This window comes from Shewanella vesiculosa (assembly GCF_009994065.1).
Lineage (GTDB): Bacteria > Pseudomonadota > Gammaproteobacteria > Enterobacterales > Shewanellaceae > Shewanella > Shewanella vesiculosa.
In genome coordinates, this window is sequence record NZ_JAACSD010000007.1 from 230,686 (window position 1) to 288,356 (window position 57,671).

At 39.3% G+C, this 57,671-nt stretch carries 45 protein-coding genes and 1 pseudogene (2 of these 46 only partly in view); 21 read left to right on the forward strand and 25 right to left on the reverse strand.

Annotated features, from left to right (window positions below; translation table 11 throughout):
* A protein-coding gene (locus GW828_RS09125; RefSeq protein WP_273058129.1) for a PAS domain S-box protein crosses the window boundary here: on the reverse strand, positions 1-2,545 show its 5' portion. It extends 1,910 nt beyond the left edge of the window; 2,545 of the gene's 4,455 nt are visible here — the first part of the coding sequence; it begins with the start codon at positions 2,543-2,545; its stop codon lies beyond the left edge, outside the window.
* A 658-nt stretch (positions 2,546-3,203) separates the two neighbouring features.
* Between GW828_RS09125 and GW828_RS09130 the strand changes: the two genes are divergently transcribed.
* Positions 3,204-4,040, forward strand: a complete 837-nt coding sequence (locus GW828_RS09130; protein WP_124014786.1) for a mechanosensitive ion channel family protein — start codon at positions 3,204-3,206, stop codon at positions 4,038-4,040.
* Between the two features lie 24 nt (positions 4,041-4,064).
* Entirely contained in the window at positions 4,065-4,259 is a 195-nt protein-coding gene (locus GW828_RS09135; protein WP_273058128.1) for a hypothetical protein, read from the forward strand.
* Here GW828_RS09135 and GW828_RS09140 read toward each other — a convergent pair.
* The 7 genes from GW828_RS09140 to GW828_RS09170 form a co-directional block, all read right to left on the reverse strand.
* Positions 4,251-4,604, reverse strand: a complete 354-nt coding sequence (locus GW828_RS09140) for a YkgJ family cysteine cluster protein (RefSeq protein WP_124014788.1) — start codon at positions 4,602-4,604, stop codon at positions 4,251-4,253. The genes GW828_RS09135 and GW828_RS09140 overlap by 9 nt on opposite strands.
* A gap of 192 nt (positions 4,605-4,796) precedes the next feature.
* Positions 4,797-5,657: a DMT family transporter gene (locus GW828_RS09145; protein ID WP_273058127.1), complete on the reverse strand. Its 861-nt coding sequence runs from the start codon at positions 5,655-5,657 to the stop codon at positions 4,797-4,799.
* A gap of 254 nt (positions 5,658-5,911) precedes the next feature.
* Complete coding sequence (locus GW828_RS09150; RefSeq protein ID WP_273058126.1) at positions 5,912-6,742, reverse strand: EAL domain-containing protein; 831 nt, start codon at positions 6,740-6,742, stop codon at positions 5,912-5,914.
* A gap of 567 nt (positions 6,743-7,309) precedes the next feature.
* Positions 7,310-8,017 (reverse strand): SDR family oxidoreductase, encoded by a 708-nt coding sequence (locus GW828_RS09155; protein WP_273058125.1) that lies wholly within the window; start codon positions 8,015-8,017, stop codon positions 7,310-7,312.
* 80 nt (positions 8,018-8,097) lie between these two features.
* On the reverse strand, positions 8,098-8,556 hold the full coding sequence (locus GW828_RS09160; RefSeq protein WP_273058124.1) for a DUF302 domain-containing protein: 459 nt from the start codon (positions 8,554-8,556) through the stop codon (positions 8,098-8,100).
* Between the two features lie 161 nt (positions 8,557-8,717).
* The gene (locus tag GW828_RS09165; protein WP_124014792.1) at positions 8,718-9,038 is read right to left on the reverse strand and encodes a heavy metal-binding domain-containing protein; all 321 of its coding nucleotides are present in this window, start codon (positions 9,036-9,038) and stop codon (positions 8,718-8,720) included.
* 243 nt (positions 9,039-9,281) lie between these two features.
* Positions 9,282-9,575 (reverse strand): hypothetical protein, encoded by a 294-nt coding sequence (locus tag GW828_RS09170; protein ID WP_273058123.1) that lies wholly within the window; start codon positions 9,573-9,575, stop codon positions 9,282-9,284.
* Between GW828_RS09170 and GW828_RS09175 the strand changes: the two genes are divergently transcribed.
* Positions 9,557-10,432 (forward strand): CLCA_X family protein, encoded by an 876-nt coding sequence (locus tag GW828_RS09175; protein WP_273058122.1) that lies wholly within the window; start codon positions 9,557-9,559, stop codon positions 10,430-10,432. The genes GW828_RS09170 and GW828_RS09175 overlap by 19 nt on opposite strands.
* A 182-nt stretch (positions 10,433-10,614) precedes the next feature.
* On the opposite strand, the gene GW828_RS09180 is transcribed toward GW828_RS09175, so the two are convergent.
* Complete coding sequence (locus tag GW828_RS09180; RefSeq protein ID WP_273058121.1) at positions 10,615-11,916, reverse strand: Xaa-Pro dipeptidase; 1,302 nt, start codon at positions 11,914-11,916, stop codon at positions 10,615-10,617.
* A gap of 552 nt (positions 11,917-12,468) precedes the next feature.
* On the opposite strand from GW828_RS09180, the gene GW828_RS09185 reads away from it, so the two are divergent.
* Positions 12,469-13,590 carry a cysteine desulfurase family protein gene (locus GW828_RS09185; protein ID WP_273058120.1) on the forward strand — a complete coding sequence of 374 codons (1,122 nt, stop codon included), beginning with the start codon at positions 12,469-12,471 and terminating at the stop codon, positions 13,588-13,590.
* A gap of 12 nt (positions 13,591-13,602) precedes the next feature.
* On the opposite strand, the gene GW828_RS09190 is transcribed toward GW828_RS09185, so the two are convergent.
* Genes GW828_RS09190 through GW828_RS09200 form a run of 3 tightly spaced genes read right to left on the reverse strand, consistent with a single transcriptional unit; the run spans position 13,603 to position 18,845 of the window.
* A complete protein-coding gene (locus GW828_RS09190; protein WP_273058119.1) occupies positions 13,603-14,499 on the reverse strand; it encodes a phosphoadenosine phosphosulfate reductase family protein in 897 nt (298 codons plus the stop codon).
* Positions 14,492-17,896: a hypothetical protein gene (locus GW828_RS09195; RefSeq protein ID WP_273058118.1), complete on the reverse strand. Its 3,405-nt coding sequence runs from the start codon at positions 17,894-17,896 to the stop codon at positions 14,492-14,494. The genes GW828_RS09190 and GW828_RS09195 overlap by 8 nt, the downstream gene beginning before the upstream one ends.
* A complete protein-coding gene (locus tag GW828_RS09200) occupies positions 17,889-18,845 on the reverse strand; it encodes a DUF4007 family protein (protein WP_273058117.1) in 957 nt (318 codons plus the stop codon). Before GW828_RS09200 ends, GW828_RS09195 begins: the two co-directional genes overlap by 8 nt.
* Positions 18,846-19,115: 270 nt before the next feature.
* On the opposite strand from GW828_RS09200, the gene GW828_RS09205 reads away from it, so the two are divergent.
* The 6 genes from GW828_RS09205 (at position 19,116) to brxL (ending at position 28,454) form a co-directional block, all read left to right on the forward strand.
* A complete protein-coding gene (locus tag GW828_RS09205; RefSeq protein ID WP_273058116.1) occupies positions 19,116-19,472 on the forward strand; it encodes a hypothetical protein in 357 nt (118 codons plus the stop codon).
* A 253-nt stretch (positions 19,473-19,725) separates the two neighbouring features.
* Positions 19,726-20,562, forward strand: coding sequence for a DUF4007 family protein (locus tag GW828_RS09210; protein WP_273058115.1), 837 nt, complete (start codon positions 19,726-19,728; stop codon positions 20,560-20,562).
* A 16-nt stretch (positions 20,563-20,578) separates the two neighbouring features.
* Positions 20,579-21,052 (forward strand): hypothetical protein, encoded by a 474-nt coding sequence (locus tag GW828_RS09215; RefSeq protein WP_273058114.1) that lies wholly within the window; start codon positions 20,579-20,581, stop codon positions 21,050-21,052.
* A 15-nt stretch (positions 21,053-21,067) separates the two neighbouring features.
* Positions 21,068-24,772: a hypothetical protein gene (locus GW828_RS09220; RefSeq protein WP_273058113.1), complete on the forward strand. Its 3,705-nt coding sequence runs from the start codon at positions 21,068-21,070 to the stop codon at positions 24,770-24,772.
* The gene (locus tag GW828_RS09225) at positions 24,772-27,060 is read left to right on the forward strand and encodes a PglZ domain-containing protein (RefSeq protein ID WP_273058112.1); all 2,289 of its coding nucleotides are present in this window, start codon (positions 24,772-24,774) and stop codon (positions 27,058-27,060) included. The genes GW828_RS09220 and GW828_RS09225 overlap by 1 nt, the downstream gene beginning before the upstream one ends.
* Positions 27,060-28,454: a BREX system Lon protease-like protein BrxL gene (brxL, locus tag GW828_RS09230; protein WP_273058111.1), complete on the forward strand. Its 1,395-nt coding sequence runs from the start codon at positions 27,060-27,062 to the stop codon at positions 28,452-28,454. Before GW828_RS09225 ends, brxL begins: the two co-directional genes overlap by 1 nt.
* Before the next feature lie 70 nt (positions 28,455-28,524).
* Here the strand turns inward: brxL and GW828_RS09235 are convergent, their stop codons facing one another.
* From GW828_RS09235 to GW828_RS09245, 3 genes are read right to left on the reverse strand one after another with little or no spacing between them, the layout of a single operon-like run.
* Positions 28,525-30,555, reverse strand: coding sequence for a DNA phosphorothioation-associated putative methyltransferase (locus GW828_RS09235; protein WP_273058110.1), 2,031 nt, complete (start codon positions 30,553-30,555; stop codon positions 28,525-28,527).
* Between the two features lie 42 nt (positions 30,556-30,597).
* Positions 30,598-30,768, reverse strand: a complete 171-nt coding sequence (locus tag GW828_RS09240; RefSeq protein ID WP_273058109.1) for a hypothetical protein — start codon at positions 30,766-30,768, stop codon at positions 30,598-30,600.
* A gap of 17 nt (positions 30,769-30,785) precedes the next feature.
* Entirely contained in the window at positions 30,786-31,376 is a 591-nt protein-coding gene (locus GW828_RS09245) for a hypothetical protein (protein WP_182756286.1), read from the reverse strand.
* 390 nt (positions 31,377-31,766) lie between these two features.
* On the opposite strand from GW828_RS09245, the gene GW828_RS09250 reads away from it, so the two are divergent.
* Entirely contained in the window at positions 31,767-32,588 is an 822-nt protein-coding gene (locus tag GW828_RS09250; protein ID WP_273058108.1) for a substrate-binding periplasmic protein, read from the forward strand.
* A gap of 197 nt (positions 32,589-32,785) precedes the next feature.
* Here the strand turns inward: GW828_RS09250 and GW828_RS09255 are convergent, their stop codons facing one another.
* Positions 32,786-33,475 (reverse strand): Hpt domain-containing protein, encoded by a 690-nt coding sequence (locus GW828_RS09255; protein WP_273058107.1) that lies wholly within the window; start codon positions 33,473-33,475, stop codon positions 32,786-32,788.
* Between the two features lie 225 nt (positions 33,476-33,700).
* On the opposite strand from GW828_RS09255, the gene GW828_RS09260 reads away from it, so the two are divergent.
* Positions 33,701-34,108: a response regulator gene (locus GW828_RS09260; RefSeq protein WP_273058106.1), complete on the forward strand. Its 408-nt coding sequence runs from the start codon at positions 33,701-33,703 to the stop codon at positions 34,106-34,108.
* 3 nt (positions 34,109-34,111) lie between these two features.
* Positions 34,112-36,862, forward strand: coding sequence for a PAS domain-containing protein (locus GW828_RS09265; RefSeq protein WP_273058105.1), 2,751 nt, complete (start codon positions 34,112-34,114; stop codon positions 36,860-36,862).
* 163 nt (positions 36,863-37,025) lie between these two features.
* Here GW828_RS09265 and GW828_RS09270 read toward each other — a convergent pair whose 3' ends face one another.
* The 5 genes and pseudogenes from GW828_RS09270 to GW828_RS09290 all read right to left on the reverse strand — a co-directional run bounded on the left by GW828_RS09270 (position 37,026) and on the right by GW828_RS09290 (position 45,142).
* Positions 37,026-39,266 carry a peptidase U32 family protein gene (locus GW828_RS09270; protein WP_273058104.1) on the reverse strand — a complete coding sequence of 747 codons (2,241 nt, stop codon included), beginning with the start codon at positions 39,264-39,266 and terminating at the stop codon, positions 37,026-37,028.
* Between the two features lie 223 nt (positions 39,267-39,489).
* Positions 39,490-41,091, reverse strand: coding sequence for an ABC-F family ATPase (locus tag GW828_RS09275; protein ID WP_124014803.1), 1,602 nt, complete (start codon positions 41,089-41,091; stop codon positions 39,490-39,492).
* Positions 41,092-41,554: 463 nt separating this feature from the next.
* A pseudogene (locus tag GW828_RS09280) lies at positions 41,555-42,780 on the reverse strand (amino acid permease).
* Between the two features lie 68 nt (positions 42,781-42,848).
* Positions 42,849-43,739: an ethanolamine ammonia-lyase subunit EutC gene (eutC, locus tag GW828_RS09285; protein WP_273058103.1), complete on the reverse strand. Its 891-nt coding sequence runs from the start codon at positions 43,737-43,739 to the stop codon at positions 42,849-42,851.
* The gene (locus tag GW828_RS09290) at positions 43,736-45,142 is read right to left on the reverse strand and encodes an ethanolamine ammonia-lyase subunit EutB (protein WP_273058102.1); all 1,407 of its coding nucleotides are present in this window, start codon (positions 45,140-45,142) and stop codon (positions 43,736-43,738) included. The genes eutC and GW828_RS09290 overlap by 4 nt, the downstream gene beginning before the upstream one ends.
* A 217-nt stretch (positions 45,143-45,359) precedes the next feature.
* On the opposite strand from GW828_RS09290, the gene GW828_RS09295 reads away from it, so the two are divergent.
* Positions 45,360-46,319, forward strand: a complete 960-nt coding sequence (locus GW828_RS09295; protein ID WP_124014807.1) for a helix-turn-helix domain-containing protein — start codon at positions 45,360-45,362, stop codon at positions 46,317-46,319.
* A 170-nt stretch (positions 46,320-46,489) separates the two neighbouring features.
* Positions 46,490-47,380: a dienelactone hydrolase family protein gene (locus GW828_RS09300; RefSeq protein WP_273058101.1), complete on the forward strand. Its 891-nt coding sequence runs from the start codon at positions 46,490-46,492 to the stop codon at positions 47,378-47,380.
* Positions 47,381-47,404: 24 nt separating this feature from the next.
* On the opposite strand, the gene GW828_RS09305 is transcribed toward GW828_RS09300, so the two are convergent.
* Together GW828_RS09305 and GW828_RS09310 are read right to left on the reverse strand one after the other, a co-directional pair.
* On the reverse strand, positions 47,405-48,313 hold the full coding sequence (locus tag GW828_RS09305) for a sensor histidine kinase (RefSeq protein ID WP_273058100.1): 909 nt from the start codon (positions 48,311-48,313) through the stop codon (positions 47,405-47,407).
* Complete coding sequence (locus GW828_RS09310; RefSeq protein WP_273058099.1) at positions 48,306-48,851, reverse strand: heme NO-binding domain-containing protein; 546 nt, start codon at positions 48,849-48,851, stop codon at positions 48,306-48,308. Before GW828_RS09310 ends, GW828_RS09305 begins: the two co-directional genes overlap by 8 nt.
* A 185-nt stretch (positions 48,852-49,036) precedes the next feature.
* Between GW828_RS09310 and GW828_RS09315 the strand changes: the two genes are divergently transcribed.
* From GW828_RS09315 to GW828_RS09325, 3 genes are read left to right on the forward strand one after another with little or no spacing between them, the layout of a single operon-like run.
* Complete coding sequence (locus GW828_RS09315) at positions 49,037-49,402, forward strand: response regulator (protein WP_273058098.1); 366 nt, start codon at positions 49,037-49,039, stop codon at positions 49,400-49,402.
* Positions 49,399-49,974, forward strand: a complete 576-nt coding sequence (locus GW828_RS09320) for a chemotaxis protein CheC (RefSeq protein ID WP_124014812.1) — start codon at positions 49,399-49,401, stop codon at positions 49,972-49,974. The genes GW828_RS09315 and GW828_RS09320 overlap by 4 nt, the downstream gene beginning before the upstream one ends.
* 2 nt (positions 49,975-49,976) lie before the next feature.
* The gene (locus GW828_RS09325) at positions 49,977-51,275 is read left to right on the forward strand and encodes an ATP-binding protein (RefSeq protein ID WP_124014813.1); all 1,299 of its coding nucleotides are present in this window, start codon (positions 49,977-49,979) and stop codon (positions 51,273-51,275) included.
* Here GW828_RS09325 and GW828_RS09330 read toward each other — a convergent pair.
* A complete protein-coding gene (locus GW828_RS09330; RefSeq protein WP_273693541.1) occupies positions 51,270-54,272 on the reverse strand; it encodes an ATP-binding protein in 3,003 nt (1,000 codons plus the stop codon). The genes GW828_RS09325 and GW828_RS09330 overlap by 6 nt on opposite strands.
* Positions 54,273-54,446: 174 nt before the next feature.
* Positions 54,447-55,805, reverse strand: coding sequence for a response regulator c-di-GMP phosphodiesterase, NosR family (gene nosR, locus GW828_RS09335; protein ID WP_273058096.1), 1,359 nt, complete (start codon positions 55,803-55,805; stop codon positions 54,447-54,449).
* A gap of 93 nt (positions 55,806-55,898) precedes the next feature.
* Between nosR and GW828_RS09340 the strand changes: the two genes are divergently transcribed.
* The 3 genes from GW828_RS09340 to GW828_RS09350 form a co-directional block, all read left to right on the forward strand.
* Positions 55,899-56,483, forward strand: coding sequence for a response regulator (locus GW828_RS09340; protein ID WP_273058095.1), 585 nt, complete (start codon positions 55,899-55,901; stop codon positions 56,481-56,483).
* An 11-nt stretch (positions 56,484-56,494) separates the two neighbouring features.
* On the forward strand, positions 56,495-57,202 hold the full coding sequence (locus GW828_RS09345; RefSeq protein WP_273058094.1) for an ATP-binding response regulator: 708 nt from the start codon (positions 56,495-56,497) through the stop codon (positions 57,200-57,202).
* A gap of 71 nt (positions 57,203-57,273) precedes the next feature.
* Positions 57,274-57,671, forward strand: partial view of a putative bifunctional diguanylate cyclase/phosphodiesterase gene (locus GW828_RS09350; protein WP_273058093.1) — the 5' end (the start) only. 814 nt of this gene lie beyond the right edge of the window; 398 of the gene's 1,212 nt are visible here — the first part of the coding sequence; it begins with the start codon at positions 57,274-57,276; its stop codon lies off the right edge, out of view.

The window sequence follows — 57,671 nt, forward strand, 5'->3', positions numbered from 1 at the left end:
TATTACCAATAATATCTCCTCGGCTATAACCGGTTATTCGGGTGAATGCTGGATTAATATCAAGTATCTGTTGTTTGGCGTCGGTAATCATGATGCCTTCATGGGTATCACTAAACACCCTGGAGAATAATTGCAGTCTTTCTTGCGCTTTTTCTCGCTCCGCAAGTAACCTTGATTGTTTGATGGCACTGAAACTTGACGCAGAAATGATATCGGTGAGTTTGGTATAAAATCGCATTCCATGGGCGACTTCATCACGGGTAAAGCGCGGCACTTTATCGAGAGCGGCAAGGTACGCCTGTTCATCAAAGCCATATTGGTGTGCTTGTTGGCGAAATATCTCAACATCAGGGATTTTATCCTGATAAAAGAACTGACCAATGAACACATTGCCGAGATGCTTGCCACCAATAACAATAGGGGTAACCATTTCGTACATATTGTTTTTGCAGTTGTATTCCTTAAATGTATTGTGCTCCACATTGAGTGTGAGCACTGTATCGCTCTCTATACAATTTTTTCGTGTTTGAGGATGGCAGCGATGAAATTGGGTACAGATATCTTGCCAACCTACGCTGACGAGAATATTTCCTTCGATATCAAGTACGGCACCTAACATGCCGGTCAAATCATAAAAATCATCCATCAGAGATTGCAGCGCTTCAGCATCAATGATATCCGATAGCGATAAGGCACCAATGTCTGCATCGGGCTCTAATATTGCTTTGAGCTTGTTTTGGATGGTTGCTTCACTTTTGCGTAAGGTATCTTCGGCTTGTTTGCGCTCAGTAATATCTTGGATAAAACCGGCTATCTTTTGCACTTCACCTGCGCTATTTGTGATCAATTGTCCTCGACATTCTATCCAGCGCTCTTCACCATCCTTGGGTCTAATGATCCGATATTCAACATGGTGTTCTCGGCCAGTCAAGAAGCATTCTTTAACTGATGCCATAAAAGTGTCAATGTCACTTTTATTCATCACGTTACAAAGGGTTTGCGGATCTGCTTTGGCGTTTTCAACCAGTCCAAATAACGCACACATTTGATCAGACCAAACGGCGGTTTTCTGGTCGGGCAGTAACTCCCAATAGCCAATTTTGGCATAAACTTGCGCTTCTTTTAGCCTGGTCTCACTTTGCTTAAGTTGTTCCAATGATTTCTTATAGTTAGTGACATCTCTGGCTACACCTAAAATACCCACTAAGTGACCATGATTGTCTTTCATCGGTGTTTTTATGGTTTCGACCTGTTCAACGTGACCGTCACTGGCAAATGTCAGCGATTCTTCATTGACGGTGGATTCACCGGCGTGGAGTGCTTTGGCATCATTGTGGCGAAAAAAAGTAGCAAGCTCATGGCTGACAAAATCAAAGTCGGTCTTACCGATGATTTCATGTTCCTTGGCGCCATACATTTCTTCAAATTTGGTGTTACAGGCTAAATAACTTCCTTGGGTATCTTTCAACCAAATCATATCAGGCACAGTGTTTAATAAAGCTTTTATCATTGCCTGACTCGATTCAAGCTCAGAAAATAATGTCCGCTCTTCGGTAATATCCCTGAACACAAGTACCACACCACTGATATCACCAGCAGGATTGCGCATTGGCGCAGCTGAGTCGGCAATGTGATATTCAGATCCATCTTTAGCGATAAGCTTAGTGTGATTATCTAGGCCGACGATTGAGCCAGTATCGAGGACTCTTTTTACCGGGTTATTGACCGATTCAAGTGTGTAAGCATCAACAATATTAAACACTTTTGTAAGCGGTTGTCCTAATGCCTGAAGAGATGTCCAGCCGGTAAGTTGAATTGCTACAGGGTTTATATAGGTCACCGTGCCATGGGTATCGGTAACTATTACTGCATCACCGATAGAGCTTAAGGTAATCCGCAGTCTTTCTTCTTGTTTAAATAACGTCAGCAGGTGTTTGTTTATTCTTGTGTTGTAACGCAACAACAAACTCACAATAACAATCCCTACCATCAAGATAAGAGCCGCAAGCAATAGTTGCATGAGTTTAAAGGTGTGTAGATCGTCATTGATAACTTGTTGCAGGGCGGTTTCCACATGATCAACCGCAAGGTTAAACGCGATAAAGGCTTGGTCAAATTGTTGGTCAAGATCAGAACCAATAGCGGATGTGGATTGTGCATCCCAACGTTGTTGGGCCATGTGGCGAAATTTTTGCAGGTCGACTATGGTTTGGTCAATTTGCTGGCGTAAATCAGGATTATCAAGAGGCATGATGACGGTGTCGCCATTCTTACCACCATCAAGCATGACATGCGCATACCATAGTGATTTATCAAAATGAGCCCATACAGTCTCAATATCTATGCTGCGATCACCACTAATCGCCTCTTCAAACCACAAGTGTCCTGTTGTCGCCTCAAGCTTAATTTTGATAGCAGCATCGATCAGCGGAGAGTAACGAAACGCGATATCACGACCGGAGTTGAAGGAGTAATAAACGATTGCCATGATGAGCAAGGTTAGGGGAACAGAAAAAAGTAGTATTCTACGAGAGCCAGCTTCCATAAGATGCATCCGTGTCTGACATAATAAAAGCATATAATTAGCTAATTTAACAACAATGTAACTTTATGTAAAATATCATTGATTGAGCTTAATACTAATTTAACTCCTTGTCGCTAAACAAGCACCCTATATATACGCCAACTGACAAAAATGCCTAGAGCAGAAAGGTATTAGATTAATGCCCAAGCTTGTGATCATTAGCGATGTCATTAATGCGTTGATAATTATTTTGTAAATATGGCGTTTGCGACTCAACACAGTAGAGATATTTTTTCACGGATAATTTTCTGAAGGCTAAATACTTTCAAGTGACATCAACAATCAAAGCTGTCTAATCCTATTCTCAATGCTGAGTTATCTGCTCACTAACCTGAAATCGGGATGATATATGAGAATATGATGATAAAGATCATCACCTTAGACGTTAACCAAAAACAAACTCATGATTGATGTTACTCATAAGGCGAATGGACGCATTAATAGCGGGTCTATGACAGTTAATTCAACGCTATTCGCAACAAAAAGCACTGTTTGAGAGGTGTTTGTTATCCAATGTATAGGTTAATTACCTTGTTTTATGTTGGTATTCCCCATAAAGTACTGGGCTGAATAATATTGGTTCAGCATGATGAATACAAAATTGATATAGGTTGTAGGTTTGGTAGATAAAATAGCATTAGCAGTCGATTTTCTTCTCGAGCACAAATTATTGTTAACAGTGTTGATAATAATACTCATCTCAGTGATTAAACGCTTTATCATTTCAAGTATACGTGGCGATGTCGCATTTCTTTCTGATGTGCAACGCAAATGGATGTCGCGTACTAAAAATGGCACATTTATCTTAATATTGGTGGTGTTATTTGTACTTTGGCAGACCGAAGTCAGCAAATTTGCATTGTCAGTAACAGCCATCGCAATTGCTTTAGTCATCGCCTCAAAAGAGATTATTCTGTGTTTTACCGGCTCGATACAACGCGCGAGTTCACGCTCATTTGTGATTGGTGATTGGATTGAAGTGGGTAAGATATACGGTGAAGTGATAGAACATAACTTAATGGCCACAGTGATCCAAGAGATTGATCTGGACCAAGGCCAATACCATTACACAGGTAAAACCGCCACGCTGCCAAATAGTATGTTTTTTACCTATGCGGTTAAAAACCTTAATTTTATGAAACGTTACGTTTATCATAATATTACTATTACTCTGGTGCAGTTTGTTAACCTGTATCCGCTGTTTCCTGGACTTACTCGTCAAATAGAACAGCACTGTGAAGATTTTATTGAAGTGGCCAAGCGCTACAATAGCGTGATAGAAAAACACGCCGGTGTCGATTTACCGGGCAGTGAACCACACATTCATATTACCAGCGGTATAAATGGTGAGCAGAATGTACATATTATGATTTTTTGCCCCACTGAACGCGCGATACATTTAGAGCAGCTCATAAGAGAAGACTTTATGATTGCTTTTCAAGAACACTTTGGCTAATTCAGTTAACGCTCTCTGGCGGTAATGATTCACACCGCAGAGCATGACGAGTCTCAGTGTCATACTGAGGCGAGTCATGCTACTTCATTAAGCTTTAATGCGGCTAACTCTTATGTAAGCTTTGTTCTTCACAACCACATTAATATTGCGCGTCAATCCGGGTTTTCGCCTGCTGTTACAGACCATTATCGGTTAGATGTTGCTATGCGCTTACACTAATACTTGGCGGGTATTGGCAATATAGTGATGGATCTGAGCTTCTACTTTTGAGTCAATCATCTTTTCAGGACCACGACCTTCAGGGCAAGGCATACGCGGTGTCGTGCCAAATACTCGGCATATCAAAGGGCGTTCCTCATACACTTCACAGCCATTAGGGCCTAAATATACGCAGTTCCATTCATTTAGCGCGGCTTCATGTTCTGCGGCCGTTTTGACTGGCAGGCGCGACATTTCTTCAGACGAGGTCGTTACTGGGCCACAGCAATCGTGACAACCCGGCACACATTTAAATGAAGGAATACGCTCGCGGAGAAGATCGACTATCTCTATGTTACTGTTCATTAATGACTCATTGGTTTGCGATTACCCATCATTATAGTCTCATCGCCAATGAACTAAAAGCGGCAAGGTGTTTAAGTGGCTAGACTGGTAAATGTATCTGTTGTTGGTAGTCGAATCTTTGCTGATAACAGGTGAGGCAAAGCGCAGCCCGATGAACATAAACCGAGCGCGCCATAACGCCTTTAGTCAAAACTAGTTTTTAGAAAATTTGATATAAATAAACAGTGACAGCAGAATCACTCCGCCACCGATAAGCTTTTGTACCTCAACCACTTCATTAAGAAAGCTAATAGACAAGATTAATGTCCAAATGGGTTCTAAAATCATGATCAATGAGGCCGTTTCTAATTTAACGTTAAACTGGCCAAGGGTTTGTAATAAGTAGCGCACGCTGGTGGCAATCACAGTGGAGACTGCAAACCAAAAGAACAGCTGGCCATTGAGTTCAAAATGCTCAGGTGACACCAGCGCCATAATCACACTACCAGCAACCCCCACCATGAATAATTGAACGCAGATCGATGTTAATGGCTTTATATTGGTCAGAACTCGCTTGTTAAGTACAAAATGTAATGACAGCAAGGCCGACGACAATAAGAAAAACCATTGACTGTTATCCACTTCCCAGCCCGTTGTGATGGTCAATAACATAATACCAATGCAGGCTATAGGCAGCGTTATCCAAAACATGCGGTTGGGTCTAACTTTGAATAATAGCCAAGAAATAAATGGCGCAATAATCATTGCTAAACTCATGATAAACGCGCCTTCAGACAGGGTATCTGAAATGGTAATCGCATGTACCCATACTTCAATCGATGCCGCTAACACAAGGCCAACGCCACACAGCGCGGCAATCTGTTTGCCTCGCAGGGCTAAAATCTGCTGATAGCAAAATGGTAATAAAATCAGGCTGGCGATTAAAAAGCGAGCTGCAATAAACATCTCACCAGGCATGTGTAAAATAACAAGTTTAGAGGCTATCCAGCCTACACCAGCAAGCATAGTGGCCAGTAATAAGAATAGTTTGCCGCGTAAAGCGTCTGTTTTCATCGATGATATTTCCAGCATAGGGGAGGGAAAGGGGCCAAGAGTTTGGCACCGCTCAATGATACAGGATTACGCAAAGACATAGGTAAATGAATTGGTTGAAATGGGCATAAAACGCTTATAAACGTCAGTCAAAACCTTAAGTTAGCCCGCGTAGAGGTGTCGTCTCTTAGTGACTATCTCGATGACTATCTCGAGTCGGTAATCGCTAAGCAAAATCGGCCTAAGGATGATGATTTAACCCCTTAAGCTGAGGTTTAAATACCTGCACCATCATGTAAACTTTGCTTGTGGGAATGTTTAGCTTTACTTTCATAGCGGGATATTTCATCAAAATTAACTTGCGGTAGGCTCTCAAAGCCAGGTTTTGCAAACAAATAGCCCTGCATCAGGTCAATGCCAGAATCGCGCAACCAGAGCATTTCTTCGATGGTTTCTACGCCTTCGGCTAACGAGGTAATGTTAAGCTCAGCAAACAAGTTGACACAATTTTTAATAATAGCTTGTCGGGTACTATCCTGGTCGATATTACGAATAAGCTTCATATCAAATTTGATGATGTTGGTTTGAAAATCAGCCAATAATCCCAAACCGGCATAGCCAGAACCAAAATCGTCTAGTGCAGTGATAAATCCTGATTTCTTATAATACTCAACAATACCCTTAACAAATTCTGTATCGCTGATGTTCTCATTTTCAGTAAATTCAAACATGATTCTATTGGTTGGAAAACCATACTCTTTCGCGGCTTCTAAGGTGGTTCTAATACAGCGCTCAGGTTTATAAATGGCATTGGGAAGAAAGTTGATACTAAGCATGGAGTCTAGTTTGAGCTTAGCAGCCAGTGCAATGGCTTTCACTCGGCAAAGCTGGTCAAATAAATAACGATTATCATCATTGACTTGATCGATAACGGAAAAAGCAGATTCATTTTGTAAACCGCGAACTAATGCTTCATAGCCAAATATAGTATTGGTTTTACAATTAATAATTGGCTGAAAAGCCATGGTGAAATCAAAATCAAGGCTGCTTTTATCAAAACATTTATTACAAGAAAATCTGTCATAAATTATCGGCTTTGTTTCCATTATCGCAACCTCACTAAATATAACGCCCGCTTAAGCTATGCAGTAACGCAACCTAGGTTTTGCTTGACGTCGTACTGATTAAAGTACAAATGCAGCAGGTTACAAATTAACTTAAAGTGTTCGTTGAATTAAGCCGCTATGCGGCAAGAAGAAGATAAACACATCTTCATTGTGTCGTAGTCAATATTGTAACTATCGACTTAATTAATATTGTCTAACTATGCCTATTAATACCAAAGTATCATAACGATATTAACGATACAGTCATCAAAACAACATCTTACCAATTTAAACCGGTAAGGCAAGCCAGCAGTAAATATCGCTGGATATTATTTTGTATTTAAGTGTAACCGGTTAAATTAGCCTCAATATCATGGTCAAAAAACATAATTCGCCCACTATTGTCGACCTAAAAACAGCCTCAAACTTATCCTAGACCATATTTAGCGGTAAATTGATCAATCGCACCCGCCCACAAAGCCAATAGCCTTGATAACACGCGTTCAATAATAAGCAAACATTAGGCAAAAAGTACGCTGAGTCGTCACACATTCAAGCTGCCACATATTAGAACGGCAGTTGCTCACCGTTAAAATTGTAAAACTCACCCGTGTTAGCAATCGATAACTGGTCAATCACCTTTATAATCCCCAATGCAGAATCGATAACCTTAACCCGTGCTGTGCTACCGCCCATGTCAGTTTGAACCCAGCCAGGATGAACCGATACCACAGCAACATTATCATCAACAAGTTCTTGAGATAAATTCACCGCCAGCATATTGGCAGCGGCTTTAGACATTCGGTAACCATACCAATCGACGCCTTGTGGTTCTGTTAATGATCCTTTGGACGATGAGATAATAGCGATTTTACATAAACGTGTTTTGTTTAATAGGGATAATAAACAATGGATTAAAAATAATGGCCCGAGCGCATTCACTTTAAAGCACATTTCAGCATCAGCATAATCGATAGCATGAATACTGTGATTATCGCGATCCAAATAGCCTGCATTATTAATGATTAAATCAATACTAATATTTTGCTGACAAAGATTATTGGCTAAACGGTGAATGGTATCTGGGCATGTGATATCCATTGATTCAATCAATAATTTATCAGCAAACTGCGCCTGTAACGACATTAGCTCAGTCGTTGTGGCATCATCGCGACAGGTCGCAATAACCCGACAGCCGTTAATAAGGTATTGCTCAGTTAAGGCCAAACCAATGCCTCTATTTGCACCTGTGATTAATACCACTTGGTTATTCATTTAACACCTCAAAATATATTGTTATACGCAGCACTGCTGATAAATATGCTATATAAGTTGTTGATTAATATCATTCTACATTATAGCGGTTTGGACGTTGCAGCAATGCTTAATGTATTGAGCGCGGCGGCTATTTTACTCATAACCATATCGCAGCCTGCAATGTTATGACGCTGCTTAAGGTACTGCGGATTGTTATACGACAGCCAAACCTTATTATCAGCGTCTTCACTGATCAATGCCTTTTGGGGCAAGTCAATTGCCGCCAGTTGGTTACACTGGATTAATTGAGTGCCAATGTTCGGCTTGCCAAATACAATCACTTCAGTTGGTCTTAGCGTTAAATTAACCCCTGCCGCATTTTTCTGATGATCTATTCTGGCAAAAACCGTAAACCCTTTATCTTTTATGATCGCCTCAAACCTATCAGCAGTTTCTTTGGCCGAGTAATGGCTTTCAACAGTAATAAGGCTTTCTAGCGCCAGGGCATGAGTTGAGGCTATCAAGGTGACAAGGGCTAAGGAAATATTTTTAATCATAAAATTACCCATTAGTTATGTTCGATCACTCGCGAGATGGCGGCCTAAACTCGGACAAACAAACAGGTTAACAAGATGGTGAGAAGTACTTATCTCAGCCTTCATTCTTAACGAGCGATATTAATATGAGCTAAGTTTAGGTTAAGTAACCGAGCTATTTATTAGCGCGGCGCTAATTTCACTGCGGTACCAAAAGCCATTATTTCCGACGACCCATCCATAATGGCGCTTGTTGTAAAGCGGATACCCACAATCGCATCGGCATCTTTTTCAGCTGCACTGGCAACTAAGCGCTCAATGGCGACATCTCTGGCATCACTTAACATTTCGGTGTAACCGCGGATTTCGCCGCCGACAATGCTTTTTAAACCAGCCATAATATCTCGGCCAATATGTTTAGATTGAACAACATTACCCGTTACAATGCCGACAATCTCGATAATATCCCGACCAGGAATGGTTTCTGTTGTGGTATAAATCATAAATCCTCCATAAAAAATTGCGCTTAAACCACTGTACTGTGAACAGGGTTAAATAGACATTCAATGAGCGATACTTAAAAGGGCCCCCAAATACACCGGCTTACTCTTTAGGCGCATATCGTCATAAACAGCCGTAACGTATACGATCCATTAAGTGCTGGTGGCCGTACTAAGCCACTTAATAGGTTCTTAATGGACCACTTAATAGAAGAGTAAAATAAACTCGGTGATTATGCAGTGCTTTTAATTTAATCTGTTTAGCCTTATTTTGATTAAATAAGCATTTAAATGAATAAAGGTTAAAAATTTACCGAGGGTAATACTTTTATTTTTGCATAAAGCTGAATAAAAATGCTTATCGCATACTGGTGGATGAGGTTGCGCCAAGAAGACTTTTACCACCATTAGCTTTTTTATTGGACGGTTGATGGCGTTAAACATGGCATAATTACCCACTGAGTTCAGCATTCGTTTTTTGTAAACGTGTTTATAATCGCTTTCGTGTAATAGAGGTTTGTTTGGCTTCACATCATTCATTATTAAATCATCAGCGTCATTTTGAGCGCATTGGTCCCGATTATCGCAATGGTGATTCGGTGAGCTTTTTAGATATCAAGCACACCTTCGGTTTACAGCACATAAGAGTGGGCAAATGGGTTAATCGCGAAGAGTCGGCATTAGCGGCTAACTTGATATTTGATTCATTAGCCGATCTGGCCAATATACTCTGCGTACCACCAGAGCTAATTGGTTTGCGCGGCAGTTTACGCTTTGCCTTTGGCCATGGCGGCCAAAAGGGCGTGCAGGCACACTATTCACCAGCATATCGAGAACTGGCGTTAGCCAAAAATGCCGGCGCAGGGTCGTTAGCTCATGAGTTTTGGCATGCGTTCGATCATTACATAGCCGACAAAATGTTTGTTGATGACACTCTACTGAGTCAAGATGAGTACATGAGTCCGGCTAACCGGTATGCATGTGCTACCGACCATTGGCTTGCAGACAAAGCATTAGTTGCTCATCCTCTGAACCAACAATTATCTAAGCTATTTGAAATCACTTTTTTAAACAGCAATGGCCAAGAGCCACACGAGTATGTGAGACGGTCAATCGCGTTAGATAAACTGCAAGCTTGTCATTACTTTGCCAAACCAACCGAAATGATGGCGCGCGCATTCGAAGCCAGTATTGAAATGTACTCACAGGCTAATGCCGAAATATCTAATCCATACTTAGTTAACAGCACGATTAACTCACCTTTAGCTAAACATGGTGCTTACCCAGATACCCAACACCGCCGTGAAATCTATCAAGCACTATTGGCCTATTTCGAACCCTTAGGGATAGCGTTTGATAAACACAATCGAGACAGTCAACCAGCGCTTAATGTATAGCCTTGTTATAGATAAAAAGATTTGAACCAGCTAATGATTGAACGAATTGACATGCTTCTGAGATCTGACGGTCTATCTGTTAGATATGAAAAAGGCCTAGCGTTTAAGATAGGCCTTGGTATTTGATTGCTAAAGCTATCCAAGCCAATCGGGCTGTGGCATAACCAATAGCGGTTAGCTAATTAAAGCTTTTTGTACACTACGCCATCTTTCATAACAAAAGTGACGTTTTCCATCAAGCTAATGTTATCTAGCGGATTGCCATCAACAGCAATAATATCAGCCAAGAATCCGGCTTTAATTTGACCTAAGTTGTCTTGTTTTATTAAGGCGGCACTGTTAATGGTTGCAGCCTGAAGCGCTTGAACTGGCGTCATACCAAAGGTGACCATGCGTGAAAATTGCTTACCATTGTCTCCATGGGGATAAATCGCCGCATCTGAACCAAACACCATCTTAGCGCCAGCCTTAACGGCTTTTCTAAAGCTGTCACGCTGGGCTTGTGACACCTGCTTTTCTTTATTGATATTGGCTTCTGGTACGCCGTTAGCGGCACCATAGGCGAGGGTGTATTCGGTGTTATAGATATCGCAAGACAAGTAAGTGCCTGCTTTTATTGCCATCTTAATGGCTTCATCGTCCATAAAACTACAATGCTCAATACTATCGATACCCGCGCGTATCGCATCTTTAATGCCACTAGTGCCATGTGCATGGGCGGCGATAACAAGGCCGCGCATATGCGCTTCATCTGCGGCAGATTTAAGTTCTTCGTAAGTCATTTGTTGCGCACCGACTTGAGTACCTTTAGAAAAAACTCCGCCAGTGGCACAGACTTTAATCGCATTGGCACCGTATTTTATGTTTTCACGTACTTTGGTGCGCACTTCCAAAGGACCGTCGGCAACACCTTGAGCTTTTGCATGGGCTTCTGGAGCGGGAAAGTTATCATCGCAATGTCCGCCGGTGATACCAATTGCATGGCCTACGGCCCAAATACGTGGACCAGGAATATCGCCAGCATCTATTCCATCTCGGGTGGCAATCACTGAATAGCCAGATGCTCCTAAGTCTCGTACTGTGGTAAAGCCTGCGAGCAAGGTTTTCTGAGCATTTTTAACCGCTTTAACAGTTTGCCTTGGTACTGAATAATTCATCGACTCTAAAAAATTATCTTCAGCATCGCCAGATAAATGCACATGCATATCCATCACTCCTGGCACCAGCGTTTTACCTTTAAGATCAATCAAGCTGTAATCGGCTTTATTCGTAATGTTTGCCGCGGTGGTAACCTTAACGATGTGATTGTTAGAGATAATTATCGCTGCATTATCAACGCTTTTTCCTTTAGCTACATCGATATAGGCATCAGCCAAAATCAAGGTGTCTTGGGCAAACGCTGGAGCAATAAAAGTGGAACATAAGCTCAGGCTAAGTGTGAGTTGAATTGCACTAATCTTGTTTCTTTTTAGAGGAATGGCCATTGGTAAAATCCTTTGTTGTTATTATTATGCATTTCATTATTAATTAAACTCATAAGGGGCAGAACTGAGGTTAGCGGTGCAAAAATCAATGATGAGGGCTAAATTATATTAACCACTTGTTAAATTTAATCGTAGTTATTTTATGTATCAATTTGTATTAGCTGATAGTTATCGGGTGAGCGGTTTTAGCATGATGAAGCGAGTGTTAATGCTGAGATAAAACCCATAAAAAAGCCACTCGCGAGTGGCTTGATAAAGAGTAATTTTTTACTAAAAATCTATTATTTATACCAAATCAGACTTATCCAGAACCTGCTTCAATCTCGCAAAGGTGTTCATGGTTTCATTGGCTGGCATAGGTGTGAATAAATCAAGTTACGATGGAGTATTTTGAACCTTTAGGACAAGGGGTTGCTAAGCAAAACAAGTGATGGTTCTTCAAGAAAATACCAAGGTTATGCTATGGATTGTTGTATTTTATTGAATTTTTCATAATTGTAGAGTTCAACTTGTGTTAATATTTTTACAAATAACTTATCGATAAATACTAGTATGATCTACTTTGATACCGCAGCCTCATATCCTCTATTGCCTGAAGTTAAAATTTCTCTGATGAATGCTTTTGAGACATTTTATGCAAATTCAGCATCCAGTCATTTGATGGGCTCTATTGTCCAAAAGGAAATTGATCAAGTAAGAGAAAAACTAGCTGATTCAATCGGTGCTTATCCAAGTGAAATTGTGTTTACTAGTGGCGCAACGGAATCAAATAACATCGCTTTTAAAAGCTTGCTGTTAAGTGGTGACATCCCTGCAGGAAAAAACCATATAATCACATCCACCATTGAGCACAAGTGCGTATTAGCGATATGTGATTATTTTAAATCGATTGGTTTTGACGTTACTTACATTAAACCTAATCTAGATGGCATTATTTGCCCTAATGATGTTAAGGATGCCATTAACGAAAAAACGGCATTAGTGTCGATAATGCACGTCAATAACGAATTAGGCACAATTAATCCGATTGGTGAAATTGGCAAATTATGCTCTGAAAACAATGTTCTATTCCATTCAGATGCAGCCCAGAGTTATGGGAAAACAGAGATCGATGTCGATGATTTTAATATAGATGTCATGTCATTTTCCGCTCACAAAGTCGGTGGCCCAAAAGGCACTGGCGCGATCTACATACGAGATTTACGCCACAGGAAACTTTTGCCAGTTATTCATGGCGCTGGCCAAGAGCAAGGTTTGAGAGGCGGAACAATTGCTGCGCCGTTGATTATTGCTTATGGCACCGCGATTGATTTATTCCCGAAATATTACCAATCGTTTTCTGAAATGCGCATAAAAGAGTACTTAATTGAAGGGCTCATTAATGAAGGGATTGGCTTTAACATAAATGGCCGAACTAATGCCTTACCTCATTGTTTGTCCTTAACACTATTGAATACCAACGTAGCGTTAATGATCAGAGATAATGATCAGAGAATTAGTTTAGCTCAAGGTTCAGCTTGTTCTTCAAAAGAAATTGAAGCTTCGCATGTATTAACATCTTTAGGTTTAACGCGTGAACAAGCTGAAGATACTATTAGACTAAGTTTTGCACTTGATGTGACATTTGAACAAATTGATATATTTATCAAAGCTGTAAAAAAAGCGACTAGATAGTCGCTTTTTTATTTATTTGTAACAGGTTACACACGCTCCGCCACCTTCGGCTTCATCGTATATGTCGTCTAGTTCACCAAAATTACATACACCACCGAAATCACCTAATAAAGCGTTACTACGTTTCTTTTTATTAAAACGAGCGACTTTTTTCTCATGGTTTTCAATGATACGTTTCTGCACTTCTGGATCTTCTAAAGTTTCAAGAGGTTGACCTTGGCCCATCCAATAAAAACGTTCACCAGTAGTGCTATTGTTGTCATCACCTTTCTCAAATGCTTTGGCTTCTTCAAATAACGTAGGGTGCTTTTCCATCAGCTTTACCCATTCAATTTTTCGTTGATAGAAGCAAAAAGTACAACCCGAACGTGAGCGCCACTTGTAATATTCAGGAAGCTCTAACCCATTACGTTGAAGGATATTTTCAATATCACTTCTAACAATGCCATGTTCTCTAAAAGGAAATACAGACTCAATAGGTTTCTCTATGGTCATGTATCCCGTTCTTTCTGGCTCGTCAGCTCGAATTCCGACGTAGTTTTTAATCTTATAACCATCACTAATAAAACTATCTAACCATTGTTCAAATGGTTTTAGTTTCATTTGGACGGTACACCAGCGATCACGCTGTGAGGGCAGGTAGTTACCATGCTCTTTTAACAAGTGAGCAAAGTCTTTTTCGCCACGACCTTCAATATTGTTCAATGATCGTGCATTTAAACGGTGAATATACCCCAGCTTTTCTTCAAGCTGATCAATAAACTCGTTGGTTTCTGGCAACTCGTAGCCTGTATCAGTAAAGAAGTATTCAACTTCTAAATCTGGATACGTTTCTTTGACAAATAATGCTAAGGCGCTACTGTCTTTGCCGCCAGACAACCCTAGAACATGTTTAACTTTCTCAGTCATTAACAACCTCTGTTCCGCTTTCACTTTGTTCCATCAAATTTGTTAGCAAGTTAGTTAAAGCGGCTAATTGTTTCTCTTTAGATAAATCAGAGAAAGACGACTTTATTTTTTCTACAACTTGCAAAACGTCGCTATCCATTTCTAAATCATACTGTATAAAACCACCAAATTCTTGATGCTTACCTTCACTATTGGTGGTGATGAATGCCAAAGGTTTTGAACTACCTTTGGTTTGTAAATTACCAAATGATTCAATACGTCTAAATTGAACACATAAGTTCTGTAATTCATCTAAGCCGTTACGAAGATGTTTATCGGTCCAATTACGCTCAGGCGCACCCGTTGCAAGATTAATAACAAATTCAAATTTACTCGGATTATTAATGCACTGGCCTATTCGTTTAGCAAGCTCTTTGACATTAGGTCGCTTAGCTATACCCTCAACAAATTCACAACGTGTTTTAAGATTGTTATTAAATTCTTCACCTAATGTATCAATGATTATTTGTTTGAATCCGTTATATAAAATATCATTTTGAGCACTTAAATCTTCAATTGCCGTTCTCAGCTTATAACCCAATTGATCTTCTAAAGCTGGGTCATTTTTATCAAAACCAAAGACAGCAGGTAAATCTTCTAAGATAAGCTTAAACGGATCGCTCGCACCAATAACTTTGTTTCTAAAGTCTCTTGCTTCTTTAGTTAAACCATTTTGTTGGCTGCCGCTAAAGCTCTCGCCGCTGGTTTTTTTAACCCAAGATGGTAGCTTATGAACTATTCCAACAATGTGCTTAGCTATATTCAAAATAGCACTGTCAGTCTTAGCATTTCCGATTGTAGCTTGAGCTAAATTCTCTAACAAATGACTCTGAATATCTGATATTTCAAAGTATCGTACCGCAGCTTCATGTGGATGCTTATAGATTTTATTAACCAGTTCCTCATCTAGTTCAGGAATAAAAATAAACTGATTTGTAGAATCCCAATCATAAAATGCAATCTGTCCTTCCAGTGACTTTAACAACGCTAGTCCATAGATACGACAAAGTCCGGTTGTTAAACCAAAAGGTGGCAACATCCAACGTTCATATAACTGTGCGATGGAAACATGTGCTGTGGTTGAGTTCTCTTTAATAAAAGTAAAACCATCCTGCCAAAGTGCATGCATCTTTGGATTAGCATCTTTGGTTTCTTTACTCCATGCTTTGGGGAATAAATAACCTTCAGGAGTATAGTTATGCCAACCTTTGCTCTTTAAGCAGGATAGATATAAGCCTTTCTCTGGAGGGAAGCTATTTTCATCGAAGCCTAAATCTTTTTGGTTTCCATTTACAAACATTGCATTCATCAATTTACGAATGGCACTGTTTGCACTACCAGAAGGTTTAGAGCGGTTAACTAATTCATTAATTACAATTGGTGCTTTGTGATAGATTTCTTCTGCTATTACAGATGCCAATGAAGTAAGAGGAGATGAGGGCGGTAATGGGTTATTCCAATGCGTCCACTGTGCATTTTTGTATATATGTTGCAGTTCTTTTTCTACATTTTGTTGAGCAAAGATGATGCGGTTTTCTAACTCGTTTTTGGCGATCAAGTCATGGGTAATTTTCTGCTCATCTTTAAGGATTTGCTTAAGTGCTATCAGCTCAATTGCTGCTGTTTGTAAAATGCTAAAATCGTCATACTCACCGATAACGCAATGGCTTAAGTCTGATGCAATTTCTTTAAATTTTTGCGTCACATCGGGTGATACCGATAAGACAAAAGTAAGGAAAGCTTCGCCTGTTTTCGGTTCAGAACAAAGCTGTTCAAGTAACGACTTTTCGACTTTATTGATGAGCTTGGTTGTTGCCCATCGCATTGTTCCTGTTTTGTGATAGTGTGCTGTCGCTAATATATTTTGCGGCAAGTCACAAACGCTAGTCCAATCAACACCCTGACTAACGGCTTCAACACGCTCACTTATCAATGTGTTGATATCGATATCACTACCTTGGAAAACAAACAAAGCATCATGTTTCTGTCGGTAAATAATGACAGTCCATGTTTGCAAATCATCTAACGCTTTAGCTATTTCTGTATTTTTATAACCGCGACTTACAAAGTATTTCTTTAAAAAATCTTTTTTAGCATGTAATTGATGATGAAAACCAAATATTGTCAGTAACGAAATAACCTTAGTTATAGAAACATGTAGCTCACTACCTTCTGCTTTTTGCTCTGCGCGATAAATCGCATCACAACCTTCCAACCAAGCCTTACTATCATGCGATGTAACAATTAAGTGATGCAAATTATGATGAAGGTAATCCCAATACATTTCTGGCCTATACAAAACTAGGTCATCTTGAGATTGTGTATAGTTATCTTCTAGGAACTCACGAAAACCAAACTTTTCATGTGATGCAAGGAAACCGAATAAGCTGCGCTCATTTTGTGAGAAGCGGCGTCTTGAAACAGGGCCTAAAAGTAAACTGACGATAGGGTCAAGTGGCAGAGTATCGGTTAATGCACCAACATTCCGATTTTGATTAGCGAAAGTACTGCTGACGACATTGACTAACTTTGCATACTTGCTTTCTATTTTTGAAGAAATTTCAGCTGATCGAGTTATAGAGTCACCAACGAGGATTAATGATTCGTCAATTGATGGATTAAAACTAAGATCTCGGTAGCGCCCCTGAACTTTGCTCCATTCTTGCTGAGTTTTAGCATCTTTATTTTTAGCGTAATCAGAAAAAGCTTGATGTAAGAAACCGATCATCAATACAGGGCTATTAGCTTGTTGAACTACGTCAGCTAATGCTTGGAATAAATGTAAGTCCTTATTAGCGCGTGATTGATAATCTAAAGCCTTGCCCATTTCATCGAGTAAAATTAATACTCCATCATCATTACTTTGCGTTGAAGACAGAACCAGTTTAATTTCAGAAAGACATTCATCGTCAGTTAAGTGTGCAATTTTATTCACATCGTAAGTTATATCAAGTGCAATATATAAACTTTGTAAAATGCTGTTTGCAGGTGACTCTAAACCACAAACATGTTTAACAGTTTTCCAACCAATGTTGATTGCAAATCTTTTCTGGAATTCAGACAAAAGGACAGGTGATGATTGTAACTTTGCCGTAGCGTACTCGCGTAACTTAGTATCAGTAGATAATAAACATGATAAAAATAACGCGACGGTAGATTTACCAGAGCCATAAGGCCCTGTAATGGTATATACCCTTTGTGCATTAGCGTCGTATTCGCGACTGACCGTGTCAAGCACATTAACGGCAGTACCATGAAGAATAAAATCGTCAATAAAGGACCGTAAATCTTCGCTATCACCATCAATACGGGTAGAGCTTTTATAACGCTGGTTGATAGTTATGAGTGATTCAGTCATTTTTAGTGCCATAATATTGATTCAAATAGTAAGTGCTATTGGTTTTTGCATATTCAGAAACGTTGACTTGCCTTAGTCCTAATGAATCGACCCATGAAATGTTGTTGTTAGTAAAGCTTTGAACTTCATCTAGTTTTTGACCTAACCCAGATTCAGATAAACGAAATATTCGACCGGGTGAACAGGGTTTACTCAATAATGAGTCGAAATCAACAGTGCTGACCTTAGAATCTACAGTTTCAGATTTAAAAAACTCAAGCAGGGCATAAGTAAATATTTCGATAGGCAGTTCAGGACGTTCAGATAGATTGCTAATGTAAAAACCGCCACCGTTATCTTGTATCAAATTTAATTCAGACAAAGGTGAGATAAAATGGTCTTCATCTATGTTGATACTTTTTTTCGATGAAGTAGCTTTGAGCTTTTTACTATAGGTATTCAAAAAGCAGTCAATATCTTTTTTGATAGTAGATATATTACCTAGTTCACTATCAACGAGTTTCTTTGCATCTTCAAAACAATCAGCGATGAGCTTTGTTTTTTCGAAATGTTGCACATTTGCGAAATTAAAAAAGTAACGGTAAGCGGTCAAATGTTCAACATTAAAATTTAACCAGAAATGAACTAACCAAATTGAGCCAGGCATTTCTAGGTAAGGATCTCTTCCATCTTCGAAGCTTTCACCACCAAAAAGATATTCGCCATTTTGTGACACAGCATGAATAAATGAATTATTTGATCGTTCAGAATGAATCACGTTAGAAGCTTCAGCCCAATACTGAATAGCTTTAACCATATTTTTACCAACACCAAGTTCGACTATTGATTGACGAATACTGTCTTCATCAGAACTTGAGAATTTACCATTTGAATTCAAATGATTAACTGCCTTGAATAGCCATCCATAGCGTAGAGGGAAAGTGTCATGACCTGTAAACTTAGCTTTCATAGCTGATGTAGTGCCTCTGGAGAAATTGTCCAGAGCGAATACTAGACGTATTTGCAACCGAACAAAAGCATTTTATTGAAAAAGCTGTGTTTGTATACAGTGCTAAAGATTAATGTATAATTTATATTGTCGTGATTCAAAATATGCAGTAAATTCATGATAGCAAGAAAAATTTTGGTTGATTTTTTATTAATTATTAGCTTTACCACCACAAAAACAATATTGACGAATCGGATTCGTATTCGTATTCTAATGATGTAAAGGATTATGATGTTAACAAAAATATTAGCAAATTATTCTCAAAATGAACTTTTAAGTTTTATACCGCAAGATGCTATAAATTTTGATCTTGCTATAGATTCAGACAGAAATCAGTTAAATGAAGGCATAAATCATTATAATAAGCAAAAGATAGCTTCGTTAGTCGTTAGTGCAAAAAAAGTAAAATTTTTATTCGAAGAGCCTCTTCGAATACAATTAATTGAGCGTCTGCTGTCCCCGCATTTGTTTATTGGATTATTTCTAGGATTTAAAAATAGTCAAACACAAGTTAAAGCTAAATATTATGATACAGCGATAACCTTGTCTGAAAAAATCCACATATCTTTGCGTCTCGTTTTGACTTAAATGCTTTATATGTAGGTCAAATTGATCAAAAAAAGCCTTTTTGAAGTCACTTTGTCTAATAATTGTAATCTTGTCGTGGTAGAGGATGTTACTTTTGTGTCTAACATGTGTCTTTAGTTGGTTTTTGATGTATAGAACTTAAAATTATCACATTGTTAATGATATTTATTATCACTTAACAGGATTTAAGCAATCAGTATTACTTTTTTAGCAAGTTATTTTTTGTGTTGTGTAAGTTTTTAGGGGAGGCCTGATGGCGCTTATAAACAATAGCAAGTTTCCAATCAATAAGTGGTGGTTGAGTACTGGTATTAAGTTGTTGAAAACTAATCCGGATATATTTTCAACAGGTTCTCAACGTCTAGCAATGAAAGAGTTTATAGCTGGTTCTACTGTAGTAAAATCCATTAATGGGTGGATGCAATCAACACAGTTGTCAGAGAACAGCCAAAAGCTATCAGAGTTTGGTTTGATAATTGAAGATAATGATCCTCATTTAAGTAAATCTGCTACATGGTGGGCAATACATCTTCAGACAGTGTTCTCTGAAAAGGGAGAACCTTATAGCACTTTATTTAAGAACTTAGATTCATTTACAAAAGATTGGAATCTTGAAGATGATTTACAAGAAAGAATACGTGATGCGCATCAGCCTGTATACGCATCAGCTAGCGTTGATACCAGTTATGATGGGGTAAGGAAATCTTTCTTTATAGATGGTCCTCTTGAGGGGTTAGGGTTAATAGATTTTAGAACCCATCGTGATAATGTTGAGTTGAAAATGGGCTCACCTAAAGTGACTGATGAGATTATTATATATGCTTTATCATTGGCTCGGTTCACATTTTTTAAATCTAGACTAAGCGTTGATTTCAATGCAATCATCGATACAGGAATAAATAATTATTTGTGTTTATCAAAATCAGATCTCAAAAAAAGTCTACAAAGAATGAGTCAAATGAATCAGTGGAAAGACTTTTTTACATTTGATCTTGCCGCAGACCTTGAGTCAATCACATTTAAAGAATCGTGTATTCCCCGTAAATCATTAATATTATTACTTCAGCAAGGAGAAGACACTTGGCTTTAGTGTCTTATAGTTGATTATGGAATTAGCATTTTTACATGGAGTTATAAAAGATACCATCAAGAAGTATCATTTACATCCTGGCTTGAGATACGTAAATATATGTTTTTCTAGTAAAAATATTAAGGTTCTCGATGAAGTTTGTACAGCTGTCAGAATCACGTTGCCTACCTATCAAGTTTGGAGTCATCCTGGTGCTGATTTTACTCCCACTCATATAGTTAGAAAAAAAGTTTACCTTGAAGAAGTAAATAATAACTCATGTGATCGCGGCTTAATTATACATAAACCAGAACAGTGGTTTGTGAATTGGTCGATACTTGATAAACAAGCATTTTGGTCAGAAAGAGCATTAAATCACAATTCATCGAAGACCATTATTCTTTTTGCTGACAGTAATGAGTTTAGACGTCTGAATATTAACTACTATAAAGAAGTGCAACTTCCTGGGGTTGATATCTCGTTATGGCTACCGGCTAGAGCCGAATCTTAAAAGGTTGAGACACTTATGATAGTTCGTGATGTTGTTTGTTTTCATGATTCAAAAGAAGCCGCTGTTGTGTTAGAGCAGGAGTTAAATAATACCTCTTTAGTTGGGAATTATAGCCCTACACAAGCATCAATAAAGGTTTTTAAACATATATGTAAAGCCGTTTTACCTACAGCTCCAAAAGAACAGCGCGCTTTAAATCTTTATGGCAGTTATGGTTCAGGAAAGAGCCACTTGTCTGTTGTCTTAGCACAGTTATTAAGAGATGGTGCGAATACTCCTTGTTTCAAAAAGTTTAAATCAAGATTACAAAATTTGGGAGAACAAGCTTTATCAAGTAATCTTGAAAAAGTCTTCCTATCAAACGAAGATGCTGATTCAAGACCCTATTTATTAGTGTCATTATATGGTTCAAATACTTCTTCTATCGGCTCAAAACTAATGGAAGGACTTTACGATTCAATTACGAGAAATCCAAGGTTAGATGTAAAAGAGATTCTACCTGCTACTGAGTTTGATGTGTGCTTAAAGCGTTGTAATGAAATACAAGAAAAAAGTCCACATATTATAAATTCTGATTTTACTTCGATGGGAATAGAGAATTATTTCACATTAGAAGAGTTGATTTTTGGTTTAGAAGACCATCAACAGACAGCTTTAGATGACTTTCATATTTGGCATAAGAGTATTTGCTTAGGGTTAACTTTTAATATTGCAAATGAAGGCGGGAAAAACTTCATTGAAGCATATTATGAAGCAGGAATTAATCTTAGTGAAAAGTATAATTTTGGTGGTATTGTTGTTTTATGGGATGAGTTTGGTGCAGCTCTTGAAGACCTAATTGGTAACCCAAATAGGAATGCAAGTGTAGAGATAATGCAGTTACAAGAGTTTGTCGAAAAAAATTGTGCCCCAGATGTAGGCCATACAATCTTTCTTGGTGTGACTCATGTTTCATTTGAAGAGTATGGCGAAAGAACAAAGGCAAATGAAGTTATAAAAGAGGGCCTATCAAAAATATCTGGTCGTTTTAATACACCATTCAAAATTGAACTTAATGAGTTAGAAGCTGAAGGTTATCACCTGTTAGGCATGCAGAAGTCATGGACACAAAATGGTACTAAGCTTAAGTCCATCGATTCTGAATTGAAAAATCACTTATTAGCTAATTGTTCTGAGTTAGAAATTTTTAGAAGTTTAACTGATAAATTAGAAATGGTAATTGATGAGGTCTACCCACTTCATCCTTTGATGGCAGCTGGACTGTTTAACTTATCGAAGCTCGCACAAGCTAACAGAACCGCTTTGACCTTCTATAGGGACAATTCAAGTGAGATTTTAAACAGAACAATAGTTAACGAAGAACTTTGGGGGGAAGAGTTAATACGTTTACCTAAGTTAGTCGATTATTATCGGGATAGTTTTAAAAAACAAGTTCCTAGTGAATGGCGGCGTTATAAGCAAGTTATCTCAAATGTTGTGAATGATGAGGAAAGCAACAATCAATATCGAAAAGATATACTCAGCTTAATATTTCTATCACAAATTTTAGGAGAGAATTTTAATGCAACAGAAAACTTTTTAAATTGTGCTTTAAGTAGAAACAGATATCCACTTCAAGAGCATTTACTTTGGTTAAAAAGTGCAGGTTTGATCTGGCGTAATAGTGTTACTGATATATGGACTCTAGCTGGAGATGGTGGTGTCGATGTTGACTCCATGATTGAAAGCAGCTGCGAAGAAAACGATTCAAAAACTCTTGAAGAGTTAATTTCAAACAATCCGAAAATGAAGAGAGATTTGTTTAAAAATTTAGGAGAACATAACTTAGATCCTTCTTCTTCAGGTATTGTTAGGACTTATAGCGTTGAGACGTTAAATAGCTTTTTTTCTGCTAGTACTATAAAAAATGACCGACCAACACTTAGTGCAAAAGTATATTTAGTGCTAGCTGAACAGGCTGCTGAAGTTAACACTATTATTAATAAAATTAATATTTTAAATTCCGATTTGAATTATTTTTGGATTCCATTAGACGGAGTTAACTCTGAGACGATTGAAGAGAATAATGTAAAATTCAACTTAAAAAGTTTGATTGTTAGATATTTATCTATTAATAGTATATTGACACAGTCTAACTCATTATCGGAAGATTTAGTTAGGCAGCTAGATGCAAAGTGGGAGCATTGTAGACAATTAATATTAATTTTACTTTCGAGACTTTATGGCCGAGAAGGATTAAAAAATGGTAAATCTGCAATTTTTAAATCTGGCAATCTAAACAAACTGGATTGCTCAAACTGGCATAGTTTTAAATCAATTTTACAGCATGATGTTAATTTATCATATCCTAGTAGTATTTCTATTAGGGCTATGAATTTAAATGTTCTTATTGATGAGAAATATACAGGTAGTGCTAAGGTTGAGAAATTAGTTGATAGGATACTTAGGTACAACGAAACTCCTTCATATCGAACAAATGATTTACTTGGTGAAACTACAACTACCACTGAAAACGCATCACTTATTAATGGTACACTGTGCGCGAATGATATGTTTATCCAGCGCACAAATGGGTGGGACTTGAAAACCCCAGATGAATTAAACGAACCTATTAAATCTTTTGTTTATGAATTAAAAAAAGAGTTTCTGAAAGCTAATAGAGATAAGTCATATCCTACATTTAGACTTCGTGAAAAATACGTATCATCTCCTTATGGTATACCTGCGTCTTCTTTAGCTATTTTTGCTGCTTATGCAATAAAAGATGAAATAAAGCGTATTAGATGGAACGGTACAATTGATTCAAATGCCGCAAAAATTTTAACGAAGGCATTCGAAGGCGGTAATAAAATTTCTTTTAGATTAATCGATTATACTGAAACTCAGCTAGAAGTTTTTAATATTATTGGTCATATTTTAAACGTTGAAAAAGGCTCGTTAATAGCTAAAACTGATTATGCTAATATGTCGGCGAAAAGGTTTCGTGAAAAAATTAAAGCCCTTAGTGATGATGTTAAAAACTCTATTAAATTATCAAAAAATGCAAAAGCTATTATTGATTTTATCGATAGGGTTGGTAAAAGCAATCAAGATTTAGCTGACTTAATTCTTGAACTAAATGGATTTACTAAATTATCTAACAGTCAAGGAATTATTTTAGCTGAGAGTCTAGAATCATTTTTTGAAGAATTAGATAATATTCAAAATGAAAAGCTAGTAAAAATTAAGAAAATATTTAAGTCAATTTACCCTAGTAATGATGATAAAGATATTGTAATAAAAAATCTAAGAAAATTGAGTAAACCTCAAAGCAACAGATTAGCAGACCTCTTCTTTGAAACCGATGGTTATGATTTAAAGTCATATGATAACTTGACATTGACTTTTGTAAATAAAACTTACAATGATTGTAATGATTACGACTTTGGCCTTTTGCATGAAAGACTGAATCAATTACTGGGTAGTGCACGGGATTATGTCCCTCTGACAGGCAATACGGATAATGTAGGTAATACAGATAATACAGATAATACAGATAATACAGATAATACAGATAATACAGATATTGCAGATAATACAGATAATACAGATATTGCAGTTAATTCTCTTGCTGCTTTGAAGAGCCAACTTAGGAATCTAGTCAACGGTTCTCACTTAAGCTATGACATGAAAATTGAAGCTTTACAAAGTTTAATGAATGATTTAGTGGGTAAATCGTAGTGACTATTAAATTTTATCTAGATATATATCAGGTTTTTTCTGGTGATAATCTCAATATTGTCAATACACCATCTGATGTTGATCGTTTTAGACAGTTGATCTATAGCAATTTATCTAGGAACGAAACTACAGATTTGTGTATTTACTTTCATTCGAAAACTCTATATTCACGATTCAGAGATTTTGAAGGCTTAGACGGTGTTGCTCATACAAATATTATTGATCCTAAAAGCCTTTTTGCAGAAAATAAATCTTGCGAAGTGCCTGCGTGGATAACATCTTCTTTAATAGTTAGCCTAGATTTGTTAAATTATGATTATGAACAATCCTGTTTTGAAGAGTATATATTAAATGTTATAGCTCCTGATTTTATACAGTGCTCAGATTTCAAATCTAAAATTGAATCTATTTGCAATAGACATCAAGATTTCAGGATAATACTAAATATAGAACAAGTACGTTTTTTTGTGGTATCTAAAATAGCTAACGAATTTGAGTTGGATTCAAGTAGAATCGATCATCTATTGAATTATTTGTTTAATGAACAGGATGTCAGTGAAAATCTTAAAGAATTAATGCTTCAACAGCATTTTGAAAAGTTAAGGACTATATTATCATTTTTTAAAATTACTAAATCGTTACCACCTAGAACGATAAGTTTGGATGTGATTAATTTACCGCTTATTGATTATTGTGAAAATTTAAACTCAGATTTGTCAAAAAAATGGTTGGAAGTTACAGAGCAAGTGCATAGAAAAATCACTCATGGTGATTTTGATTTTAAAGAGTTACATCGTGTTTTGATTTCACCTTGGAAAGTCTTAATCGATTACTTAGATTGTTTAGTAGAATCTAATGTGAACTATTTAACTGATGATTTTTTAATAAAACTAGAAAGATATAATACTAAAGGCGCTAGAGCATTATTTGATAAATTGAGGTGTAGGAAAGACAATGCCGTAGATGTTAATTTTCCAGAGAGCTCTGATGTTAATTCTGTTATTGAGTGGTCTGACCGTTATCTAACAAAAACTCGAGATGATTTTGTTGCAGGTAATATTGTGAACTCAGATATAGCTATTAACTTTGCTCATTGGTTAATAAATCAAGAAGCCCGTATTTTAAGATCTCGACACCATTGGACTACCTTTTCAAAGCAAGTGTCAAAATCTTTTTCGGATGATAAAGTTGTTGTTATTCTTATGATTGATGCTTTATCCTCCTTACATGAAGACTTGATTTTTGAGACATTTTCACAAATTGAACACCTAAATATCGAACATTCAAAGTTATTCGCTCCAATACCTACTTTGACTGAAATAGGGAAGATTGCTGTTATTACGGGAAAGGAGGCTACAAAAAATGTAAGTAATGTGGAAGATGCTATATTAAATGCATATCACTCACACTTGAGCTCTAAAAGTAGTTTACAAATTTTTAAAAGCTGGGCTTCAATTCGTGAAAATAGATTAGAACAAGATACTAAGCTTGTAGTTTATTTCGAGAATAGAGTAGATGAATTCTTGCATAAAGCAGCAGACTTCAATCAGCATCAAAATCATGTAAAGACTATGTTGAATAGTTTGAAATCTCAGATTATTTCATGGCAAAAAGATGCTTTACAAATGAATAAAGCAATTACTTTCCATATTACTGCAGATCATGGTGTTACTGTTTGTCGAGATTTTAAAAAGCCGGTGGTGCAGGGAGAAATTAAGGAAAGAGTAATCAAAGTAGAGCATAGGCCTAACGAACTAGATGATGATTACACTTTTGTTGGAATCGATGGTAAAAACTCAGGTTTTTTGATTCCGTTTGATAGACGTTATTTTTCAAAAAGCCAAAATTCGTCTATATTAGCTCATGGTGGTTTAACACCGGAAGAAGTTTTAATTCCTTATTATAATTTATATTCAGGTGTAACTAAGAGCTATAATAACTTTACATTAAATGCAATATCATCCGAGTGTTTTTATGTTTCGGGAAAGTGGTGCCTAAGACTAAAAATATCAACACCAGTTAACATTGATAATTTTAGAATTAAGTTAGCTAATCCTTTTAGTGGCAAACATGCAATTGAAAGAATAAATGAAGGTCAAACCATTGAGTTTGACTTTGCGTTTGAATGTACCGTGTCGCAAGAAGGGTTAACAGATATTAAGTTTGATTTACAATTTGAAGTTAATGGTAATAAAAAAATTCAAACTCAGTCTATTTCAGTTTGTTTTCCTCCAAAGATACTGGAAGCAAGTTTAGCAAGTAAAAAATTTGAAGGGATGTTTGACTAATGTCTAAATATGAATTGGATCAGAAGATTTTGTCGGCATTTAGCTCACTAACTATTAATAAAGAAGTAGTTAGAAACCTTAATATTCGTGATAAAAGGACCATTCCTTCTTTTGTAGAGGAATGGTTAGTTGACCGTTTCCACAGCGAAAGTTCAACAGAACTTGATACTTTTTCTAAGATCAGTGAGTTCATGAGTAAGCATTTGCCTGATAAATCAGAAAAAAATAAAATAAAATATGCAATACAAAAAGGAGAGTCAACGGTTTTGCTTGACCGTTTTGAAGTTAGAATCGATATTGTTAAAGATAAAAGAATTTTATCTATACCTTGCATAGATGAAAATAGTGCAACTATTACTAAAGATGTTTTAGATTCGAACCACTCACTTTTAGAGGGGGGGCAGTGGGGGGCTGGGCGGTTAAATCTTGGCTATGATGGTAAGCAGAATATCATTGAGCTTGTTGATTTTAGCCCTATGGAATCTGGCTTTGTAGTTTTGTCTGAACTGATTAAGGCAAGAGAATCCTTTACAACAAAAGAATGGATTTATGTGTTATTAAGATCCATGGGGTATGAGCCATTTTCTTATACGGAGAGCCAGCAACGTTGTCTATTATTACGCCTTATACCACTAGTCCAAAATAATATAAACATGATGGAATTAGCACCAAAAGGTACAGGAAAGTCTTTTATTTATTCAAACCTTAGCCGTTACACTTGGCTAAATAGTGGTGGTGCGTTGTCAGAGGCTCAATTGTTTTTTAATTTATCAACTAAACAAGTTGGTCTCTTTGGTAACTATGATTTACTTGTTTTGGACGAAGGGCAATCAATTAACTTTAAAGGTGCTGATGATATCCATGCTAAGTTTAAAAATTATCTTGAATCAGGTGAATTTAGTCGTGGCAACAAAAAGGTATCTAGTGAGTGTGGCTTAATGATTTTGGCTAATATTGATATTTATGAAAATAAACCAATGCGCTCAGATTATATTAAACACCTCCCTGAAATGTTTCATGATGATGCTCTTATAGATCGCTTTCATGGAATCATACCTGGATGGGAGATACCTAGATTCACAACCGACAAGGCTGCTCAAGGATATGGTATAAAAGCAGATGTTTTTGGTCAATATATGCATCAATTAAGATTAGTCAGTCACTTAGAGTTTCCCTTTGGTGAAAGTCCAGATTTTAAAGGGGATATAAGAGATAAAAATGCGGTAACAAGGCTTTGTAAAGCATTATCTAAATTACTGTTGATTAATCCCGGACACGAAGATTATCAAGAGTATGTATTAGAACCTTCCATTAATTTAAGGCGTCGAGTTAGAACACAGCTAGCCGAGTTAAATCCTAATGAGTTTTCTAACCCGATGAATTTAACCTATTAAAGATTTTACTTACCACGTATCGATGGTCAACAATTTAGATTGACCATCGATATTGTTATACAGGTAAATATTATGATTTATAGATCCTATACCCTTTAATTTCAATTCCTTTTAAATTAAAGATCTGATGTATATCAGCTAATTTATTTAGCTGGCCAATTGATTCAAGAAAAAACTCTTTTTCAATGCGTTTATCAAATGATTTCTGCTTTTTAAAATCTTCAAAACTTTCATCTTGGTATTTACTTTTAAAGAGCAGAGGAGGCCTCTTATCTACTTCCACATAATCAAAAAAATCGACATCGAGCTGCCACATCTTAACCTTAATGCGTTCGCGTAAGGTGGGTAGTGGGCTGGTGTCGAAATTATCGTATCCCATAAAGCTGACTTTACCTGATGTTATGTGGATTTTGACAAGATCGATTTCATCGAGTTCGCCATACAGTTGTACTGCTGCGCCAACATAGACACGCAGTAACGCGGGCAGGTAACTTAAGTATTTTTTATGGAACTCTAACGAGTGACCGTTATTGAGTTTACTTGCAGGCAGTTTGTTGTCGTGTGCGTCGATACAAGCTTGTTCAATAAGTTGGGTATCCGCGATGGCAAATAACAATACTTTGGCTTCATTAATGGCGACTTTATAGGTATCAAAAAATATCTTTATGTCGCGTTTTTGCTCATCGGGTAATCGACTGTAACCCTTGTGTTGTTCAAACTGACTTAATGCAAAATATACCAGTAAGTCTTCACGCCTTAAGGCTATGGCTTGTTCAAATTCGAGTTCAGCGGATTCGCCTTGTACTTGCATGAGTAATTTAAAAGCTTTTTTAGCATTACCGAAATGCATTGTAATGTTGGATGATTCGGCAAACTCATCATCGACAGGTAAGCGGCCAAGTTCTAAACATCGGTCCCAAAACGCGGTTAACAATGTTTGGTGTTGAGTGAACAATAATCGAGCTTGTTCTTCGCTTGTTGGCGTCGGTGTGGTTATTTGGTGCCATTGATGATGGCGTTGATGACGCTTTGCTAAAAAGCGTTGTTCTTCAATTTTGTCGCGGAAAATATAATAAATGCCTGGTGCTACAGCGATAGCATTTTCGTCTAACGTGCGTTCGATATAACCTTTTAGTTCTGCTTGGGCATAATATTTTTGAAACGTATTACGTGAGGTAATGACACCGTCTTTATAGGGGGTAAATTGACTGATAAAGCTATCATTTGCCAGCATGGCTGACACTACTAATAACTTTCTAGAAAGATGCCAAGCGCCTCGTATGGCTTCTGTTCTTTCTATTGCATCTTCGATGACGTTAATGACAAAGCCAATGTTAACAATGTCGGATTCAACTTTGTCAGCGTCTGGGCAAAAGTTAGGGTCCCAGCCTAATGCTTCTAAACCGTGGGCTTGTAGTTCTCTTAAATCGTCACCTCGACCACATCCATAGTCAAATACACTGTAATCACCGTTTAAATAACTTTGTTTGGCAAGATGTTTCATCGGTGAGCTTAGATCATGCCGCACCAATGCGGTTTTATGTCGGTCGATATTGCTGCTGTCATCGTTTGCAGATGCAAAACTAGAGCTTCTAAAGAGTCGTCCATCAACGAGTTCGTATCCGTGCTGTTGGATTATTTTTTCCCATGACTGTTTAAAGCCTATCATGCGACTTTTGGCATACAAGCCTGCATTTTCACCTTCTTGTGTGATGGCGACAAATTCTTGGTAGCAAGCATGAGAGCTTGGCAACATAGTTTCTTTACGATGCAGAATGGGCGGATTATCGCTAGATAAGTATTGGGTGATGCGATGTTCAAGCTTGCTTAAGTCAACAGTGACGCTTTGGGTAAGTGCAGGGTAGGCTTCGGTAAAAAAAGTAGGGTATGACAAGAGTGATAATTTGAATTCAGCTTTACTGAGCTTGATGACTTGCCAATCGTCGAGTGGAATTTTTAACGCATTACTCACCGCAATGATGAAACCACTGAGTTGTTCATCTATTTCAGCGAATCCGTCTTGGTGTAAATAATGCGCATCGGGTAATTTTTTACCTAACGGCATTGTTGTCACAAGCTTTTTAAATAAAACTGCATCCATAATGTATTTCCGTTTCGTTTAGGTGATAAATCTCAACGACATTTACTTTTGTTCGATTAAGTACCAAAAACTGTTGCCTTGTTTTTTGTGGTTAATTTTTCCTGTTTGGCGCATATGCATTAAATGACAAGAGGATACTTTTAGCCGTCGCATGGTGTCTTTACTGTTTAGCCATTGCGACGTTTCATCTATTTCTGTTTGAGGTTTATCCATACGGCCTCGTTTTACTGTTAATAATCCACTTGCCTAATCACCGCAATCGCCGTTTCATTGCGGCCTTTTTTAGACGGGACACGATGGCCGGTGTCGGCATTGGTTTTCATGGTTTGTATGAATTGGTTCATTTGTGGGCCAATGCTGATGTGTATCGGTCGATGTTTACCGTAATAGTACAGGCGGTCAAATTTCAGATTTTCGCACATCCACTGCGCCACCAGTTGCATATCAATCGGTTTATCATCCTTGTTGCTCACTAGGGTAAAGTCGCAGGCGGCACCTAAGCGATCGCAGATGATTTTTTGATTTTGATTGAGTTCGTATGAGCAATGTTGATCAAGTTTTGGCGCAATATGCGGATTGCGATTTTTAGCAATCTTTCTGACCAGCTCAGGCGAACAAAAACCATATGTCAGCGCTATGGGTCCAAATTGATCGACGATTGGATCAAGTATTTGAGTGGCTAACAAACTGAGTGCGCGCCAAGTGTCGGGTTGCAGTGGCAAATTTTCTATTTGATGTTCGATAGCCGTAGCCCCGCAGTTTATTAAATCTGCGTAGGTAAAAAAGCGACTCGCTTTGCCATTGATATTATAGGTAAACAATCAACATCCGTTATCTGGGTTCATTTGGGGTAACAATACCGCTTATTGATTACGCTGACCAGATTGAACTGCAATCGTGATGATAAATGGATAAAATAGCCATCATCGACTTAATGTATCGATAAATGTGTTGCTGGCATTGCCATGATGTATTGATGGCAAAATGCTGGCGAAAAATACATTGGATTGCTGTTTATCACTCAATTGAAGGTTCAGACCCAAAAGCCTTGGTATGATGACTGGCGTAACAGATTTTTTATGTCTAATGTTTATAGTCTAAGGTTTATAGGTGCTAGCAAAGTGGCGTTTGACTAGACAGTGCTTCAATATCCCATCAAATCGACTTTTACCCTGCAAGAATTGATAAGTAATAAGGTGAGAAGTAAGCCTATGCGATTAAGAATTTTATTACTTTTACTTATTTATTTTCAAGCGTATTTTGCCTATGGGCAAAAAGCAACGTCATCATGTTATGAGCCGATTAACGTTGGTTTTAATAGTTGGGCGCCGTATTCTTGGTTGGATAGCGCCGGTAAACCCGTTGGGCTCGATGTTGATATGCTCACTATTGTGGCGGACAACTTAGGTTGTAAGTTAAATTTTATCGATATGCCCGTAAAGCGAGCCCACAGAATGTTACAAGAAGGCACCTTGGATATTATGATGGGCGCAAGTTATAGACCTGAGAGAGAAGCTTATGCTGATTTCTCAGTACCATACCGTGACGAAGAAATTAAGTTATTTGTAAAATCTGATTTAGCTTCACAGATCAAAATTGATAAATGGCAGGATATATTTAGTCAAAAGCTCGTCCTCCTTGCGCCTATTTTTGGTTGGTATGGGGCAGATTTTTTGGCATCAGAACAAGCGTTAATCAAGCAAAAACTATTAATTTTCAGTCGTAATGCCACCCAATCAATTCGCATGCTGGGTTACGGTAGAGGCGATGTTGTCATTGGCGATTCTATTGCCGTACCTTATATAGCAACTCAGATTGAAAGGATTTCTGTTACAGAATTACCGCTGGTATTAGACCATAACCAAATTCACTTTCTGATCAGTAAAAAAACCACTAACCCAGAGTTAATTACAGGCATTAACCAATCGATCAAACGTTTATCCGGTCGGGGAGAGCTAGCGCAAGTGATTGTTAAATGGCAGCAAATATCAATAGCTAAAACACAAGAAACGTCTGGTAAAGTGCCTTTGTGATGATACTAAGCAGCTGATTTATTCTTAGTGCTTTATCGTCCTAAAAACAAATAAGGTTATCTAAAGAAGTGATTTTTATTAATTGCTTATTCATTGCACGTATTCATTTCACTTATCTATAGCGCTTGAGTTAGTGGAAGTGTCGCATGCGAGTTGTACGCGAGTTTTATAAGCCCAAGATAAGTACAACCTTGAGCTTATAACTTTTGCGACAGTGAGGCTAATGCGTCAAGTGCTTGCTCAAAATCGAGCATCTCAACGGTATCATGCAGGCTAGCTAAGTCTTGTTGCAGTAACACCTTATCCGATAGCATATTTTGTAGGCGTAAAGTGACGTCGAGTGCGTTGAGATTACCGTCCATTAGATGCTGTTTAAGTTCTGCTAGGGTCGAGGTTAACTCTGCGCTTGAATAGTCGTCTACAGGTGCTGGTGTATCTGTTACAGATGAATTTAGTAATAGGCTATGAATACTTGAAAGCTCAGCTTGCGCCACAGCACGAACATGCGCTACCAGTTCTTCGCATACAAGATCAAGGTTAGCAGCATTTGCATCATGAGCTTGTTTAAGCTTTTTTTCGCCGTCTAACAGGGCTAAATGCAGAGATGACAAGCCGGTGGATCCTGAACTACCTTTTAGAGTATGAATAATGACCAGAATGTCCTTGGTATTGTTATCTAAGATCATCTGATCCAGATTTTGCAGCTGTTGTTGTAAATTTGTTTCAAAAATATGTATTAAGCGCCGATAAAATAGTTCGTTGCCTGCAAAGGGCGCAAGTAAATTTTCGAGCGTTTTATTTGCTGATGTTGAACCTAAGTGATTAGCGCTATTTGAGACAGTTTGTGCAACCGAGTGCGGATTACTAGGATTTTTGTTCGCTTTCATCTCTTTACTCTCGGTTTATGATGGCTTGGCTGATCCGCTACCAAAAAGATAATAGCAGTTTAATTACAACAGTGATATTGGATGAACTATACCTATAGACACGAGTGCTTTATTGTAATCAATAGGGTTATTCAACAACTTAGTTTGCTACAACATCATTTATAAGATTATATTAGCAAATCAAATTAGCCAAATTTGGGTTTTACTCACCAAAACGGAGCCGGCATGCTGCTAGACAAAATTTTACACGTAGAAGATGATGAGTCGATTCGAGTTATCGTTGAAATGGCTCTGGTTGATATCTCAGGTCTTACCTTGGTGTCTTGTGAGGGGGGGCATGAGGCCATTAGTCAACTGGCGCACTTTACACCCGATTTAATATTGTTAGATGCCATGATGCCAGGTATGGATGGTTTGCAAACCCTGCACGAAATTCGTAAAAATGCACATTGCGTTAACATTCCGGTGGTATTTATGACCGCCAGAATTCAGCATACTGAAAAACAGGAATATTTAGATGCCGGCGCTGTTGACGTTATTGAGAAACCCTTTGATGCCATGAGTCTTGGCGATTCACTCGAGCGTATTTATCAAGCCCATCTTGCTTCAGCAAAAATCAACCATCCGGAGTAACTGATGCAAGCTCCCGTAACACCGATTTTCGAACAACTAAGACTCTTAGCGTTACACAATACTGGCCTGTTAGATACGGCTCCAGAGCAACGTTTTGATCGCCTAACTCATTTAGCTAAACTTTGCCTTGGCACCGAAATAGTGCTGATTTCATTAGTGGACGCTAAGCGGCAATGGTTCAAATCCAAACAAGGTCTAGCGGCCTGTGAGACGAGTAGAGACATTTCATTTTGTGGTCATACGATTTTAGCCGAATCTATTTTTGAAATCCACGACGCCCAACTCGACAGCCGATTTGCAGATAATCCATTGGTTACCGGCGCGCCATTTATTCGCTTTTATGCTGGTGTTCCATTAGAAATTAACGGTGAGCGCATTGGCACACTTTGCTTTATTGACAGCCAACCTCGGCAGTTTACCGATAAAGAGCGCCAAATTGCTTTTGAGTTTGGCAAGAGCGTTGAGCAAGAAATTCAAGACCGATTACAAGAGCAGTCAAATGAGCTATTAGCGGCAAGTGAGCTAATGTATCGGTCGGTGCTTGAAGGGACCAGAATTGGTACTTGGCAATGGAATATACAAACCGGTGAAACGGTTTTTAACGAGCGTTGGGCAGAAATGATTGGTTATCAGCTTGCTGAGCTTGAGCCCATTTCTATCGACACCTGGTTAGCCGTAACCCATCCCGATGATTTAGACCACGCCAAGGCGGCATTAGAGGATCATTTTAATGGTTTAAGCCCATTTTATGATGTTAATTTCCGCATGCAACATAAACAGGGGCATTTTATATGGGTGCATGACAGAGGCCGAGTGATTTCATACTCAGACGATGGTAAGCCTCTGATGATGTACGGCACCCATGCCGATATCACCAAACAACATGATAACGAACTAGCATTACGACAAAGTCGAGATCAGTTTAAAACCTTAGTGACTAATATTCCTGGGGTAACTTACCGATGTCATCATGATGAGCATTGGTCCATGCTGTATATGAGCGATCATATTTATGCGCTTTCAGGCTACCTCGCCAGCGATTTTATTGATAACTCTCAACGTAGTTTCGTGAGCATCATTCATCCCGAAGACAGAGATTTATTAATTCAAACGGTTGAAAAAGCAGTGCTTAACCATGCCAGTTGGGTACTCAATTTCCGTATTTTACATCAAAATGGTTCGGTTCTATGGGCTGAAGGTCGCGGCGCTGCGGAATATGATAGTCGTGGGGCTATTAAATACCTAGATGGTTTTATTTTAGATATTAGCAAAGAGAAAAAACTTCAAGATCAATTACATAAACTCACACAGCAGTTGCCAGGGGTTTTGTATCAGTTTCAATTATGGCCCGACGGTCACAGTGCATTTCCGTATGCCAGTTCTGCCATCGAAGACATTTATGGTGTAAAACCCGAAGACGTGCAAACGGATGCGTCCACCGCGTTTGCCAAAATTTACCCTGAAGATTTACCTGCGGTAGCCAAGAGTATTGAAGATTCAGCGCAACAACTCACGCTGTGGGAACAGGAATATCGGGTTTACAGGGATGATAATACCTTAGTGTGGTTATCTGGCAGTGCTTCGCCAGAAAACATGCCCGATGGCAGTATTTTGTGGCATGGGTACATTCAAGATATTACCCAAACGAAAGAACATTACCTCAAACTTGAAGATCTCAATTTGCAATTGAATGTTGCTCAGCAAAGCCTTGATTTAGCTAGCGAGCAAGCTCAAATTGGTTATTGGCATGCGTCATTAAAACAGGGCACCTTATGGTGGTCGCCTATCATTTATCAAATATTTGGTTTTGACGCCCATGACATCGTTCCCAGTGTGACCTTGCTTAAAAGTGCCGTTCATCCAGATGATATTGATAAAGTGGATAAAAGTGAGCAGCAGGCTCGCTTAACAGGCATTCATAATGTGGTTCACCGAATTATTCGACCTAATGGTGAAGTTCGTTGGGTGCATCAGTTAGGGCAATTAGTTGCCGAGGATAAAAATCCTGATCAGATAATAATCGGCTCAGTACAAGACGTTACCGATAGGATGCAATTACAACAAGTTAAAGATGACTTTATCTCAACAGTAAGTCATGAGCTGCGTACGCCATTAACATCGATTTTTGGCGCCTTAAATTTATTGCAGTCTGGTAAGTTGGTTACCTTACCCGCAAAAGCGGACAAGCTGATTGAAATTGCCAGCAGCAACTGTAAGCAGCTTAGCCGTTTGATCAATGACTTATTGGATATTGAAAAACTCGCGGCTGGGAAGATGTTGTTTGAAATGAAACGCTTAAATGTCGTGCCTCTATTACAAAGAGCCATTGACGATCATCAACCTTATGCTGACTTACATCAAATCACCCTGGCATTGCAATTAAACCACGCAATGGATGAGATCCTTGTCTACGTCGATGAGCATCGTTTATTACAAATCTTGACTAACTTTCTGTCCAACGCAGTTAAATTTTCACCGACAGCGGGAAGTGTCACTCTGTCTACCACACTCATTGGTAATCAGGTTGAGATTGCTGTGCAAGATCAAGGTGATGGTATTCCTGAAGATTTTCAGAGCAAAATTTTTGAACGTTTTTCTCAAGCAGACGCCAGTAGCTCTAAGGCCAAAGGCGGTACAGGTTTAGGTTTAGCGCTGTGTAAGGAGCTGACTGAAGCAATGAATGGCAGTATTGGCTACAGTTCAACACCAGGTTATGGTGCCAGGTTTTATATTCGCTTACCCATATCTGTTTAAGGCTCAGGATCAAGGGTTCTTTGAGCTTTAACAGTCGATAAAAGTTCTGTTTCGCTGTGCCAGTTTCAGCTAAGCAAAAGGGTCAGAGTACTTTATAGCGTAATCTGACCCTTTGCTGTTGCTTCAAACTTGTTGCCAACTGGCTTCACACTGACATAATCAACTATAAGCCTTGCTGATACTGAGCATTGGTTGCAATGGTGACCAGCTGATTAAGCTCAATTTTGGCTTGTGTGACACCTTTAAGCACGTTTTCAAAGTGATTAACCAGTTGTACTTTATCAATTTCAGCTTTTGAACCAGAACCAATATTGGTTAAGTCGATAAAGAATTCATCAAACAAGTAGGATAAGTCTTCAACCGCTTCGATGTTTAAGAACTGCTCGTGGTTGTAAATACTTGGGTAGCCGCCTTTTTGCTTGTCTACCGCAAACGATATGCCTTTTACGTTAGTGATCGTCGTGGCTTTTTCGCATTTCAACATACAGCCATCTTCAATGCTGGGCTTATTACAACCCACTGTTTGTTGGAAAAAACATTGTCTGCTGGTCATCATCAAAATTGGGTGATAAATGCTATACAGCAGTTTAAAGTTTTCTGGTCTGGCAATATTTTTAATTTGATTGCGGTTAATCTCGTTAGAGATAAACGCGCCTGCGCAATTGAGCTGCTCTTGCAGGGTAAGTAAAGCATAAGAGTTGGTGGTGTTTAAAAATGGCCCAGCAATCCACTCAATGCCCATTTCATAAGCTTTAAACGCGACACCGGTATTGTTTGTGACAATACGCTTAGGCTTAACCACTTCTAACACTCTTACCGCTTCGATATAATCTTTGCCAATAAGCACAGCTGGAAACCAAGGGATGAGTCTTGGGTTACGCAAGAATATGTCGATGTACTTGTTGTCATTCTTCTTAAAGCTTTCTGGCAGCTTAAAGTAGATATCGGCCTGGGTAACATCACACAAGTTAACGTCTTTTTCATCGCTGATAAGCAAAGACAGGGTTGGCGTTTCAGTGACTTTTGGGTGTTTAGGTAACTTAGGCAAGGTTACAGCGCCTATGTATTCACGTTGAGTTAGCTGTAACAGTAATTCATTTTTAAGCTGGGTTAATTGGCTAAACGGCAGGCTTAAGTCAGCATCTAAGCCGTCAAAATTGAATGCTTGTAACTGGTAGCCACTGCTTTTTAAGCTTTTAAAGCGCTTTTCAATTGCCGCTTCATCAACGCGAGATTCAGTGGCTTTAGTTAAGGTCAGTGTCGAGTTAATGACAAAATGTTGCTCTGGAGTGCTAACCGCTATTGATAACGGCTGCGCCACTTTACCGGAAAATGCCAGTGACAGTGTTGGTTTAGCAATACTTAAGTGATTAATTTTTTCTGCAACTAGCTGCACAATCGCGTCTTTTTCAGACGACAATGTTTGTTGTGCTTCTTGAATTTGCACCACAGATATTGCATTACTTTTGTCGTTAGCATGCTTAAAACTGTTATCGCGCGGGTTATCGATAAACATGTCTTTAGTGAGATTACCCTTTAAAAATGAGTTGGTAAAATCACGATTAAATACCCGGTGTAAATTAGAGTCATCGGCTAGCAGCTTGCCGGTATCGATAAATTTATCAATTTGCTTGCGCCAGCTGTCCACTACTGTGTGGACATATTGAGCGCCTTTAATACGGCCTTCAATTTTAAGTGAATCAACACCCGCATCGACCAGTTCAGGTAAGTCAAAATAGGCTGAGTTGTCTTTTAAATTGAGCGGAAACTTATTGCCCGCGGCAGTAATTTCGTATTCGTCACGACAGGCCTGGCTACAACGGCCACGGTTACCCGAATTACCGACACTGACTGAGCTTGAATAGCACTGGCCAGAGAAAGCAATACACAATGCACCGTGAACAAACACTTCGGTCAGCACGTCGTGATCGTGGGCGAGGGTGGTGAGGCTTTTTATTTCGCCAAGGTTTAACTCGCGGGATAAATTAACGCGTGTGGCGCCAATTTTAGCTAAAAAGCCTATTTGACCTTCATTGTGGGTTGTCAGCTGGGTTGAGGCGTGAATGGCTAAGCTAGGGAAATACTTGCTGACTAAATTAAACAGACCTAGGTCTTGCACGATAATGCCGTCGATGCCGGTATTAACCAATTGATTGAGCAACTTAACCAATGTTGGAATTTCGTTTTCAAGAATAACGATATTCATGGTGAGAAACACTTCACATTGGTATTGATGAGCAAGTGCGATAACACCAATTAAGTCATCGAAGGATAAGTTGGCTGCTCGGTTACGGGCGTTGAAGGTATCTAAGCCACAATAAACGGCGTTAGCACCGGCTATAATCGCAGCTTTAATCGCATCGACATCTCCACCTGGCGCCAATAATTCGATTTTTCTATTCATGATATTTTCGCTTTGTTAAGTCGTTAGTTATAAATTTTATAAGCCGATTTTACGTGTATCTGAAACGGATTACTATTGATTAGCGAATGCGAATGTATTCATTTTTTGGGGATAAATGAAACAAAAAAGGTCTTCATGATTGCAATGTAATGCAATAGGAAGACCTTAATGCTAACCATCTATCTATTCATGCGCATTGACTAATACGTATTCCACAAGGGGATTAGCCTCTGGCTTCTGCTTCCGCTTGGCTTGCAAGGTATTCGTCAAATGTACCTTGAAAGTTAATCAATTTTTTGTCTTTCACATCAATAATACGTGTTGCCAAAGATGACACAAATTCGCGGTCATGGCTGACAAATATCAATGTGCCTTCAAATAATTTCAAGGCTTGATTTAACGCTTCAATGGCTTCCATATCCATGTGGTTGGTTGGCTCATCCATTACCAGTACGTTAATATCCATCATCATTAACTTACCGAATAATAGGCGGTTTTTCTCTCCACCTGAACAGTTGCGGACTTTTTTGTTGGCATCGTCATCTGAGAATAACAAACGACCTAACATACCGCGAACCATCAAATCATTGTGTTTTGGTGTGCGCCATAGCGACATCCAATCAAATAAAGTCATGTCATTATCAAAGTCAGCGGTACTGTCTTGTGGACAATAACCAATCGCGGCATTTTCAGACCATTTAATACGGCCATGATTATGCTGTAATTCATCAACTAAACAACGAAGTAGCGTGGTTTTACCCACACCGTTTTCACCAATAATCGCCAGTTTTGAACCCGCTTCAAGAATAAGATCACCGTGTTCGAATAACACTTCATCAAATCCGTGTGACAATTCTTCTAGCACCAATGCTTGGCGATGCAATTTCTTGCTTTCGGTAAAGCGAATTGATGGGGTAATGCGGCTAGATGATTTGACGTCATCAAGCTTAATTTTATCCATTTTTTTAGCACGCGAGCTAGCTTGTTTCGCTTTAGATGCGTTGGCACCAAAGCGGTTAACGAAGTCTTGTAGCTCGTCAATCTCGGCACTTTTCTTAGCATTACCGGCTAATAGTTGTTCACGTATTAAGCCTGATTGTGCCAAGAAGTATTCGTAGTTACCTGGATAAACTCGTAATTCGCCGTAATCGATGTCAGCCATGTGGGTGCAAACAGAGTTCAAGAAATGTCTGTCATGCGAAATGATGATCATGGTGCATTTACGTTTGTTTAGCTCGGTGGCTAACCAACTAATGGTATGAATATCCAAGTTGTTGGTTGGCTCATCGAGTAACAAGATGTCTGGGTTAGCAAATAAAGCCTGTGCCAGTAGCACGCGCAATTTCCAACCTGGAGCAACTTGTTGCATTAAGCCAAAGTGGAATGACTCTTCAATGCCTGCTTCTAACAGAATTTCGCCGGCGCGACTTTCTGCAGTGTAGCCGTCCATTTCTGCAAACTGGCTTTCTAAATCGCCTACTCGCATGCCGTCTTCGTCGGTCATTTCAGCTTTAGCATAAATGCTGTCACGTTCTTGTTTCACTTTCCACAGGCCAACATCGCCCATGATCACAGCATCAACTACGCTGTATTGCTCAAAGGCAAACTGATCTTGGCTCAGGGTGCCGACTTTAAAGCCAGGTGTAATTGACACGTTGCCTGAGGTTGGGGCTAGGGCGCCACTCAAGATTTTCATGAACGTAGACTTACCACAGCCATTTGCGCCGATTAAACCGTAACGGTTACCGTGACCAAATTGAGCCGAGATGTTTTCAAATAATGGCTCAGGGCCAAACTGCATGGTGATATTAGCGGTAGAAATCAAAGCAATGTTCCAACTGTGTACTAACTGAATATTTATCAACAAAGGGCGAGTAAACAGCCGTGTGAGAATAAGACAGACGCGAGTATATGTAAGTAAATAGGCCGCGGATTATACAGGTTAGGGTTAATTTGTCGATTTATAATCTGCTAATATTGTCTATCTGTGCCTTTATATGCAGATGCGCTTAACCCAGCGGGTTAAAAGTACGATTACGCTAAATGGGTTAATCTGTGTGCAATTGATTTGACCTGGGGATAAATGGCCACATTCGCTTAGGTATCAGGGTTATGGTATCTGCGGGTGGGAAGGCTTGCTGGCTTCAGAATAGGGCATCAATAGGTGATTCAAACTGTCACAGTTGCTCCGTTAACCCTTATATACTGTTAAGGATAAAGCGCGGTGATCTATGCTCCGCGCTTTATCCTTTATGTCGACATAACAGTATCGATAAGTTAACTACCGATTAGTTGGCTATCGATAAGTCCGATTCTGCCGCGGCTAACATGGCAAATTCTTCATCGGCACTTTTGGCGACCAAGCGTGATGAGCTGTAGCCAAAGTAATAAGCAGCGCCAATCACAAATAAGCCTATTGTGAATAAGAATGCCCGTGGATCGAAGGCATACACACCTGTTAATGCGATTAAAGACAAGACTAACGCAATACTTGAGGTGACAATGCCGCCAGGGGTTTTGTATGGACGGATCAACTCAGGCTGCTTGATACGTAATATAATATGACTGAGTGCCATTAACGCATAAGACACTGTTGCGCCAACAACTGCCATCGCTAGCAGTAAATCACCTTCGCCGCTTAATGAAGCCAAAAAGCCAAATATTGCAGGTACGATTAATGCGCGAGCGGGGACTTTACGTGAGGTGGTAATCGATAATGAACGGGGGATATAACCCGCACGTGATAACGCAAACACTAACCGGCTATAACCATAAATAATAGAGAAGAATGAGGCCACTAAACCTGCTAAACCTAAAATATTAACCATCGTTGCTAAGCCATTATTGCCGGTGAGATTGAGCGCATCAACTAATGGCACTGCGCTGGCTCCCATGGCCGTTGCACCGCCAGCACCTGGTACTAATACCACCACGAGTAAGGCCGTAAACAATAAAAATATCATCGCGCCAATAATGCCTTTTGGTACATCTTTGGCTGGATCTTTGGCTTCTTCAGCGGCTAACGGCACGCCTTCAACCGCTAAAAATAACCACATGGCAAACGGCAGTGCAGCCCAAACACCGTACCAACCTAAGGGTAAAAACTCACTGGCACCTGCAGCATCAGTAACCGCAATATCATAAAGCCGGGTTGCATCAAAGTTGCCAATAAGCACCACTGCAGTGGCAATAATAGCGATAACAGCTAATCCACTGATCACCATCATCACTTTAAGTGCTTCACCCACACCAGCGAGATGAATGCCCACAAACACCAAATAGAAGAGTGCATAAACCCAAGGACCATTAAAACCGAGTAATGCTTGCACCGCAGAACCAATAAAAATCACGATTGCAGCAGGCGCGAGGGCATATTCAATTAATACGGCTAGTCCGGTTAGGTAACCACCAGCAGGGCCCATGGCTTGGCGAGCAAACCTGCTAGCAACACCCAGCCGGCGGTGCCGCCTTTTAGTTGCCTTTTGGCAAGGTACTCTTTGTTGTTATCTGACATAATTAACTCTCCAGTAGTATTTAATTTTTATTTCGAATGAGTATTTAACATATTGAATTTATTCGCCGTTATTCAGCGATTAAGAAATTTTGCCTTGGCTGTTGGTGTTCAATCACATCGTCTTGAGTGCGATCTTTTAAATTGACTCCTGTTAGTTTGAGTTTTTTGGCCTCGGTTAATAAATACAGCGCACGTTTAGCGGCCTCTTTATAAGGCAACCCCGCAGGGCGAATGTTAGAAATACAATTTCGACAGGCATCATTAAGTCCTGTTTTAGGTGCCCAAGTCAGATATAACCCAAGGCTGTCTGGTGAGCTGAGTCCCGGGCGTTCGCCGATAAGCACCATCACCACTTGGGCATTTAACAGCTGGCCAATATCATCGCCTATGGCCACTCGGCCTTGTTCAACCAAGGTAATTGGCGCGATTTTCCACTGTGTGATTTGCGGCTGGAGTAGGGTGAGTAATTCGTTGATAAAAGCTTGAGCATTAAGCTGCACCGCCAGTGATGACAAACCATCAACCACCACAATGGCAAGATAGTATTGGCTGTGGGTCGTTGGTCCTTGGCTATTCATGTGGCTTAATAAGCTGTTACGACCACTTTGGGACAGTTTTCGGCCAAGATCAGGGCGTTGCAAATAGGTAATACGATCATCTGCCTGACTGTGAACCTTGATTGGGCTAACCTTATCCAGTAAAGGAATACTGGCCAGTTGCGCTGCGAGTGCATCAATGTCCAGAGGGAAATTTACCGCGTCGCGAGCTTGTGCATGCGATAATTGAAACGCTAACAATTCTGCTGTGGGTAAACTAATGCCTGCTCTACCTAGACCAATGCGGGCGTCAGTAAAGCGGCGCAGATCGCGCCAAGGATTGGCCACCACCTTGCCATTATCTTGATGTGATATGCCAGTATCGACAGCATTATTAGATTGCTTTACATCAGGCGTGCTCATTTTGCGCCTCCTTGCAAAGCATAAAGCGGTTTGGCAAATGCGCTGGGTAGCGTGCTCGATAAAACAAAGTCGGTGTTATTTTTCATGATGTTCATTTTGGTTAGCCAGTGTTCAAACTCGGGCGCGGGATGCGCGTCCAGTACTCGGCGTACATACAAGGCATCATGAAATGAGGTGGTTTGATAATTAAGCATAATGTCGTCTGATCCAGGAATACCCATCACAAACGAGCAACCGGCAACGCCTAATAAAGTGAGCAGATTGTCCATGTCGTTTTGGTCAGCTTCAGCGTGGTTGGTGTAGCAAACATCACAGCCCATTGGCACGCCTAATAATTTGCCGCAAAAATGATCCTCTAACCCTGCGCGGGTGATTTCTTTACCATCAAATAAATATTCAGGACCAATAAAGCCCACTACTGTGTTGACCAGTAATGGTGAAAACTTGCGCGCGACGGCATAGGCCCTAGCTTCACAGGTTTGTTGGTCTAACCCATGGTGAGCATTAGCAGACAACGAGCTGCCTTGACCTGTTTCAAAATACATCACGTTATTGCCAACCGTGCCCCTGTGTAGGCTTAATGCGGCATCTTGCGCTTCAGCTAAGGTATTGAGGTTAAATCCGAAACTGGAGTTGGTTGCTTCAGTTCCGCCAATCGATTGAAACACCAAATCGACCGGGGCACCTGCTTCAATACATTCAATGGTGTTGGTGACATGGGTGAGCACGCAGCTTTGGGTTGGAATGTCATATTTTTGGATCACATCATCCATTAACTTCATTAGCTTAATCGCTTGTGCAACGTTATCGGTTGCAGGATTAATGCCGATAACCGCATCACCATTGCCATATAGCAAACCATCAAGTATTGACGCCGCGATGCCATTAACATCGTCGGTTGGGTGGTTAGGTTGTAAGCGGGTCGATAAGTGTCCGGGTAAGCCTATGGTATTTCTAAAAGCGCTAGTGACATGGCATTTTTTGGCTACAAGAATAAGATCTTGATTACGCATGATTTTACTTACTGCAGCAGCCATTTCTGGGGTAATACCCATTCTGACTGCGGCTAATACTTGCGGTGTGGCGTAGTCACTTAACAGCCAATTACGAAAATCACCAACGGTTAAATGGCTAATATAAGCAAATGCCTGGGTGTCATGTTCATCAATGATTAAGCGGGTCACTTCATCTTTTTCATAGGGTATGAGAGCGTCATTAAGAAACTTTTTTAAGGGCACATCAGCGAGTGTCATTTGGGCAACGGCTCGTTCTTTGGCTGATAAGGCAATTACGCCCGCTAAGCGATCCCCCGAGCGTTGCGGCGTTGCTTTGGCCATTAGCTGGGCCAAGTCTTTAAATTGATATGTTTGGCTACCTAGAGTGTAGCGATACGAATGGCTCATTTATTACCTCACCGTCAACGATCAAACCTTGGTACAGGTTTTGCTGCTGTAATCGTTAATCAACTCATTTAATTAATTCAATACCAGCTTAATTCGTACCAAGTGGCTATCAAGTTTCGGCAAAGTCATTTTTTATGTTTTATATCAGAAAGATAAAATGGATTTAATCAAGATAATAAGGTGGGGTTAATCAATCTTTAACGCTAGGAGATGACAGATGGAGCACCATTTTAATCAGCGCGCACCAAAAAAGAGCGTGGTGCAAACCAATGACATCGATGAGCAAGCGCATAATTTAACCCAATGGCAGCAAGTTTATGATCAGGTCAGTAACGGCAGTTTTTATGGTTGTATTGAGGGCCTGGATTATCCAGACATGCATTTATTCAAAGAATTTACTCAACGAGCATTAAGGCAGCAGTGCAACATTGCGCCTAATTCTATTTGGTTGGGCATTCCATGTCGTTCTGAGCAAAGTAAAATAAATGGTTTACAGCTTGATACTCATCAGTTGATGTGTCGAAGCAGTGACTATGATTTTGAGTTAATCACCCCTGAGCAATTTACTATTTATGGTGTGGTGCTTAATCAACACAGCTTATATTCCATGGCTGAAATACAAGGGCTGTCGTTGAAGAACTTATCAACACGAGGGGCGGAACGGATTGATTGCAATCCAATTTTACTAAATCAAACTCGTTTGATGATTGAAAAGCTGATTAACCACAGTGAATTAGGCTTGCGCACCGATCTACAGCAAGACATGTTAAGCACCTTAGCACTGAATTTATTAAGCCAACCAGCATCAACACAAACGGTGGCCCCCAGTTATCAACATCGTTTAGCCGTCGTTGAAAAAGTTAAAGCTTTTATCGATGACCATCCGCAACAGGCCGTAACCATCACCCAGCTTTGTGAGCTTACTTTTGTTAGCCGCCGCACCCTGCAGTATAGTTTTGAGAGTATTTTAGGCATTAATCCATTGCGTTTTTTACGATTAACCCGTTTGAATAATGTTAGGCGAGAGCTTAAACAGCCTGATCTACACCATCCTATTTCAGTGATTGCGGCAAACTGGGGTTTTTGGCATCCAGGGCAATTTACTAAAGATTACACCCAATTATTTGGTGAGAATCCATCTCTTACCCGTCAGCGATATCAGCCAGCTCAACCTTGACTCATTGCAATAATTAGGCGTACCAAATCAATTGAACTTAAGCCGATGGCTAAGCGTATCAATTGCGCTGCCGGTGATTAATTAATCATCTTCAGCTAACATTAACTGTTATCTATTAATATCAATAACCATCAATTACCGTAATGACACTTGATCAGAAGAGGGAACTTATGCAGCACAAATCCGTCGATAATATTCCGCAAGAAGCCTTTGATTGGTATGACGCCTATGCTCATGGTGGCATGGACCGACGTACCTTTATGACTAAATTAGGCTCGTTAGTGGCGTTAGGTTATTCAATGAGTGTTCTGACCTCAGCGTTACTGCCTAATTATGCCTTAGCTGAGCAAGTGTCATTTAATGATGCCGACATTAAAGCCACTTATACCCAATTTGATTCGCCTTTAGGTTATGGCAAAGGTCAGGGCTATTTAGTTGAGCCCACCAATAAAACCGCTTTATTGCCGGTGTTATTAGTGGTTCATGAAAATCGTGGTTTAAATCCATATATTGAAGATGTTGCTCGCCGTTTAGCGAAAGCGGGTTTTATTGCTTTTGCGCCTGATGCGCTTTTTTCACTCGGCGGTTATCCTGGCAATGACGATGAAGGTCGGGCAATGCAGCAATCATTAGACCGAAGCAAAATTGAGCAAGACTTTGTTGCCGCGGCAAAGTTTTTGAAAGGCCATCAGCAAAGTAATGGCAAGCTGGGCGCGGTCGGCTTTTGTTTTGGTGGTTATATTGTGAATTATCTTGCCGCCGTGGAGGCTAATTTAATTCAAGCTGGGGTGCCTTTTTATGGCACACCAGCGGCTAAAGCACTTAGAAAAAACATCAAAGCCCCTTTACTGATTCAGTTAGCTGAATTAGATGAAAGAGTGAACGCAACATGGCCAGAATATGAGGAGGATTTAAAAGCCGTTAATGTGCCATATCAAATGCACATGTATAACAAAGCCAACCACGGATTTCATAACGACTCTACCGGCCGTTATGATGAAGCCAATGCAGAGCTTGCGTGGCAGCGAACATTAGATTTTTTCAATAAACAAATTAGTTAACCATTTTATTTTAATGATAAATATCTACATGGATGTGGATATAGGAAAGTAAATTTGAATACTTGTGCCTTTATTTAATTCAGACTTTACGACAATCTTGGCGTCATGTTGCTCGAGTATTTGTAGCACTATTGACATACCGATACCCGTTCCAGTCCCGACGGGTTTTGTGGTGTAAAATGCATCAAATATTCTTTGCTGAACCTCTTCTGACATTCCACAACCATTATCGGTAACATTTAATAATATCTCATCATTAACTTGAGTCAGATCGACACCTATCTTTGAGGTATGATTTGTCATGTACTCGCATGCCTGTATGGCGTTAACCAGAATATTAATGAGCACTTGATTGAGTTCACCAGAGTTAAAGATGATCTTTGGCACTGGTTGTAGATTTTGTGTAACAAGGACATTTTTAAGTTTCGGTCCTAATAACTTTAACGCTATCTCAACAGCTAGCAGTAGATCGACTTCAGATAACTGATCAGCATCTGTTCTCGCAAAAAATAATAGGTTTTTAACAATATCTTTTATGCGTACCAACCCATGTTCGGTATCAGAAATCAGCTCAGGTAAGTCGCTCATTATAAAGTTGATATTTCGAGTGTCAGCGTCATTTAAGCTGTCTTTCGGTATCACGTTAAGCAAGTCAGAAACATAGGCATTTAAGGTTGTTACGTTACTGCTGACAAACGCGAGCGGGTTATTAATTTCGTGAGCTACGCCCGCCGCTATTGTGCCTAATAATGCCAATTTCTCTTGCTGTATAAGTGATTTTTGTTGATTTTTAATTTGCACTATTTGGCTTTCAAGTAATACGTTTCTTTCGTATAACTGACGTATGGAATCTTCGAGCAACTGCTCGACCTCAATACGTGCTTTTTTCTCTCGCTGATAGGCTGCTAAATATGGATCAGGTTTATCAGTCATTAATTAACTCAATATTTAAAATACATTTTTCATCACCATGGTGCATACAGACATCATGCTTAATGGCGATGGCTTGTTGATAATACTCTGCAGCGCCAAAGATAAGGCCTTCTGCACAAAAACATAATTTACGTGGTGAATGATAAGTTAGTTCAATATTGTGGTTATTTACTAATACACAACTAATGGTGGGTAAAGCGGGTTCATGGTAAAGCTTATTCACTTCAACATGAATAACATTATGAATACCCATCACCAAGGAAGTGAAACCTGAAAAACGTGTCATTACACCAGTATGTCTAGTGGCTAATCCTGAAAACAAATACTGTCCAAAGGCTTTTACTACTTGTTGCAGAGGAACATTGAGCAGCACAGCAACATCGGTTGCAATGGCAAATAGCTCCGTTTCAGGGTAGTTTTTAGCAGACACATAAACCCGATTTTGTGGCGTATGTTTTTCAAGTAATGTGTTCCAAACCTCCATGCCAGCTTGTTCAACTATCATTTCTTCAAGCACATTAAAGATAATGCCTTTCATAGCGCCTCTCAATTTTAGTCTATGTGAAATAAAGTACAGAGTGTAACTTGTCTTATTTGTCCCCTGAGTATGGCAATGATTGCAGCGTAAAACCAGTGTTTAAAATAAATACTAATAGTTTTTGACATTCAAGGTTGTCGTCACCATAATGTTTAGAGGACAAATGAGACAATGTGGAGATTGTAATGCCGATACCTATAACCATTGCCGACGATTCGATGATGTCAAGAAAAGTCGTTAGACGCGCTTTACCCGCGGATTGGGATATTGAAATAACCGAGGTCACTAACGGTAAAGAAGCTCTTGAGGCCGTTGAAGCTGGAAAAGCTGACGTTCTTTTCCTAGACTTAACTATGCCTGAACTCGATGGCTTTGGTGTACTCAGCTACTTAAATGAGCATAAAACGAAAACTATCGTCATTGTGATTAGTGCCGATATACAGCCAGAAGCGAAAAAGTTAGTCGACAAGCTTGGAGCGTTTCGGTTTTTACACAAACCATTGAACTCTGAGCAATTATCACAAGCATTAATCGATGTGGGGTTGATATGATTTATCAATTAAGTGAACTGCAGCGTGATGCATTACAGGAGTTGATGAATATTTCAATGGGCCAAGCAGCCAATTCGTTAGCGAGGTTAATTGGCGCTAAAATTACCCTTTCTATTCCACTCATTTCATCTGTTACCCCCACTGAATTTGTCGATATGATCAGTTCCGATGTCATGTGGCATACTCGGCAATCTTTTTTGGGCACAGTAAAGGGTGAGGTCGTTTCGCTACAATCGCACGCGGGGTGTGAAGCCATTGCTGAGCTGATGGATTATGAGCTGCCTTTGTCAGATATTACCCGCGAAGAGCTTTTGCTTGAACTGTCAAATATTCTAGCTGGAGCCTGTTTAAATGGTTTTGCCGAGCAGTTAGAACTGACCACCAAGCTGAGCATGCCGACAGTATTTGAACCGGAAAAACTGTCGCCAGAACACTATCGTTGGGCTCACACTTTACTCATGGAAGTTGAATTTAAAGTAGAGTCCAGTCATTTTGATTCAAAAATTGTTATTTGTTTAGAAGCAGAGTCAATTTCGACGTTATTAAGTCGATTAAATAGCTTGTTGGAGTAACGATGACGACCCTCGCAGTATTAGAGAATCTGACTGCAAAATTGCCTTTAGGGGTATGTGTTCTTAATGAGCAATTAGAAATAGAGTACTGGAATGACTTTTTTGCTGATCGGCTGAACATCAGTTGTGACCAAGTAAAAGGGCAAAATTTGCTGACTCTTTTCCCAAATGAAGCAAAATATTTAAAGAAAAAGATCAACAGTGTATTTGTATTGAACAATGCTAGTTTTTCATATTGGGAACACAGACCACACGTATTTTTATTCAGTAGTAGCCGCCCAATCACAGGCGAAGAAACATTAATGTACCAAAACATTGAGTTTATACCGTTACACGTTAGCAATAATGTGGTTAAAACCGTATGCATGATAGTACAAGACGTCACTGAGTTGGCGAGTTATTACCAGGGAAAGAAACAACTTTCTGAAGAGTTAGCACAAGAACACTCAGCATTACTGGCGCTAAACACTAAACTAGAAGCCGCGCAGAATCAGTTATTACAAGCAGACAAAATGGCCGCCATTGGGCAGTTGGCTGCGGGCGTCGCTCATGAGATAAACAATCCTATTGGTTTTATTCATTCTAATTTACAAAGCCTACAAGATTATTCAACTAAGCTATTAAATTTGATCAGCTTTTATGAAAAAGTGGTGAATAAAACCCAAAACAAAACCTTTATGGCTTTGCAGCAAGAAATGCAAGATCGCAGTCAATATTCGTTTTTACGTGAAGACATGCCTGAATTAATTAATGAGTCGATTACCGGAATAGATCGCGTCACTGATATTATAAAAAATCTTAAAGTGTTTTCACATGTCGACAGTAGTGAATGGCAGCATGCTAATATTATTGAAGGTATTGAAAATACGTTAAAAATTGCCAACAGTCAGCTTAAATATAATGTTGAAGTCCATCGCGAATTTCAGCAGCCATTACCGGCATTATTTTGCCAACCAATGCAGTTAAACCAGGTGTTTTTGAATTTAATTGTCAATTCAGCACAGGCTATTGATGGTAAAGGGCACATTTACATTAAGGTATCGGCGAGCAGCACAGCATTGGTTATTGAAATAAAAGATACCGGTTGTGGCATAAGTGAATCGGCACAGCGTAAAATTTTTGAACCATTTTACACCACAAAACCTGTAGGTCAGGGAACCGGCTTGGGATTGTCATTGTCTTATAGTATCGTGCAAAAACACAAAGGTAGTATTGTGGTAAGCTCCGAGCTTGATGTGGGCACCACCTTTATAATAACCCTGCCATTATTAACGCCTAGTGACCTTGAAACACCATCATAGTAAGCGATCTGAACAAGAGAACAATTGCGTTAAGCGCGCATTAAACTCATTACACACTTGATTAAGATTGCCCCCATCCCTTAGCGCGGCTTCTGCCTGTTGTGCTGTTGCACTCACATCATGTAACCCTAAGCACGCACTGGTTCCCTTAATTTTATGAAATAGCATGACAACTTGTTTATGCTCTGAGGTTGCAGCAAGCAGGTTTAACTCGTCAGGTATGGCGCGTAAACTTTCCAAGTAGTCCTGTCGTAACTCGTCGAATCCGTCCATCTCTTGTTGTGCACTCATACTAGTAATATCTTCATTAGGCAGTGTTATATCATGTTTTGATAAACAAAATTGTATGGTATTTAACAGTTGTGTTTTATCAATAGGCTTGCAAAGCGTTGCGTTAAAAGGTGATACGGTGTCGGTTACAGGGTGCTGTTCAAACACATCTGCACTCAGTGAAATAATCACCGATTCAAACCCATGACGTCTCATTGCTTGACCCGCGCTCAAGCCATCCATTATTGGCATTTGCTGATCCATAATAATGATATCTGGGCGATGTTTGAGGGCAATATCCAAGGCTTGTTGACCATTCTCCGCAAACAATAAATCCATATTAAGTGACTTAACGTAAGCAGCCACTAAGATGCGAATGTCTTCGACATCATCAACAATGAGCAATTTTCTACCATGACTTGCACTGGTAGGCAATTCAGTTGCTATTACAGTCGAGTCTTTTATTGGTTTTTGCAAAGCGCTGTGGGTGTTAAAACTCAGCATGAAAGTCGACCCTTGACCAATCTCGCTGGTTACCGTGAGTGATATGTCCATTGCATCAGCAAGTTGTTTGCTAATATACAAGCCAAGTCCTGTACCGCCATAATCTCGACTCGTGCTGGAATTGGCTTGGGTAAATGCCTCAAACAGGGTGGACTGTTGCTGTTTGCTAATGCCAATACCTTGATCTATTACTTTGATGCTACAGCTTTGCGCTGTTGTTTTTTCAGCTTTAAGGGTAATCGATCCTGTGGCGGTAAACTTTACCGCGTTACTGAGTAAATTAAGTAATATTTGTTGTAATCGGAAAGGGTCGGCCATGATATGAACGTCAGCAATGTCACTGACATCATAGTCAATAGACAAGCCCTTTTTGTGCGCCATTTGTGCCGTGCTATCGATAAAGTCAGTCATAAAATGGGCAAGATTAATCGATTCTAATGCGATGCGCATTTTGCCTTGCTCAATTTTAGCTGTATCGAGAATATCATCAATTACATTTTGTAAGTGCAGAGTATTTTGATTTATACGATTAAGCGTGCGGTAGGTATCGCCCGTCGCTTCACTAAGCAGTTCTTCAGTAAAACCCTTAATAATAGTAATCGGTGTGCGGATCTCGTGACTCATGTTTGCTAGAAACCGGGTTTTAATTTCTGCGAGCAGTTTTGCTTTATCACGTTCTTGTTCCAGTTGCTGAGTTCTGTCTTTTACTCTTGCTTCTAATTCATTATTGAGAGTGCTCACTTCTGCCATTGATTTGTGCATAGCTTTGCGAGAATCGATTACTCGCTTTTGCAAACCATTAATACTTTCAGACAATACTTCAAACTCAAGTGCTGTGGTGGTAAATGTCAGAGGCTGTGTATTAGGATTATCAGATCGCCAGCGATGAGTGTGGCGGGTAATTTGTTCTAATGTATTGGTGTACTGATGAATTAATCGCCCAGACAACACTGTGATGTATTGCAGCAATAACAACACTGATATCATCGCAATCGATAGATAAATAAAATAGCGAATCACAAATGAGCGGGTGTCTAAATAGTACAGCGCTGTCCAATTCAATTCGTCTAGGTGTTTTCGTATAACGATATAACGACCGTCTGATGTGAAGGCAATTGGTTCAACTTTATTGAATATATGCTGTCCAAATACAGAGCTTGTGAAAGATGTCATTAATGGCCGTTCTGTCCAGACACGACCTAACTGTCCTAAGGTATCGCTACCCCAAATTTTCTTCGAGTCTCTGTCGAGTAAAATACGGTTAGAATCCATATCATCTGAAGACTTAAAGGTATTGGTTAACGTTTTAAGATTGACAGAGATCTCGACTACCCCATCAAATGTGCCATTTTGGAAAAGCGGTGCGCTGACCGCAAATAATCGATCTTCACCCAGTCCTCTTCCCTGAAAGGTCTCACTGACATAGCTTTTGCTCAGTTCCTTAGGTTTACTGAAATAACTCCGGTCGGCAACCGATGTCTTTTGCATTTTACTGTTAGGTAAGTCGGCTTTATAAAATAGTGAAATAAGGCCATTCTTATCGGTGACCAGTGCAGATATCAGTTCTGCTTGTTGTTCAGTTAACTTACGTAATGTGTTTTGGTCAATATTGTCATGTCCTAAACTGGCGATAAGTTCTGTATTGCCGATATACCGTTCGATATGACGTTGAATTTCATTAATAAATTTACTTTGTTCATTATCGTAATACTGCAGAACGGATGATATGTGGAGACTGATAGCACCTTGTAAAATAAATGCGATTAAAATCGTGCAGGGTACGGCGCTATACAAACCAATTCGATGGCTTAACTGCAGCTTTAAGCTTTGATTTTTTTGATTTTTTGGGGTGATTGTAATGGCATTTAGCATTAACGCCGTTTTGGTGCATAAAATAAAAATACAACCGTTTAACAGTGTCGCACTGACTAATAACGCTGGCGATTCAGTAAAAATGGGATACGCAAATTGATGGTAGATAAAGCCTATGGCGACAGTATAAACCCCCATTACTCGCCAAAGAGGTTGTTTCAAATTTAATGTTAATAACATCAAGCAAAACAGCTGCAAGATACTGTTAAATAATTCAATGTTACTTGCTATTGGAACGCTGACGATAGCAAGAGCCAACAGAGACCAGATAAAACCTAAGCGAATGAGGATAATTGAAAAGGCAATGTTACCGATCAGAAAAGGTACGACAATAGGCAGTTCGATCGCCATAGCATTGGCGATAAATCCCAACAGCGTTGTGGTGCAAAAAAACCACAATCGTCTTAATGAAAACGACTTTGAGTAAAATAGTCTGGTAATAATATCCATCATATCGGCACGATTACCTGTAAAAAGTGCGGGTAAATATTATTGTCAATTTGGTTGTTGAGTTGATCATATATTTTATTCTGCCTGGGTATCTGTTTGTTCAACTCGCTCTGCTTTGATGAGCAATTTTTCGTTATTTTTTGTCTGATAGCGGTATAAGTTCTGCAGTGTTTTCTCGCAAAACACATGGCCTTTAGGCAATAACAACATGTGTTTACGATTGTATAAATTTTGAGTTAAGCGCATACCTTCGGTGATTTGTTCAATAAGCAGACCATCATGTAATTGCGCATCTGAATGGTTAATCGTTTCTTGGTCCTGGTAAGCGGTAATGATTTGCCCTAGCACATTGACGACTTTGGGGTCATACACGTTACCTTGCTGTAGTTTTATGTGTTTATATATTTCTTCTTTGGTGAGGTCTTTAGTATGGTCTTTTGCATTTTGTTGTTCAAATAACGCTAACCAAAAGTCTCTTGCAACGGCTAATATTCGAGCCCCAATATGAATGTTTTGTGCCACTTTTTGTAACGGTTCACCCGTACCATTATAGTGCTCATATTGACTGCCAATGATCTCACTAATCGTCGATAGGTGAACCGCTGGTGCCAGCATTTCTTCTGCCAATTGCGGGTGTTGGAAAAAGCGTTTTTGGGCTGCACTACTGAGTTGGTCGTAGGGGCCAGTAAGACAATGTGCAGGCAAGCCTAGTTTACCCAGTTCACAGTATAGACCTGCTTTACTAATTAACTCGACATGAGCTTTATTCATCTTTAATGCAGTGGCTATGTGACCACATGTTTCACTCACTTGCAGTGCAAACTTGCCATTTAATGCAGGGTTAATACTGATCAAATTATAAAGAACTTCAAGTGTGGCTTTTTGCTCATTACCACGTGTACTGGCCAACAGTTTGTATTGATATAATGTCTTTTTCAATTGGGTAGTTCGTTGCTGAACCATCTCTTCTAAGTTATTGTTTAATTGTTTTAGTTGCTTGTTCTGCAGAGTAATTTTTTTTGTCAGCAACTTGTTAGCTTCTACGAGCCGATAGATTTCTAAGCCTTCATGAACTTGAGCAAGTAGCTCTGCGTTATCCCAAGGTTTTTGAATATAACGATGAATTTTACCCACATTAATCGCACTAACGGTTGATTGAATATCAGAATATCCAGTCATTAAAATACGATAAGCATCCGGTTGAAGTACTGCCGCTTGTGCAAGGAATTCAGCACCTGTCATATTAGGCATGCGCATATCTGAAATAATGATATTAACTTTTTCTGTTTGCATAATTTCAAGCGCTTGTTGGCCACTTGATGACAGTAATAGCTTCACTTTTGAAGACATAAATAAACGTTGCAGCGACTTCAAGATGCTGGTCTCGTCGTCGACACACAAAATAATAGGCATTGATGTTTCTAATGAGCTCATAATGTCCTTAATTTCTCGCTTGTCTTATTTGTCTCTTAGATTAAGTTATGCTATAACGGTTAATTAATCAAGATATATGATGGATAACATTCTATGAAGACATTACGACCCAGTGACATTGCGCAATATTGCGATGTACACCAGCGCACCGTAAGTCGATGGATTGCTCAAGGGCGATTAAAAGGACATAAGCTACCAGGTCGAGGTAATTATCGTGTATTACTAGACGATTTTATTATGTTTTTGCAAACCCAAAAAATGCCTATGCCTGAGGAGTTATTAAGTCACTCTAACCAAATTGATTCAGTGAAAGAACAGCCCAAGCGCATTTTAATTATTGACGATGAAATTGAAATTAGAAATGCGATCCGCCGCGTATTGATACCCAGCGGCTATGAATTTTCATTTGCATCTGATGGATTTCAGGCTGGGGTTAAAGTGCTTAGCGATAAACCTGACCGTGTTACACTCGATTTATCTATGCCTGGATTAGACGGTTTTGAAGTTCTGCAGTTTATCCGCCAACAACCAGAGCTAAACCATTTAAAAATTTTAGTGGTGTCAGGGTTATCTGAAATTGAATTGCAAAAAGCATTAGATCTAGGCGCAGATGCCGTATTACCAAAACCATTCGATAATGAGCAATTGCGTTCAGCGGTAGATAAATTTTTTAATTAACTGGTAGAAATATGACGAATAAGCTTTTGATTGTTGATGATGAAGAGGCTATTTTACGGGCATTAAAACGATTGTTTGCTCGTGCAGGCTATCGGGTATTTACTGCAACCACTGGTTATGACGCGCTCAACATCATGGCTCAAGAACATTGTCAGGTGATTATTTCTGATTTTAGAATGCCAGTAATGAACGGCTCGCAATTATTGGCGGCCATAAAAGCGCAATATCCTACAAGTCTGTGCATGATCCTCAGTGGTTTTACTGATTTTAGTTCAGTATTAGCGTTACTTAATTCTGGTACTGTGTTTCGTTTTTTACAAAAACCCTGGGATGAAACGCTTCTTTATTCCGAGGTTGAAGCCGCTTTTATTGCTTACAACAAACACTTTGACGAAAATGAAGTCAATCAATTAATGGCCAATAGCGCAGAAGCCCTGATTGAACTTTATCCTAACGGCCAGATCGGCAGAGTTAATGGTGTTGCCAAGCAAATATTTAATCTAGATTCCAGCAGTATTTTAATCGCCGATGTGTTTCCATTTTGCTCCTATGAATGTCTGTTAACGCTATTTAGTAGCAATATTGATAACGTGGTGCTAAAGGCAACCACTGGCAAAAATGTCGAACTCGTGTTGAAGAAAACGACAGATAAATCGCGCTTTTTTGAACTGCAATTTATGAATAAAAATGATGGTGCATTGCCATATAGAAACAATTAGCCTCATTTTTAGATCAAAACGAAATCGTTAATTTAGCTGATTCACTGCTCGAGACCGTCAAGCCATTTGCGATGGTGGCCATCCACCTTAAAAATTACAGTTATTGGACTGAGATAATTGGCCCGGTGGCGACTGAAAAGTTATTTGATGATATTGCGTTAACCTTATTTACTCAGTCTAAAATATCTTCCTCAGCGTTAGCTTTTTTGACTAATGAACATTTTGTGTTGCTCATGGATAATTTTACCAACGAGCATGATTTGCACAAACAACTCACTGATTTTATCGCCCCCTTTAGTCATACTAGCTATTCAGATAAATCAGTCAGAGTTGAACTGGTCGTCACGTATTGTATCGCCAGAGAAGATGGTGATAATGCAGCCCAATTACTCAGCAATGCGTTAATCTCTAATCGTTTACACAGAACGGGTCATTCGCATTTCTTTATGCGCTATGATGCGGCAATTAT

Bases quoted from the DNA above. Each gene is read 5' to 3' on its own strand.
- GW828_RS09330 (WP_273693541.1), bottom strand. From the start codon at position 54,272: ATGGCGATCGAACTGCCTATTGTCGTACCTTTTCTGATCGGTAACATT.
- GW828_RS09195 (WP_273058118.1), bottom strand. From the start codon at position 17,896: ATGACTGAATCACTCATAACTATCAACCAGCGTTATAAAAGCTCTACC.
- GW828_RS09165 (WP_124014792.1), bottom strand. From the start codon at position 9,038: ATGATTTATACCACAACAGAAACCATTCCTGGTCGGGATATTATCGAG.
- GW828_RS09300 (WP_273058101.1), top strand. From the start codon at position 46,490: ATGCAGCACAAATCCGTCGATAATATTCCGCAAGAAGCCTTTGATTGG.
- GW828_RS09320 (WP_124014812.1), top strand. From the start codon at position 49,399: ATGATTTATCAATTAAGTGAACTGCAGCGTGATGCATTACAGGAGTTG.
- GW828_RS09215 (WP_273058114.1), top strand. From the start codon at position 20,579: ATGGAATTAGCATTTTTACATGGAGTTATAAAAGATACCATCAAGAAG.
- GW828_RS09295 (WP_124014807.1), top strand. From the start codon at position 45,360: ATGGAGCACCATTTTAATCAGCGCGCACCAAAAAAGAGCGTGGTGCAA.
- GW828_RS09140 (WP_124014788.1), bottom strand. From the start codon at position 4,604: ATGAACAGTAACATAGAGATAGTCGATCTTCTCCGCGAGCGTATTCCT.
- GW828_RS09315 (WP_273058098.1), top strand. From the start codon at position 49,037: ATGCCGATACCTATAACCATTGCCGACGATTCGATGATGTCAAGAAAA.
- GW828_RS09210 (WP_273058115.1), top strand. From the start codon at position 19,726: ATGGCGCTTATAAACAATAGCAAGTTTCCAATCAATAAGTGGTGGTTG.
- GW828_RS09155 (WP_273058125.1), bottom strand. From the start codon at position 8,017: ATGAATAACCAAGTGGTATTAATCACAGGTGCAAATAGAGGCATTGGT.
- GW828_RS09290 (WP_273058102.1), bottom strand. From the start codon at position 45,142: ATGAGCCATTCGTATCGCTACACTCTAGGTAGCCAAACATATCAATTT.
- GW828_RS09325 (WP_124014813.1), top strand. From the start codon at position 49,977: ATGACGACCCTCGCAGTATTAGAGAATCTGACTGCAAAATTGCCTTTA.
- GW828_RS09345 (WP_273058094.1), top strand. From the start codon at position 56,495: ATGACGAATAAGCTTTTGATTGTTGATGATGAAGAGGCTATTTTACGG.
- GW828_RS09220 (WP_273058113.1), top strand. From the start codon at position 21,068: ATGATAGTTCGTGATGTTGTTTGTTTTCATGATTCAAAAGAAGCCGCT.
- GW828_RS09145 (WP_273058127.1), bottom strand. From the start codon at position 5,657: ATGAAAACAGACGCTTTACGCGGCAAACTATTCTTATTACTGGCCACT.
- GW828_RS09240 (WP_273058109.1), bottom strand. From the start codon at position 30,768: ATGGATAAACCTCAAACAGAAATAGATGAAACGTCGCAATGGCTAAAC.
- nosR (WP_273058096.1), bottom strand. From the start codon at position 55,805: ATGAGCTCATTAGAAACATCAATGCCTATTATTTTGTGTGTCGACGAC.
- GW828_RS09340 (WP_273058095.1), top strand. From the start codon at position 55,899: ATGAAGACATTACGACCCAGTGACATTGCGCAATATTGCGATGTACAC.
- GW828_RS09250 (WP_273058108.1), top strand. From the start codon at position 31,767: ATGCGATTAAGAATTTTATTACTTTTACTTATTTATTTTCAAGCGTAT.
- GW828_RS09205 (WP_273058116.1), top strand. From the start codon at position 19,116: ATGTTAACAAAAATATTAGCAAATTATTCTCAAAATGAACTTTTAAGT.
- GW828_RS09135 (WP_273058128.1), top strand. From the start codon at position 4,065: ATGATTCACACCGCAGAGCATGACGAGTCTCAGTGTCATACTGAGGCG.
- GW828_RS09170 (WP_273058123.1), bottom strand. From the start codon at position 9,575: ATGAATGATGTGAAGCCAAACAAACCTCTATTACACGAAAGCGATTAT.
- GW828_RS09310 (WP_273058099.1), bottom strand. From the start codon at position 48,851: ATGAAAGGCATTATCTTTAATGTGCTTGAAGAAATGATAGTTGAACAA.
- GW828_RS09255 (WP_273058107.1), bottom strand. From the start codon at position 33,475: ATGAAAGCGAACAAAAATCCTAGTAATCCGCACTCGGTTGCACAAACT.
- GW828_RS09190 (WP_273058119.1), bottom strand. From the start codon at position 14,499: ATGACTGAGAAAGTTAAACATGTTCTAGGGTTGTCTGGCGGCAAAGAC.
- GW828_RS09180 (WP_273058121.1), bottom strand. From the start codon at position 11,916: ATGGCCATTCCTCTAAAAAGAAACAAGATTAGTGCAATTCAACTCACA.
- GW828_RS09235 (WP_273058110.1), bottom strand. From the start codon at position 30,555: ATGGATGCAGTTTTATTTAAAAAGCTTGTGACAACAATGCCGTTAGGT.
- GW828_RS09265 (WP_273058105.1), top strand. From the start codon at position 34,112: ATGCAAGCTCCCGTAACACCGATTTTCGAACAACTAAGACTCTTAGCG.
- GW828_RS09185 (WP_273058120.1), top strand. From the start codon at position 12,469: ATGATCTACTTTGATACCGCAGCCTCATATCCTCTATTGCCTGAAGTT.
- eutC (WP_273058103.1), bottom strand. From the start codon at position 43,739: ATGAGCACGCCTGATGTAAAGCAATCTAATAATGCTGTCGATACTGGC.
- GW828_RS09270 (WP_273058104.1), bottom strand. From the start codon at position 39,266: ATGAATAGAAAAATCGAATTATTGGCGCCAGGTGGAGATGTCGATGCG.
- GW828_RS09305 (WP_273058100.1), bottom strand. From the start codon at position 48,313: ATGACTGATAAACCTGATCCATATTTAGCAGCCTATCAGCGAGAGAAA.
- brxL (WP_273058111.1), top strand. From the start codon at position 27,060: ATGTCTAAATATGAATTGGATCAGAAGATTTTGTCGGCATTTAGCTCA.
- GW828_RS09150 (WP_273058126.1), bottom strand. From the start codon at position 6,742: ATGGAAACAAAGCCGATAATTTATGACAGATTTTCTTGTAATAAATGT.
- GW828_RS09200 (WP_273058117.1), bottom strand. From the start codon at position 18,845: ATGAAAGCTAAGTTTACAGGTCATGACACTTTCCCTCTACGCTATGGA.
- GW828_RS09160 (WP_273058124.1), bottom strand. From the start codon at position 8,556: ATGATTAAAAATATTTCCTTAGCCCTTGTCACCTTGATAGCCTCAACT.
- GW828_RS09260 (WP_273058106.1), top strand. From the start codon at position 33,701: ATGCTGCTAGACAAAATTTTACACGTAGAAGATGATGAGTCGATTCGA.